Source organism: Nocardia nova NBRC 15556 (assembly GCF_001613005.1).
In the GTDB taxonomy this organism is placed as follows: Bacteria; Actinomycetota; Actinomycetes; order Mycobacteriales; family Mycobacteriaceae; genus Nocardia; species Nocardia nova.
This window is the reverse complement of record NZ_BDBN01000041.1, coordinates 1-57391: the sequence shown is the minus strand read 5'-3', so window position 1 is coordinate 57391 and position 57391 is coordinate 1. Positions and strand designations below refer to the sequence as shown.

Annotated in this window: 53 protein-coding genes (1 of these 53 cut by a window edge); 28 read left to right on the top strand and 25 right to left on the bottom strand. The window is 68.4% G+C overall.

Annotated elements, in window-relative coordinates:
• The 4 genes from NN2_RS17860 to NN2_RS17845 all read left to right on the top strand — a co-directional run.
• Nucleotides 1-1075: the 3' portion of an SPFH domain-containing protein gene (locus tag NN2_RS17860; RefSeq protein ID WP_082857061.1), read on the top strand. 32 nt of this gene lie to the left of the window's left edge; the window shows 1075 of its 1107 coding nt (coding positions 33-1107); its start codon lies beyond the left edge, outside the window; the stop codon is at nt 1073-1075.
• Between the two features lie 33 nt (nt 1076-1108).
• Nucleotides 1109-1492 carry a cold-shock protein gene (locus NN2_RS17855; RefSeq protein ID WP_063910793.1) on the top strand — a complete coding sequence of 128 codons (384 nt, stop codon included), beginning with the start codon at nt 1109-1111 and terminating at the stop codon, nt 1490-1492.
• 128 nt (nt 1493-1620) lie between these two features.
• A complete protein-coding gene (locus NN2_RS17850) occupies nt 1621-2715 on the top strand; it encodes an ATP-dependent DNA ligase (RefSeq protein WP_197521878.1) in 1095 nt (364 codons plus the stop codon).
• Nucleotides 2712-3752, top strand: a complete 1041-nt coding sequence (locus NN2_RS17845; protein ID WP_063015078.1) for a DNA polymerase domain-containing protein — start codon at nt 2712-2714, stop codon at nt 3750-3752. The genes NN2_RS17850 and NN2_RS17845 overlap by 4 nt, the downstream gene beginning before the upstream one ends.
• Before the next feature lie 25 nt (nt 3753-3777).
• Here NN2_RS17845 and NN2_RS17840 read toward each other — a convergent pair whose 3' ends face one another.
• The 3 genes from NN2_RS17840 to NN2_RS17830 form a co-directional block, all read right to left on the bottom strand.
• Nucleotides 3778-4434, bottom strand: coding sequence for a TetR/AcrR family transcriptional regulator (locus tag NN2_RS17840; protein ID WP_051755639.1), 657 nt, complete (start codon nt 4432-4434; stop codon nt 3778-3780).
• The gene (locus NN2_RS17835; protein ID WP_063015076.1) at nt 4418-5563 is read right to left on the bottom strand and encodes an acyl-CoA dehydrogenase family protein; all 1146 of its coding nucleotides are present in this window, start codon (nt 5561-5563) and stop codon (nt 4418-4420) included. The genes NN2_RS17840 and NN2_RS17835 overlap by 17 nt, the downstream gene beginning before the upstream one ends.
• A 92-nt stretch (nt 5564-5655) precedes the next feature.
• Nucleotides 5656-6378: a TetR/AcrR family transcriptional regulator gene (locus NN2_RS17830; RefSeq protein WP_063015074.1), complete on the bottom strand. Its 723-nt coding sequence runs from the start codon at nt 6376-6378 to the stop codon at nt 5656-5658.
• Nucleotides 6379-6591: 213 nt separating this feature from the next.
• Between NN2_RS17830 and NN2_RS17825 the strand changes: the two genes are divergently transcribed.
• The 3 genes from NN2_RS17825 (at nt 6592) to NN2_RS17815 (ending at nt 9873) form a co-directional block, all read left to right on the top strand.
• Nucleotides 6592-7449, top strand: coding sequence for an alpha/beta fold hydrolase (locus NN2_RS17825; protein ID WP_063015072.1), 858 nt, complete (start codon nt 6592-6594; stop codon nt 7447-7449).
• Nucleotides 7450-7531: 82 nt separating this feature from the next.
• A complete protein-coding gene (locus tag NN2_RS17820; RefSeq protein ID WP_063015070.1) occupies nt 7532-9013 on the top strand; it encodes an SDR family NAD(P)-dependent oxidoreductase in 1482 nt (493 codons plus the stop codon).
• A gap of 476 nt (nt 9014-9489) precedes the next feature.
• Entirely contained in the window at nt 9490-9873 is a 384-nt protein-coding gene (locus NN2_RS17815) for a DUF2784 domain-containing protein (RefSeq protein ID WP_228793512.1), read from the top strand.
• A gap of 14 nt (nt 9874-9887) precedes the next feature.
• Here NN2_RS17815 and NN2_RS17810 read toward each other — a convergent pair whose 3' ends face one another.
• Nucleotides 9888-10460 carry a TetR/AcrR family transcriptional regulator gene (locus NN2_RS17810; protein WP_030514491.1) on the bottom strand — a complete coding sequence of 191 codons (573 nt, stop codon included), beginning with the start codon at nt 10458-10460 and terminating at the stop codon, nt 9888-9890.
• A 102-nt stretch (nt 10461-10562) separates the two neighbouring features.
• Here NN2_RS17810 and NN2_RS17805 point away from each other — a divergent pair, with 102 nt between their 5' ends.
• The gene (locus NN2_RS17805) at nt 10563-11807 is read left to right on the top strand and encodes an FAD-dependent monooxygenase (protein ID WP_063015068.1); all 1245 of its coding nucleotides are present in this window, start codon (nt 10563-10565) and stop codon (nt 11805-11807) included.
• Nucleotides 11808-11813: 6 nt separating this feature from the next.
• Here NN2_RS17805 and NN2_RS17800 read toward each other — a convergent pair whose 3' ends face one another.
• Nucleotides 11814-12224, bottom strand: a complete 411-nt coding sequence (locus NN2_RS17800; RefSeq protein WP_063015066.1) for a type I phosphoribosyltransferase — start codon at nt 12222-12224, stop codon at nt 11814-11816.
• Nucleotides 12225-12384: 160 nt separating this feature from the next.
• On the opposite strand from NN2_RS17800, the gene NN2_RS17795 reads away from it, so the two are divergent.
• Both NN2_RS17795 and NN2_RS17790 read left to right on the top strand, forming a co-directional pair.
• Nucleotides 12385-13422, top strand: a complete 1038-nt coding sequence (locus tag NN2_RS17795; RefSeq protein ID WP_063015123.1) for a nucleoside hydrolase — start codon at nt 12385-12387, stop codon at nt 13420-13422.
• Nucleotides 13423-13469: 47 nt separating this feature from the next.
• Nucleotides 13470-14306: an amidohydrolase family protein gene (locus NN2_RS17790; RefSeq protein WP_063015120.1), complete on the top strand. Its 837-nt coding sequence runs from the start codon at nt 13470-13472 to the stop codon at nt 14304-14306.
• Between the two features lie 39 nt (nt 14307-14345).
• Here the strand turns inward: NN2_RS17790 and meaB are convergent, their stop codons facing one another.
• Genes meaB through NN2_RS17775 form a run of 3 tightly spaced genes read right to left on the bottom strand, consistent with a single transcriptional unit; the run spans nt 14346 to nt 19608 of the window.
• Nucleotides 14346-15491 carry a methylmalonyl Co-A mutase-associated GTPase MeaB gene (gene meaB / locus NN2_RS17785; RefSeq protein WP_081879361.1) on the bottom strand — a complete coding sequence of 382 codons (1146 nt, stop codon included), beginning with the start codon at nt 15489-15491 and terminating at the stop codon, nt 14346-14348.
• Nucleotides 15488-17749: a methylmalonyl-CoA mutase gene (scpA, locus tag NN2_RS17780; RefSeq protein ID WP_063015064.1), complete on the bottom strand. Its 2262-nt coding sequence runs from the start codon at nt 17747-17749 to the stop codon at nt 15488-15490. Before scpA ends, meaB begins: the two co-directional genes overlap by 4 nt.
• Entirely contained in the window at nt 17749-19608 is a 1860-nt protein-coding gene (locus tag NN2_RS17775) for a methylmalonyl-CoA mutase family protein (RefSeq protein WP_063015062.1), read from the bottom strand. Before NN2_RS17775 ends, scpA begins: the two co-directional genes overlap by 1 nt.
• A gap of 299 nt (nt 19609-19907) precedes the next feature.
• Here NN2_RS17775 and NN2_RS17770 point away from each other — a divergent pair, with 299 nt between their 5' ends.
• Nucleotides 19908-20564: a TVP38/TMEM64 family protein gene (locus NN2_RS17770; protein WP_063015118.1), complete on the top strand. Its 657-nt coding sequence runs from the start codon at nt 19908-19910 to the stop codon at nt 20562-20564.
• Nucleotides 20565-20576: 12 nt separating this feature from the next.
• Here NN2_RS17770 and NN2_RS17765 read toward each other — a convergent pair whose 3' ends face one another.
• Nucleotides 20577-21206: a TetR family transcriptional regulator gene (locus NN2_RS17765; RefSeq protein WP_063015060.1), complete on the bottom strand. Its 630-nt coding sequence runs from the start codon at nt 21204-21206 to the stop codon at nt 20577-20579.
• A gap of 121 nt (nt 21207-21327) precedes the next feature.
• Here NN2_RS17765 and NN2_RS17760 point away from each other — a divergent pair, with 121 nt between their 5' ends.
• From NN2_RS17760 to NN2_RS17740, 6 genes are all read left to right on the top strand, one after another.
• Entirely contained in the window at nt 21328-21762 is a 435-nt protein-coding gene (locus tag NN2_RS17760; RefSeq protein ID WP_063015058.1) for a winged helix DNA-binding protein, read from the top strand.
• Nucleotides 21763-21895: 133 nt separating this feature from the next.
• Nucleotides 21896-22051 carry a hypothetical protein gene (locus NN2_RS37230; protein WP_156511364.1) on the top strand — a complete coding sequence of 52 codons (156 nt, stop codon included), beginning with the start codon at nt 21896-21898 and terminating at the stop codon, nt 22049-22051.
• Nucleotides 22052-22168: 117 nt separating this feature from the next.
• Nucleotides 22169-23248: an ABC transporter substrate-binding protein gene (locus tag NN2_RS17755; protein ID WP_063015114.1), complete on the top strand. Its 1080-nt coding sequence runs from the start codon at nt 22169-22171 to the stop codon at nt 23246-23248.
• Entirely contained in the window at nt 23245-24078 is an 834-nt protein-coding gene (locus NN2_RS17750; protein WP_063015056.1) for an ABC transporter ATP-binding protein, read from the top strand. The genes NN2_RS17755 and NN2_RS17750 overlap by 4 nt, the downstream gene beginning before the upstream one ends.
• A 4-nt stretch (nt 24079-24082) precedes the next feature.
• Nucleotides 24083-24979, top strand: a complete 897-nt coding sequence (locus tag NN2_RS17745; RefSeq protein ID WP_063015054.1) for an ABC transporter permease — start codon at nt 24083-24085, stop codon at nt 24977-24979.
• A 30-nt stretch (nt 24980-25009) separates the two neighbouring features.
• On the top strand, nt 25010-26353 hold the full coding sequence (locus NN2_RS17740; protein ID WP_063015052.1) for an LLM class flavin-dependent oxidoreductase: 1344 nt from the start codon (nt 25010-25012) through the stop codon (nt 26351-26353).
• Nucleotides 26354-26447: 94 nt separating this feature from the next.
• Here NN2_RS17740 and NN2_RS17735 read toward each other — a convergent pair whose 3' ends face one another.
• From NN2_RS17735 to NN2_RS17710, 6 genes are all read right to left on the bottom strand, one after another.
• Nucleotides 26448-26783, bottom strand: coding sequence for a transglycosylase family protein (locus tag NN2_RS17735; RefSeq protein ID WP_030514506.1), 336 nt, complete (start codon nt 26781-26783; stop codon nt 26448-26450).
• Between the two features lie 397 nt (nt 26784-27180).
• A complete protein-coding gene (locus NN2_RS17730) occupies nt 27181-28893 on the bottom strand; it encodes a hypothetical protein (RefSeq protein ID WP_063015050.1) in 1713 nt (570 codons plus the stop codon).
• Complete coding sequence (locus NN2_RS17725) at nt 28890-30824, bottom strand: hypothetical protein (RefSeq protein ID WP_063015047.1); 1935 nt, start codon at nt 30822-30824, stop codon at nt 28890-28892. The genes NN2_RS17730 and NN2_RS17725 overlap by 4 nt, the downstream gene beginning before the upstream one ends.
• Nucleotides 30821-32116, bottom strand: coding sequence for an ABC transporter substrate-binding protein (locus NN2_RS17720; RefSeq protein ID WP_063015112.1), 1296 nt, complete (start codon nt 32114-32116; stop codon nt 30821-30823). The genes NN2_RS17725 and NN2_RS17720 overlap by 4 nt, the downstream gene beginning before the upstream one ends.
• Nucleotides 32117-32216: 100 nt before the next feature.
• The gene (locus NN2_RS17715) at nt 32217-33458 is read right to left on the bottom strand and encodes an SPFH domain-containing protein (RefSeq protein WP_063015045.1); all 1242 of its coding nucleotides are present in this window, start codon (nt 33456-33458) and stop codon (nt 32217-32219) included.
• On the bottom strand, nt 33458-33889 hold the full coding sequence (locus NN2_RS17710) for an NfeD family protein (protein WP_030514511.1): 432 nt from the start codon (nt 33887-33889) through the stop codon (nt 33458-33460). Before NN2_RS17710 ends, NN2_RS17715 begins: the two co-directional genes overlap by 1 nt.
• A gap of 177 nt (nt 33890-34066) precedes the next feature.
• Between NN2_RS17710 and NN2_RS17705 the strand changes: the two genes are divergently transcribed.
• The 4 genes from NN2_RS17705 (at nt 34067) to NN2_RS17690 (ending at nt 38188) form a co-directional block, all read left to right on the top strand.
• Nucleotides 34067-34888, top strand: coding sequence for a DUF3097 domain-containing protein (locus NN2_RS17705; RefSeq protein WP_063015043.1), 822 nt, complete (start codon nt 34067-34069; stop codon nt 34886-34888).
• Nucleotides 34889-34946: 58 nt separating this feature from the next.
• Entirely contained in the window at nt 34947-35852 is a 906-nt protein-coding gene (locus tag NN2_RS17700) for a dienelactone hydrolase family protein (protein ID WP_063015041.1), read from the top strand.
• The gene (locus NN2_RS17695) at nt 35849-37246 is read left to right on the top strand and encodes a glycoside hydrolase family 27 protein (protein ID WP_156511363.1); all 1398 of its coding nucleotides are present in this window, start codon (nt 35849-35851) and stop codon (nt 37244-37246) included. Before NN2_RS17700 ends, NN2_RS17695 begins: the two co-directional genes overlap by 4 nt.
• Nucleotides 37247-37372: 126 nt before the next feature.
• The gene (locus tag NN2_RS17690; RefSeq protein WP_063015039.1) at nt 37373-38188 is read left to right on the top strand and encodes an acyl-CoA thioesterase domain-containing protein; all 816 of its coding nucleotides are present in this window, start codon (nt 37373-37375) and stop codon (nt 38186-38188) included.
• Nucleotides 38189-38352: 164 nt separating this feature from the next.
• Here the strand turns inward: NN2_RS17690 and NN2_RS17685 are convergent, their stop codons facing one another.
• Together NN2_RS17685 and NN2_RS17680 are read right to left on the bottom strand one after the other, a co-directional pair.
• Entirely contained in the window at nt 38353-39426 is a 1074-nt protein-coding gene (locus NN2_RS17685) for an NAD-dependent epimerase/dehydratase family protein (protein WP_082857060.1), read from the bottom strand.
• The gene (locus tag NN2_RS17680; protein WP_063015037.1) at nt 39423-40493 is read right to left on the bottom strand and encodes an NAD(P)H-dependent amine dehydrogenase family protein; all 1071 of its coding nucleotides are present in this window, start codon (nt 40491-40493) and stop codon (nt 39423-39425) included. The genes NN2_RS17685 and NN2_RS17680 overlap by 4 nt, the downstream gene beginning before the upstream one ends.
• Before the next feature lie 215 nt (nt 40494-40708).
• Here NN2_RS17680 and NN2_RS17675 point away from each other — a divergent pair, with 215 nt between their 5' ends.
• Complete coding sequence (locus NN2_RS17675; RefSeq protein ID WP_063015035.1) at nt 40709-41449, top strand: glucose 1-dehydrogenase; 741 nt, start codon at nt 40709-40711, stop codon at nt 41447-41449.
• A gap of 30 nt (nt 41450-41479) precedes the next feature.
• Nucleotides 41480-43099 (top strand): fatty-acid--CoA ligase FadD8, encoded by a 1620-nt coding sequence (gene fadD8, locus NN2_RS17670; RefSeq protein ID WP_063015033.1) that lies wholly within the window; start codon nt 41480-41482, stop codon nt 43097-43099.
• Nucleotides 43100-43113: 14 nt separating this feature from the next.
• Here the strand turns inward: fadD8 and NN2_RS17665 are convergent, their stop codons facing one another.
• Complete coding sequence (locus NN2_RS17665; RefSeq protein ID WP_063015031.1) at nt 43114-43707, bottom strand: winged helix-turn-helix transcriptional regulator; 594 nt, start codon at nt 43705-43707, stop codon at nt 43114-43116.
• 92 nt (nt 43708-43799) lie between these two features.
• Here NN2_RS17665 and NN2_RS17660 point away from each other — a divergent pair, with 92 nt between their 5' ends.
• The 4 genes from NN2_RS17660 (at nt 43800) to NN2_RS17645 (ending at nt 49073) form a co-directional block, all read left to right on the top strand.
• Entirely contained in the window at nt 43800-45011 is a 1212-nt protein-coding gene (locus NN2_RS17660; protein WP_063015106.1) for a pyridoxal phosphate-dependent aminotransferase, read from the top strand.
• Nucleotides 45012-45118: 107 nt separating this feature from the next.
• Nucleotides 45119-45532, top strand: coding sequence for a hypothetical protein (locus NN2_RS17655; RefSeq protein ID WP_063015029.1), 414 nt, complete (start codon nt 45119-45121; stop codon nt 45530-45532).
• Between the two features lie 293 nt (nt 45533-45825).
• Nucleotides 45826-48180 carry an arylsulfatase gene (locus tag NN2_RS17650; RefSeq protein WP_063015027.1) on the top strand — a complete coding sequence of 785 codons (2355 nt, stop codon included), beginning with the start codon at nt 45826-45828 and terminating at the stop codon, nt 48178-48180.
• A gap of 83 nt (nt 48181-48263) precedes the next feature.
• On the top strand, nt 48264-49073 hold the full coding sequence (locus NN2_RS17645; protein ID WP_063015025.1) for an Rv1486c family protein: 810 nt from the start codon (nt 48264-48266) through the stop codon (nt 49071-49073).
• Here the strand turns inward: NN2_RS17645 and NN2_RS17640 are convergent.
• On the bottom strand, nt 49070-49939 hold the full coding sequence (locus tag NN2_RS17640) for a hypothetical protein (RefSeq protein ID WP_063015023.1): 870 nt from the start codon (nt 49937-49939) through the stop codon (nt 49070-49072). The two genes, NN2_RS17645 and NN2_RS17640, sit on opposite strands and share 4 nt — an antisense overlap.
• A gap of 180 nt (nt 49940-50119) precedes the next feature.
• On the opposite strand from NN2_RS17640, the gene NN2_RS17635 reads away from it, so the two are divergent.
• On the top strand, nt 50120-50869 hold the full coding sequence (locus NN2_RS17635) for a S1 family peptidase (RefSeq protein WP_063015021.1): 750 nt from the start codon (nt 50120-50122) through the stop codon (nt 50867-50869).
• Here NN2_RS17635 and NN2_RS17630 read toward each other — a convergent pair whose 3' ends face one another.
• From NN2_RS17630 to NN2_RS17605, 6 genes are all read right to left on the bottom strand, one after another.
• Nucleotides 50870-52483: an FMN-binding glutamate synthase family protein gene (locus NN2_RS17630; RefSeq protein WP_063015019.1), complete on the bottom strand. Its 1614-nt coding sequence runs from the start codon at nt 52481-52483 to the stop codon at nt 50870-50872. It lies immediately after the preceding gene.
• Nucleotides 52484-52539: 56 nt separating this feature from the next.
• Nucleotides 52540-53589: a ferrochelatase gene (locus NN2_RS17625; protein WP_063015017.1), complete on the bottom strand. Its 1050-nt coding sequence runs from the start codon at nt 53587-53589 to the stop codon at nt 52540-52542.
• Nucleotides 53590-53609: 20 nt separating this feature from the next.
• Nucleotides 53610-54446, bottom strand: coding sequence for an NADH-dependent enoyl-ACP reductase InhA (inhA, locus tag NN2_RS17620; protein WP_030514528.1), 837 nt, complete (start codon nt 54444-54446; stop codon nt 53610-53612).
• A gap of 61 nt (nt 54447-54507) precedes the next feature.
• Nucleotides 54508-55227, bottom strand: a complete 720-nt coding sequence (fabG1, locus tag NN2_RS17615; RefSeq protein WP_063015016.1) for a 3-oxoacyl-ACP reductase FabG1 — start codon at nt 55225-55227, stop codon at nt 54508-54510.
• A gap of 57 nt (nt 55228-55284) precedes the next feature.
• A complete protein-coding gene (locus NN2_RS17610; RefSeq protein WP_030514530.1) occupies nt 55285-56289 on the bottom strand; it encodes a VWA domain-containing protein in 1005 nt (334 codons plus the stop codon).
• On the bottom strand, nt 56286-57263 hold the full coding sequence (locus tag NN2_RS17605) for a DUF58 domain-containing protein (protein ID WP_063015014.1): 978 nt from the start codon (nt 57261-57263) through the stop codon (nt 56286-56288). The genes NN2_RS17610 and NN2_RS17605 overlap by 4 nt, the downstream gene beginning before the upstream one ends.
• Between the last annotated feature and the right edge of the window lie 128 nt (nt 57264-57391).

Below are 57391 nucleotides of genomic sequence, written 5' to 3'. Positions count from 1 at the left end.
GGCCATGCTGATCAGCGGCGGCCGCGCCAAGGACAACGCCCCCTTCCGCGTCATCACCGGCCACGGCGCCTGGGTGATGCCGTTCTTCCGCAAGGTCAGCTACCTATCGCTGGCGATGTTCGAATCCGAGATCCAGGAACGCTGCGTCACCCGTCAGGCCATCCAGCTCGACGTGCGCGCGGTCATCGCCTTCAAGGTCGCCAACGACACCCAGTCCGTGGTCAACGCCGCACAGCGATTCCTGTCCGAACAGGAACGCGAGATGTCGGTGCTGACCGGGCGCATCTTCTCCGGCCATCTGCGCTCCATCGTCGGTTCCATGACCGTCGAGGAGATCATCCGCGAACGCCAGAAACTCGCCGACGAGGTCCTGGTCGCGTCCAAGGTGGAGATGAGCAATATCGGACTGTGGGTCGACTCGTTCCAGATCCAGTCCATCGACGACGGCGGACTCGGCTACATCGCCGCCCTCGCCGCACCGCACAACGCCGCCGTTCAGCGCGACGCCCAGATCGCTCAGGCCGCCGCCGCCCAGCTCGCCGCCCAAGCCGAACAGGAATCGCTGCGCAAACAGGCGGAATATCAACGCCAGACCGCGATTCTGCAGGCCGAATACCAGCGCGATATCGACAAGGCCAAAGCCGAGGCCAGTCAGGCCGGCCCCCTCGCCGAAGCCATCGCCCTGCAGGAAGTGCTCACCGCCCAGGCCGAACGCGCCCGCAAGGAAGCACAGCTGCGCGAACAGCAACTGCAGGCCGAGGTCGTCAAACCCGCCCAAGCCGAAGCCGAACGCGTGCGCGTACTCGCCCAGGCCGAGGCCGACCGCACCCGCATCCAGGCCGACGCCGCGGCCTCCAACAACCGGATCGCGTTGGACCAGTTGCTGATCGAGCAGCTGCCCGAAATCGTCAAACAGGCCGCGCTCGGCCTGTCCAACGCCAATCTGACCGTCCTCAACGGACCCGACGGCGTCGGCGAATTGGTCAACGGAATGGTCGGGCAGGGACTGACGGTATTCAACTCGCTGCAAAAGGCTCTTTCCACCGACAACCACTCCGGGGCACCGATAGAGTGACCGCACACGGACGGCAATGAGGAGCAGGTGTAGGTGTCGATCGGGAAATTGGTGTCCTTCGACAGTTCTCGGGGGTTCGGATTCATCCGTCCCGAAGACGGCGGGCCGGACGTATTCGTTCACGTGAACGACATCGGATTGGACGAGGACGAACTGCGGCAGGGGCGAGTATTCGAATTCGAGGTCACCGAGGGTGATCGAGGACCCAAGGCGGTCAACCTGACTGCGGTCGGCGGCACACCGGCGCCGCCGCGGCATCGCGGCCGCGGCACCGGCCAGCTCACCGCCGCCGAACACAAACGGCTGATCACCGAATTGCTGCTCGACGCCAGTCCCGCCCTCACCGCCGGCGAGATCATCACCATCCGCGACCGGCTCGCCGAATTCGCCGACCAGCACGGCTGGCTGGAGAACTGACCGGACCGGGCGAATGTCCCGCGACCGCGGATGCGGCTCTCGGCCTACGATCATGACGACGGTGCCGGGCGATGAATTTCTCCCGCCCGCACCGTCGGCATGGGTGAGACCGACCCGAGGAGGATCGCGTGGACCTGCCCGTCATGCCGCCGGTGAAACCGATGCTGGCCAAATCCGCCGGTGCCCTGCCCCGCGAGGACACCCTCCTCTACGAGCCCAAATGGGACGGCTTCCGGTGCATCGTCTTTCGGGACGGCACCGATATCGAACTCGGTTCCCGCAACGACCGGCCACTCACCCGCTATTTCCCGGAAGTGGTGCGGCTGCTGGACACGGCGCTACCACCGCGATGCGTCCTCGACGGCGAAATCGTCGTCGTCACCGAACACGGCCTCGATTTCGATGTCCTGCAGAACCGCCTGCACCCCGCGGCCTCACGAGTGAACAAACTCAGCGTCGAAACACCCGCGAGCTTCGTCGCCTTCGACCTGCTCGCCCTCGGCGACGAGGACCTGACCACCAGGCCCTTCCACGAACGCCGGCAGCTGCTGGAATCCATCCTCGACACCCCGCACGAGGGCATCCACCTCACACCCGTCACCTCCGACCCCGACACCGCCCAGGACTGGTTCACCCGATTCGAGGGCGCCGGCTTCGACGGCGTGATGGTCAAATCCCGCGACCTGCCCTATATGCAGGACAAACGCGTCATGGTCAAGGTCAAACACGAACGCACCGCCGACTGCGTCGTCGCCGGATTCCGCTGGCACAAGGACGGCCAGGGCGTCGGCTCACTGCTGCTGGGCCTCTACGACGAGGACGGCCATCTGCACCACGTCGGCGTCGCCAGCAGCTTCACCGCCGCCCGCCGCAAACAACTCGTCGACGAACTCGCACCGCTGCGCGAGGGCGCACTCGACAACCATCCCTGGCGCAACTGGGCCGACGCCGCCGCACAAGCCAAGGCCGAAGGCAAGATGCCCGGCGGCATCAGCCGCTGGACCGGCGGCAAGGACCTGTCCTGGGAACCACTGCGACCCGAACTCGTCGCCGAGGTCCGCTACGAACACCTCATGGCCGGGCGATTACGCCACGGCGGGCGCCTGGTCCGCTTCCGCGACGACCGCACCCCGCAATCGTGCACCTACGCCCAACTCGAAGAGGTCGCGCCCGCCGAACTCGCCGACGTCTTCACCGCCGCGAAAGCGCAGGCCCAGCCGTGAGCGAAGCCATCGACATCGACACCGACGGCGTGACCGTCCGCATCAGCAACCCGGACAAGATCTATTTCAGCAAACGCGGCGAAACCAAACTCGACCTCGTGCGCTACTACCAGGCCGTCGCCGAACCACTGCTGCGCACCATCGGCAACCGGCCCGTGCTGCTCGAACGCTATCCCGACGGCGCCGGCGGCAAATCCTGGTTCCAGAAACGCGTCCCGAAATCGGTCCCCGACTGGCTGCAGACCGTGCAGGTCTCCACACCCAACGGCACCGCCAGCGACGCCCTGGTCGCCGCCGACCTCGCCCACATCCTCTGGGCGGTCAACCTCGGCTGCCTCGGCTTCCACGTCTGGCCCAATCACGTTCCCGCGGGCGGCGTTCCGGCCCGCACCGAAGGCGAGATCGGCGACCTCGACATCAGCGACGAACTGCGCATCGACCTCGATCCCTCCCCCGGCATCGGCTTCGACGAGTTGCGCCACGTCGCCGTGCTCACCCGCGAACTGCTCGCCGAACTCGGCATCGACGCCCGCGTCAAGACCTCCGGATCCCGCGGCCTGCACATCTACGCCGTCCTCGAACCCGTCTGGGACGGCTACCAGGTCCGCGCCGCCGCGGTCGCCATGGCCCGCGAACTCGAACGCCGCCACCCCGACCTGATCACCGCCAACTGGTGGAAAGAGGAACGCGGACAACGCGTCTTCATCGACTACAACCAGAACGCGCCACACAAGACCGTCTTCGGCGCCTGGTGCGTGCGCCCCAAGGTCGGCGCCCAGGTCTCCACCCCCATCGCCTGGGACGCACTCGATGCGATCGTCCCCGACGAACTGACCATCGCCACAGTCCCCGAGCGGCTCGCCGCATCCGGCGACCCCTGGGCCGACCGCACCCCGCAATCGATCCAGCCACTACTCGAAATGTCGCGCCGCGACTTCGATTCCGGCCTGCTCGACGCCCCCTGGCCACCGAACTACCCGAAGATGCCCAACGAACCACCGCGCGTCCAACCCAGCCGCGCCCGCACCCCCGGCTGAGAACCACGCCGCGCCGGGTGCGCCGTCAGCGGGCCTGTTCGATCCGCGGAAACGTGGTCTGCACCAACGCCATCAACACATCCGCGAGCAGATGATGCACCTGCTCACGATTCAAGCTGCGGCGCGTAATCCATTCGCGCCCAGCGGTTTTCACCATACCGCTGTAGGCGCGGACCAGGGCCCGCAACTCGTCGTCACGCGCCGATCCGGACAGGCCCACCATCTCCAGCAGCCGGTCCGCCGCGGCGTCGTCGGCCTCGTCCAGGATGCGCTGCACCTCCGGATCGTCCCCGATACCCTCGTGCCCGGTCACCTTCACCCAGGTACTGCCCAACCCGCTGATCGTGTCCAGCAGCCACGACACACTCGCATCCACCCGCTCCCGCGGCGTACCGGTCGGCATCACCATGTAATCGGCGCGCGGCAACGTCACCATCCGCCGCACCACCGCCAGATACAGATCGCGCTTGTTGCCGAAATAGTGATTGATCAGCCCGCGCGCCACCCCGGCGCGCTGCGCGAGTTCAGCGGTCGACACCGCCGCATACGGACGTTCGCCGAACATCTCGATGGCGCAGGCCAGAATCTGCGCGCGCCGTTCGTCCGGCTCCAGCCGGCGCCGCCGAGCCGAATCGGCATCGGCCGGCACCGGCTGGGTCGTGGTCTCAGAGTGAGCGGGCAATGAGATCCTTCATCACCTCGTTGGAACCGGCGAGGATGCGCAGCACGCGCGCACCGGTGTACAGCTGGGAAATCGGGTACTCCGTCATGTATCCATAGCCACCGAACAGTTGCAGACAGCGGTCCACCACAATACCCAACTGGTCGGTAAGCCAGTACTTCGACATCGCAGCGGTGGGAATATCCAGCTCACCCCGCAGATGCTTCCCGATCGCATCATCCAGGAACGTCCGGCTCACCCGCGCGATCGTCGCGCACTCGGCCAGCTCGAACTTCGTGTTCTGCATCGCGAACAGCGGCTTGCCGAAAGCCTCACGGCCCTTGGTGTATTCGACGGTCAACTCCACCGCCCGCTCCATCATCGACACCGCCATGATCGCGGTCACCAGCCGCTCCTGCGCCAGCAGCTGCATCATCTGATAGAAGCCCTGCCCCTCGGCCTCACCCAGCAGATTCGACGCCGGCACCCGCAGGCCGTCGAAGAACAGCTCCGCGGTGTCCTGCGCCTTGCCGCCGATCTTGTTCAGGATCCGGCCGCGCCGGAAGCCGGGCGTCTCATCGCTCACCTCGGCGAAGATCAGCGACACACCCGCCGCACCCTTCGTCGGATCGGTCTTGGCCGCGATGATGATGCCGTCGCACAGCCAGCCGTTGGAGATGAAGATCTTCGACCCGGTGATCACGTACTCGTCACCCTCGCGCACCGCGCGGGTCTTGATGTTCTGCAGGTCCGAACCCGTCCCCGGCTCGGTCATACCGATCGACAGCACCATCTCACCGCCGGCCGCCTTCGGCAGCACCCGCCGCTTGAGGTCCTCGGTCCCGAAATGATGGATGTAGGGCGCGATGATCGACGAATGCACCGGCATACCCAGTGAACCGTCCCCGGCATAGGACTGCGCCTCGATCAACGCCGCCTCGTGCGCGAAAGTGCCACCGCCACCGCCGTATTCGGACGGAATCGCGGCACACAGCAGGCCCAGCTCACCCGCCCGGTTGTACAGCTCGCGGTCCGGATGGCCCTGCGCGACGAACTTCTCCTCGTTCGGCAGGACTTCCTTCTCGAAAAAGGTCTTCGCCAGATCCCGGACGGCCTCGACCTCATCGTCGCTCCACGCGGCGCGCGCCATCGTTACTTCCTTCGTCTCGTACCCGGAACCGGACCGCACCGGCCCCGCGCACCAGCCTGTCGCACTATTGGCGGCATGTCAACAACGTGGGTTCAGTGCGCCTCCCGCGCGATATTCGCCTCCGCCAGCGTGCTGAAAATCGGAACCTCCGGATCCGCCACGATCCGCTGCCGCCGCAGAAACCCGTCGATCAGTGACCAGACCAACTCGGTCAGCTCCGCGACGAAATCCGCACTGCTCCGCCGCGGCGACTCCGCCCCCTCGAGCCACAGATCCGTCGTCGCCACCACCACGCCGACGACCGCCCGCGCCAGATAGTCCAAACCCGCCGTCTCGATCGGCACCGCCTCCGCGATCGATTGCGCGAGCTTCGCGAACCGCCGCGCCGCATCGCGCCCCAGATCGAACTGCAGCACCGCCCCCACCGCCTTTCCCCCCGACCTGCTCGCCTGCGCCGTCTGCACCACCGGCGCCTGCATCAGAAACCGAAAGACATTGGGATGCTGAAGAATTCCGGCCGCATACGCGGTGAACACCCGCCGCAGCGCGGGCCGCGGCGGCTGCAGCAGCAACGTCATATCCTGCCCGGCGGCCGCGAACGCGTCGCGCGACATCCGATCGGCGATCTCGGTGTACAGATCCGCCTTGTCCGCGAACTGCCGATACAACCGCGGCTTCGTCATCCCCGCCGCACGCGCGATGTCGTCCATACTCGGCTGCGGGCCGTCCCGGTCGATCACCCGGATCGCCGCATCGACGATCTCCTCCCGCGTGACCCGAGGCGCGGCAGCTCGCCGGCCGACCCGAGACACCATGGGTACCTCCCCAGCCGAGCGAACAGTCGCACCCACGTTACACGTACCGCCGGTACGAAATCGATGACCGCCCCGTGCACCAGCCGAAATGGGGGCTGAATAAGGAGATACCCCACCGAGGTCCGCCGACCGACAGCCGATCGCGTACTGTCGCTACCGTTGACCGTACCGGCAGTACGAGCGGCTCCGACCCCGCGCTCACGAGGTAGACCGATGAACCCAGCCCGCACCCCCTCCCGCCACCGCACCGTCACCGCCCCCGGCGGCGACCTCGCCGTCTACGAATACGGCCACCCCCAGGCCGACACCATCGTGCTCATCCCCGGCATCACCGACACCCATCGCATCTGGAACCGGGTCGCCACCGGACTCGCCGACAGCTTCCACGTGGTCACCTACGACGTCCGCGGCCACGGCCGCTCCAGCGCACCCACCCGCACCCACCGCTACCGCCTGCCCCACCTCGCCGACGACCTCTTCGCCGTCCTCGACGCCGTCAGCCCCCGCACACCGGTCCACCTCGCCGGCCACGGCTGGGGCGCGATCCAACTCTGGTACGCCCTCGGCGACCCGCGCGCCAACACCCGCATCGCCTCCGCCACCGCGCTGTCGGCGCCCCACCTCGACCACCTCGCCCTCGCACTGCGCGATCTCCGCTGCCCCCGCAGCCCCTGGTGGCGGCTCCCGCGCCTGAGCTGGCTGGTTCTCGGCCGCCGCCTCCTGCACTGGCCCCGCCTGCGCGCCCGGGTCCTCCCGCAGGCCACCACCTGGCCCGCCGACCTGCTGGCCGGCGCCCGCATCGTCGCCGCCAACCTCGCCCACCACCTGCGCCATCCGCGCCCGCAACACACCGCCGTGCCGGTCCAACTCATCCTCGACCGGGCCGACACCGCCGCCCTGCCCAGCCTGCGTGCCCATATCCGCCGCGACGTCGACCGCCTCTGGCTGCGCGAACTGCCCGCCGATCCCTGGCTGCCGCTGACCGAACCCCTGCTGGTCGTCGAAGCCATCGCCAACTTCATCGACGATCAGCACACCGACCACCGGCCCATCCACTACACCCCGCGCTGAGGAGCCCCGGCAGCCTCCAACAGCCGCGATGCGACAATAGGCGTCGCACATTCCCGCACACGAAGGATCATCCGGCAGCACGATGGCTGAGCACACCACGACGAACGCGCCCACCACTCCCCTGCCGGACACCATCGATCCCGAGGAACTCGCGATCTGCCTGCGCGTCCTCGACCAGGCCGCACTGCTCGACGACGACAACCCCGATTCCATCGCGGTGCAGCGTGCGGTCGGGCACATGTTCAAGAGACTGAAGCGGCGCCGCCGCACTCAGGCCCGCGACGCCGTCGCCGCCGCCGACCGGGCGGTGGTCGCCGCCACCGCCACCGGCTCCCCGAACCGCATCGACGACGAGACCGCCGGCATCCCGCTCTCCACGTCCGTCGACGGCGACGCCGCCGGCACCCTGCTGCGCCCGCGGCCCTGCTACATCTGCAAACAGCGCTACACCCGCGTCGACCGGTTCTACCACCAGCTCTGCCCGGACTGCGCCGCCCGCAACCATGCCAAACGCGATGCCCGCACCGACCTGTCCGGCCGCCGCGCGCTGCTCACCGGCGGCCGCGCCAAGATCGGCATGTACATCGCCCTGCGACTGCTGCGCGACGGCGCCCACACCACGGTCACCACCCGCTTCCCCAACGACGCGATCCGCCGCTTCACCGCCCAGCCCGACAGCGCCGAATGGCTGCACCGGCTGCGGATCGTCGGCATCGACCTGCGCGATCCGGCCCAGGTCGTCGCCTTGGCCGACGATGTCGCCGCGCAAGGGCCGCTGGACATCATCATCAACAACGCCGCCCAGACCGTCCGGCGCTCGGCCGGCGCCTACGCCGCACTGGTCGAGGCCGAATCCGCCCCGCTCCCCGCCGGCGAACTGCCCGACACCATCACCTTCGGCCACACCACCCAGGCCCATCCGAACGCACTCACCGCGTCCCTGCACTCCGTGCCGGCACCGACCTCCCTGTCCGCCGCCGAGGTCACCGATCTCGCACTGGTCGCGGGATCGGCCACGCCCGAACGCATTTCGCGCGGTGTGGCGATCGACGCCGGTGGCTTGGTACCCGATCTGGCCCACACCAACAGCTGGGTGCAGACCGTCGCCGAGGTCGACGCCACCGAACTGCTCGAAGTGCAGCTGTGCAACTCGACCGCACCGTTCCTGCTTATCTCCCGGCTGCGGCCCGCCCTCGCCGCATCACCGGCCCGCCGCAAGTACATCGTCAACGTCTCGGCCATGGAAGGTGTGTTCAGCCGCGGCTACAAGGGCCCCGGCCACCCGCACACCAATATGGCCAAGGCCGCGCTCAACATGCTCACCCGCACCAGCGCCCGCGAGATGTTCGAAACCGACCGCATCCTCATGACCGCCGTCGACACCGGCTGGATCACCGACGAGCGCCCGCACTACACCAAGCTCCGCCTCGCCGAGGAGGGCTTCCACGCTCCCCTCGACCTCGTGGACGGCGCCGCCCGCGTCTACGACCCGATCGTGCGCGGGGAAGACGGCGACGACCTCTTCGGCTGCTTCCTCAAGGACTACGAGCCGTCCAACTGGTGACCACCCGGCCCCGTCGTGGCTGTTCTGTAGGGGTGAGTTTGCGGTGTGTCCGGGTGGCACGCGTCAGGGGACCCATGTTTAGATGCGCATATCGACGTATCGATATTGAATATGGCTTCCGGGCGCCTTGAGGACATTCCTGCAGCTCCGACACGACTCGAATCACCTCGTGGTGAAAGCACTGCAGGCGCTTCCTCCCTCCCAGCCGGCCGGCCCGTACTCCCCCACGGAAGGCCACGGCGCTTTCTCCATGTCGTTGGCCTTGTCCGATATGGACCGCTCCCCCATGTGTCGGCCGAGACCCATGCCGGGCGATTAATCGTTTAATGCGCATATGTGCGTACCAGTATCCTTTAACGCTCCGAGTCGCCGACCGCGGCCGGAAGGCCGTGGGAGACACGGTCGTTCACCCGGCAGGCGCCGACGCCCGAATCCCCGCGCACGCCGGCGACAAGCGCCCTAATCTGGATTACGTGATGTACCGGCTGCTGGCAGATGCCACCGCGGGTGTGCATTTTCTGTTCATCGCCTACCTCGTCGTCGGCGGATTCGTCGCGTGGCGGTGGCGTTGGACGATCTGGACCCATATCGCCGCGGTGGCCTGGGGTTTCAGCACGGTACTCATCGGGGTCGACTGCCCCCTGACCTACCTTGAGACGTGGGCCCGGGAACGCGGCGGCGAAGCCGGCCTACCGTCGACCGGCTTCATCGACTACTACATCACCGGGGTGCTCTACCCCCGCAGCGCTCTGGATCTCGTACGCATACTGGTCGTCGTGCTGGTGGCGGTGTCGTGGATCGGCTTCGTCCGGCTCGGTAGGCGGCGGCGGTACCGCTCGCACCACGCAGTCGCCGAATAGCGCACCCGCGCGAGCTATTCCCGGCTCATCGCTCGCACCGCACGGACGACGTCGTCGCCGGTCAGCTGATCACCCGCGGGCGCGATCAGCCACTGCAGCGCCATACCTTGGAACAGCGCGAAATAGAGCTTGGCGACGGCGCGGGCATCGCCGGCCGACAACTCCGGATGAACTTCGCGCAGGGGCTCGACGAGTGCGGCATAGACCTCCTCGGTCGCACCCGAGAAGTACTCCTGGGATTCCGGCGACCGGGCCACTCGCACCCCGTTCTCGAAGCTGAGAATCAGCTCGTCCGGATGGTTCTGGATGACGTCCAGCATGCCGTTCCACGTGGCCTCCAGCGACTGCGCCAGGGTCCGCCCCTCCCCCGCGTCCCGGATGGCCGCCTCCATACCGCGGCCGATCTCGTCACCGGTCGCCTCGGCGATGGCCTCGGCGACCAACCGATCCTTGGTACCGAAGTGGTAGCCGATGGCCGCCAGGCTGACCCCGGCCGCGCCGGCGATGTCGCGCGCGGTCACCTTGGCGAGACCTCGCTCCAGAATCGCCTTCCTCGCCCCTGCCAACAGATCCTCTCGATTACCCATAAGCCCAGGTTACAACGTCTTAGACACTTGTACTAGACAAGCGTGCCAACCATATGGCACATTTGTCTAAGACGTTCGGACCAACCGATAGGAATCACCCCCATGAGCACCATCTCCCGCCCTCTGCACATCCTGGTCTCCGGCGGCGGCATCGCCGGCAATGCCGTTGCGCTGCAATTGCTTCGAGCCGGTATCGCGGTCACCGTCATCGAGCGCGCCACCGCTCCCCGGCCGGGCGGACAGGCTGTCGATCTGCGCGGACCCAGTCGCGAGGTGGCCGAGCGCATGGGCCTGATGCCGGGCATCGCCGAATACCAGCTCGAAGAACTCGGCATTTCCTACATCGACCACAAGGGACGCACCTACGCGAACATGGCGATGGAACATTTCGAGGGCAAGGGCCCGGTGGCCGACATCGAGATCACCCGCGGTGACCTCAATCAGGTACTGCTCGACGCCGTCGCCGCGGCCGGCGGTGAGCTGGATTACCGCTACGGCGAGTGGATCGAATCGCTGACCCAGGACGACACCGGCGTGACGGTCGAGTTCGCCTCGGGACGCAGCGGCCACTTCGACCTCGTCGTCGGCGCCGACGGCGTGCATTCGGCGACCCGCCGGCTGGCCTTCGGTCCGGAGGAGCAGTTCAGCACCTTCCTCGGCGGCTACGCCTCGTTCTTCACGATGCCGACCCCGGCGGGGATCACGCCCGGCTGGTTCGCCATGCAGCTGGTTCCTTCCGCCGCGGTCGGCTTGCGGCCCGACCGCGATCCCGCGACCGCCAAGGCGATTCTCACTCTGCTCGGCGACCCCGATCCGGCGCTGCGCCGCGATACCGCCGCACAGCAACGGCTGATCTGCGAGAAGGTCGGTTCGCAGCCGCACTGGCACGCGCCGACCATTCTGGCGGCCATGACCGAGGCCGACGACTTCTACTTCGACGAACTCGCGCGCATCGATATGCCCACGCTGGCGGCCGGGCGCGTGACGTTGGTCGGCGACGCCGGCTACTGCGGCTCACCGATGACCGGGATGGGCACGGCGATGGCGCTCGTCGGCGCATACATCCTCGCGGGTGAGCTGGCGGCCGATCCGGCCGATGTCCCGGCGGCGCTGCGCCGCTACGAGGAGAAGGTCACCCCGTTCCTCGACAAGGCCAAGGAACTCCCCGGCGGCGGAATCGATATGATGCTGTCCCCCAGCGCATTCGGCACATCCATGCGGCGAACCGCCAACCGGATCATGATGTCGAAGCCGATGCGGCCGGTCATGATGAAGCTGTTCTTCGGCAAGACCGACGACTACGAACTGCCCACGTACGAAACTTCCGCCGCCACGACCGGACGGTAGGCACGGTCACAGCTGGGCCGTCGTGCCCGGCGCCAACCCCTCCGCGAGCCGCAGCTTGGCGGCCAGATCCGACAGCAATTCGATCGAGGAGGCGGACAGTCCGGCCGCCGTGCTCAGCAGGCGCCGCAGCGCCGGATCGTCCACCGCCGCCGACACCAGGTCGTCACCGGGCACCGGATCACCGGGCCCACCGTCGTTGAAACGGGTCAATTCCACCGCCAGCACCCTGGCCACGGCTTCGACCAAAGCTCGGGACGGATTGTCGCGATTGCCCGACCGCAGCTGGGACAGATAGGTCGCCGAGACGGGATGCCCGGCCTGGGTCACGCGAAAAGCCAAGGCGCGATTGGTCATCCGGATACCGTGCGCCTGCTCCCACTGCGAGACGACCTCGTTGAAACGGTCCGCGAATCTCACCGGCGAAACACCCCCAGGCCGCTGCGAGGAACGCGCACGGTCCACAACACGAGAATTGACATGTCGAAACTACCCTCGTCCGCATCGTTTCGCCCGCCGACAGGCCGGACGGGGCGGCCCGGCGGCGGGCCGCTAGTCTCGCACCGTGCGGCAGACGATCATGGTGGACGTAGACACCGGAATCGACGATGCGCTGGCACTGTTGTATCTGCTGGCGGATCCGCAGCTGGAGATCGCCGGAATAGCCTCGACCGGAGGCAATGTCCCCACCGCGCAGGTCGCGGCGAACAATCTGGCCCTGCTGGATCTGTGCCGGGCGCCGGCCATCGAGGTGGCACTCGGCGCGGCGCAGCCGCTGGCGATCCCGCTGCGGACCACCGAGGACACCCACGGTCCGCACGGGATCGGCTATGCCGAACTGCCGCCCTCGCCGCGCCCGCTCTCGGATCGTTCGGCGGCGCAGTTGTGGGTCGACACGGTGCGGGCACGTCCGGGTGCGGTACTGGGCCTGTGCACCGGGCCCTTGACCAACCTGGCCCTGGCGCTGGAACTGGAACCCCGGCTGCCGCAACTGCTTCGGCGACTGGTGATCATGGGCGGCGCGTTCCGGCATCCGGGTAACACCACCCCGACCAACGAGTGGAACGTGCATGTCGACCCCGAGGCCGCCAAAGTGGTCTTCGACGCGTTCTCCGCCGCCCCGCAGGATCATCGGCCGATCGTCTGCGCGCTCGACATCACCGAATCGATCGAGATGTTCCCGGACCATCTGCGGCGGATCGCCGAGCGAGCGCACTGCGGCGGCGCCGCGATGCCGGCTCCCGGGGATCCGTCCGGCCTCCGGTCCGAGGCGGCCAATCCGATTGTGCGGTTCCTGATCGACGCGGTGCGGTTCTACTTCGAGTTCCACCAGCATTACAACCAGGGGTATTTGGCACATATGCACGATCCGTTCGCCGCGGCGGTCGCGCTCGAACCGACCCTGGCGGTGCTGCGCCCGGCAACGGTGGACGTCGAGCTGGCCGGGACGATCACCCGCGGCACCACGGTCGCCGATTGGGCGGGCATGTGGGGTCGCGCACCCAATGCCGATATCGCGGTCGGCACCGACCCGGCGGCCTTCTTCGACCGCATGATCGAGCGGATCGGTGATTTCGCGGCGGCGCTGTACCCGCCTGTGGCACAGGAGGTTCGGTGACGGTCGACGAGAATGACCAGGCGGCGGTCACGCAATTCCGGAGCCGGATGGAGCTGCCCGGAATCATCGATGTGCACACCCACTTCATGCCCGATCGGGTGCTGCACAAGGTGTGGGCGTATTTCGATTCCGCGGGCCCGCTGATCGGACGGCCGTGGCCGATCACCTATCGCGACGACGAGCAGCAGCGCCTGGATACGCTACGCGGCTTCGGAGTGCGGGCGTTCACCTCCCTGGTGTATCCGCACAAACCCGATATGGCGGCGTGGCTGAACGAATGGGCGGCCGACTTCGCCGCGCGCACCCCGGGCTGCTTGCACACCGCGACCTTCTACCCCGAGCACGGCGCCGGAAGTTATGTGAGCGCGGCGGTCGAATCCGGAGCGCGCATCTTCAAATCGCATATCCAGGTCGGCGATTATCATCCGGGCGACCCGCTGCTGACCGAAGTGTGGGGGCTGCTGTCCGAGGCCGGGATTCCGGTGCTGATCCACTGTGGCTCGGGGCCGGCGCCGGGTGAATTCACCGGTCCGGAACCGATAGCGGCACTGCTGCAGCGGTTTCCGCGGCTGACGCTGATCATCGCTCATATGGGCGTGCCGGAATACTCGCAGTTCCTCGACCTCGCCGAGCGCTACGACAACGTGCACCTCGACACCACGATGTCGTTCACCGATTTCATCGAAGAGCGAAACCCGTTCCCGCGCAACGAATATTCGCGCCTGTCCGAGCTGGGCGAGCGCATCCTGTTCGGCAGTGACTTTCCGAACATCCCGTACTCCTACGCCCACGCGCTGGAAGCGCTCGAACGACTCGACTTGGGCGCGGACTGGGTGCGCGCGGTCTGCTACGACAATGCGGCGCGGCTGTTCCGGATGCGATGAGGTGTCCGGGCGCGAATTCTCGTCGCCCGGACAGCCCTGCTACTTCTCGTCGAAGGCGCGCAGCAGTTCCTCGGCTGCGAGGGCCGGGGTCAGCGATCCGTCGCGGATCTGCTTTTCCACCTGTGCGCGAATCGCTTTCACGCCGGGACTGTCGGCCAGCCGGCGCAGCAACTGGTCGTGCACCATCGTCCAGGTCCAGTCGACCTGCTGACGGCGGCGCTTCTCGGCGAACTCGCCCGCCTCGGTGAGAACGCGCCGGTGTTCGAGGACCGTATCCCAGAAGGTGTCCAGACCGGTGCCGTTGAGCCCGCTCATGGTGAGAACCGGTGGGCGCCAGAGGGATTCGCGCGGATGGATGAGTCGCATCGCACCCTGCAATTCGCGTGCGGCGGCCCGCGCCTCCACCTCGTGGCGGCCGTCGGCTTTGTTGACCGCGACCAGATCGGCCAGCTCCAGCACACCCTTCTTGATGCCCTGCAACTGATCTCCGGTGCGGGCCAGCGTGAGGAAGCAGAACACGTCGACCATATTCGCGACGGTCACCTCGGACTGGCCGACGCCCACCGTCTCCACCAGGATCACGTCGTAACCGGCGGCCTCGAGCAGCACAATGGTCTCGCGGGTCGCCTTGGCGACACCGCCCAGCGTGCCCGCGGTCGGCGACGGGCGGATGAACGCGTCACGTTCCACCGACAAACGCGCCATGCGGGTTTTGTCGCCGAGAATCGATCCGCCGGTGCGAGTCGAGGACGGATCCACCGCCAGCACCGCGACCCGATGCCCCTGGCCGATCAGATACATCCCGAGCGCGTCGATGAACGTCGACTTGCCCACGCCCGGAACGCCGGTGATACCGACGCGATTGGACGCGGCGGCGCCGGCTTCGGCCGTCAGCTCGAGCAGCAGCCGCTGGGCCGCCTCGCGGTGATCGGCGCGGGTGGATTCGACCAGCGTGATCGCGCGGGCGAGCGCGGCGCGCTGATTGTCGCGGATCGCACCCGCCAGCTCCGCCACATCGATGGTCCGGCGTTGGCCGCCGCCCGGCGACTGCGGTCCGTCCACGCGCAGCGCGGGAGGCAGGCCGCGGGCGGTGGACAGAGCCTGGCTTCCGGGCAACTCCGCCTTGGTGGGCACCTCAGCCCCGGCGGGCGCATCGCCCGCCGGGGTCCGGTCGGCGTCGCTCATTCCGCCTCGGCTTGTCCGCCGATCTCGTGGCCGAGTTCGGCCGCCAGCTTCTGCAGCAGACCGATCGCGGCATCGGCGATCACGGTGCCCGGCGGGAAGATCGCCGCGGCGCCGGCGGCATACAGCTCGTCGAAGTCACCGGGCGGAATGACGCCGCCGACGATGACCATGATGTCGGGGCGCCCGACATCGGCCAGTGCCTGCCGCAGGGCGGGCACCAGCGTGAGGTGACCGGCCGCCAGCGAGGAGACACCGACGATGTGCACGTCGTTGTCGGCCGCCTGCTGGGCCACCTCTTCCGGAGTCTGGAACAGCGGGCCCACATCGACGTCCATGCCGAGGTCGGCGAAAGCGGTCGCGATCACCTTCTGGCCGCGGTCGTGGCCGTCCTGGCCCATCTTGGCGACGAGGATGCGGGGGCGGCGGCCCTCGGCCTCGGCGAATTCCTCGACCAGCTCGATGGCCCTGCTGATGTTGGTCACCTTGCCGGCCTCCTCTCGGTAGACGCCCGACAGTGTGCGGATCTCGGCCTGATGGCGACCGTACACCTTCTCCAGCGCGTCGGAGATCTCGCCGACCGTGGCCTTGGCGCGGGCCGCGTCGATGGCCAGCGCGAGCAGGTTGTTGGCCATCCCGCCCTCGGAAGACGCTGCGGCCCTTGTCAATTCGGCCAGCGCCCGCTCGACCTCGGCGCTGTCGCGTTCGGCGCGCAGGCGGCGCAGCTTCTCGTTCTGCTCCGCGCGCACGCGCGAGTTCTCGACCTTGAGGACCTCGATCTCCTGGTCCTCGGTCACCTGGTACTTGTTGACGCCGATCACCGGCTGCGCGCCGGTGTCGATGCGCGCCTGGGTGCGGGCCGCGGCCTCCTCGATGCGCAGCTTCGGGATGCCCTCCGAAATCGCCTGCGCCATACCGCCGTGCGCCTCGACCTCGGCGATGTGGGCCCGGGCCCGCTCGGCGAGCTGGTGGGTCAGCCACTCCACGTAGTAGGAGCCGCCCCACGGGTCGATCGGCCGGGTGGTCCCCGACTCCTGCTGCAGCAGCAGCTGGGTGTTGCGGGCGATGCGCGCGGAGAAGTCGGTGGGCAGCGCCAGCGCCTCGTCGAGGGCGTTGGTGTGCAGCGACTGCGTGTGGCCCTGGGTCGCGGCCATCGCCTCGACACAGGTGCGCGCGACGTTGTTGAACACGTCCTGCGCGGTCAGCGACCAGCCCGAGGTCTGCGAGTGGGTGCGCAGCGAGAGCGACTTCTGGCTCTTGGGCTCGAACTTCGACACCAGCTCGCTCCACAGCAGGCGGCCCGCGCGCAGCTTGGCGACCTCCATGAAGAAGTTCATGCCGATGGCCCAGAAGAACGACAGCCGCGGCGCGAACTGATCGATCTCCATGCCCGCGTCCAGGCCTGCGCGAATGTATTCGACACCGTCGGCCAGGGTGTAGGCCAGCTCCAGGTCGGCGGTGGCTCCGGCTTCCTGGATGTGGTAGCCGGAGATGGAGATCGAGTTGAACTTCGGCATCTTCGCCGAGGTGTAGGCGAAGATGTCGGAGATGATCCGCATCGAGGGCTTGGGCGGATAGATGTAGGTGTTGCGGACCATGAACTCCTTCAGAATGTCGTTCTGAATGGTTCCGGCCAGCTGTTCGGGCTTGACGCCCTGTTCCTCGGCGGCGACGACGTAGAGCGCCAGGATCGGCAGCACCGCGCCGTTCATGGTCATCGACACCGACACCTGATCCAGCGGGATCTGGTCGAACAGTTCCCGCATATCCAGGATCGAGTCGATGGCGACGCCGGCCATACCGACGTCACCGGTGACGCGGGGGTGATCGGAGTCGTAGCCGCGGTGGGTCGCCAGGTCGAAGGCGACCGACAGGCCCTTCTGGCCCGCGGCCAGGTTGCGCCGGTAGAAGGCGTTGGAATCGGCGGCGGTGGAGAATCCCGCGTACTGGCGGATGGTCCACGGCTGATTCACGTACATGGTCGGGTACGGGCCGCGCACGAACGGCGCCACACCGGGCACGCTGTCGAGCGGATAGCCTTCGGCCACAACGGCATCGCGGTCGGCCTTGGTGTACACCGGCGCGACGTCGATACCTTCGGGGGTGGCCCAGACCAGTTGTTCGGGCGCGTAGCCGTTGGCGGCCGCCGATTCGGCGACGAACGCCTCGACGTCGCCGCCACCGGTCCGCCCGACCGCCGGTTCACCCAGCGGTACCTCGGCGAAGCTGCCGATCACGTGGTTCACATCTCGAGTAGTCATTACGCTCCCAGCTTCTCCAGCAGGCCGGACAGGGTCGCCACCGCGTCCATGCGGGCCGTGAGGAATCCGTCCGGCCGCTGTGTGCCGCTCACCTCGGCCACCGCCTTCTCGGGCCCGGCCAGCAGGACCGTCGTCACGCCGGCGTCGCGCAGCTGCTGCACGGCGGGCGCGGCCTCGGTGCCGTAGCGGGCGTCGCTGCCGCACAGCACCGCCATGGTCGCTCCGGATTCGGTTGCGGTAGAGCCGATCCCGGACGTCTCCAGCGCTCCCGGGTTCACCGTTTCGATGCCCCCGGAGGCCAGTACGTTCGCGGTGAAGGTCACGCGCACGTTGTGCTCGGCGACCGGGCCCAGCGGTACCAGCAGCGCCCGGGGCCGGCGGCCGTGGGCGGCCAGGTAGGCGTCCGAACGGTTGCGCAGCGCCTCGAAGGCCGCGCCGTAGCGGGCCACCCCGTTCGTGTCGCGCGCGGCCTCCGACAGCGGCTCCTCGGCGAGGTTCGGGAATTCGTTGACGCCGGTGACCGCGGTGCGGCGGTGGGCGATATCGGATTCGCGGCGGGTCCGGGTGTCGGCGATGCGCTCGGCCAGCAGGCCGGACTCCAGCGCGGCGCGGTATCCGCCGGCGCGCTCGAGCTCCTGCATGAACGCCCACGCCGCACCGGCGACCTCCGCGGTGAGGCTTTCCACGTGCCAGGAACCCGCGCCCGGGTCCTGCACATGTCCGAGATGCGACTCCTCGAGCAGCAGCAGCTGCGTGTTGCGTGCCATGCGTTCCGAGAATGCTTGCGACACACCGAGTTCCCCGGCCGGCAGGGCCGCGTCGAAGGGCAGCACGGTGACCAGATCCGCGCCGCCCACGCCGGCGCCGAAAGCGGCCAGGGTGGTGCGCAGCATGTTGACCCACGGATCACGCTGGCTCAGCATCGCTTCCGAGGTGACGGCGTGCTGCGGCGCGTTGCCGAAGTCCGGCGCGCCGGCCTCGTGCGCCACCCGGGCCCACAGCCGGCGGGCGGCGCGGAATTTCGCGATCGTCTCGAACTGATCGTCGGTCGCCGCCAGCTGGAAACTCACCTGGTCCAGCGCGTCGGCGACATCGAGGCCGGCGTCGGTGAGTGCGCGCAGGTAGTCGAGGCCCGCGGCCACGGCCGCGCCGATCTCCTGGGCATCGGACGCACCCGCGTTGTGGAAGACGGTGCCGGACACCGTGATCGCCCGGACGGTCTCGGTGCGGCCGGCGGCGGTGCGCGCCAGCTCGACCGCGGCGTCGAGGTCGGTGTCGGCCACTCCGGCGAAGCGGCTGGTCAGCGGCGCCGCGCCGAGGAAGACGTGGATATCGGAGCGGTCGGCCACCTCGTAGCCGTCCAGCAGGGTCAGCACCTGCGCGGCGGCGGCGGGGGTGTCCGCGCCCGCCCGCAGGCTCAGGGGAGCCAGTTCGAACAGCAGTCCGCGCAGCGTGTCCGCCAGCCCGGCCACCGGGACGCCGTTCTCGCCGACCCCGAGCCACACGGAGCTGACGCCGTTCTCCAGAGCGGCGAGGATCTCCTGGTTGACGGCGGCCGGATCCGTTCCGGCGAAGCGGGCGCTGACATGCCAGCCCCGATGCACGTCGCGGGTGGCCTCGTTGCCGCGCACGAACGGGAACCGTCCGGGCAGAGGCTGTTCGGGCAGTTCGTCGCGACGGGTGTACAGCGGCGCGACGGTCACTCCGTCGTAATTGGTGACATCGAGCAGGCGCTCCGGCTCGTCACCGAGTTCGGATGCCTCGACCTTGCGGGACTTGACCAGCACTCCGGCCACACCCTTGCGCCATGCGGCGTATCCGGGCACGGTGTCCGCACCCGGATCTGAACCAATCGGCATCGCTGCTGTACCTCTTCCACTCGACTCCGATACTTCACTCGTACCGGATACCTACGCTGGGACCCAACTCTTCGCAGCGCCTTCGCAACCGCCTGTGTGACCCATTCACAGTGCGACGGGCATGCGATATCGGCAGGTCGACGACCAGTTCGGTTAACGATCATTCATCAACCTTCATTCGATGCTAGCCCGGTGTTCGCATACTCTTCGCACAGCCTGGCCATACCGACCGGTAACCTGTCGCGGTGCCGAGGACGACGAATGTGGCCTTGCGACTACTGCGCAATCGACGGGTCGTGATGCTGGCCATCCTCGCGGCCGCGCTGGTCGCGGTCGCCGTACTGGCACCGCATCCGGCCCCACAGCAGATCCGGGAGTGGGCCGATTCGGTCGGCCCGATGTTTCCGCTGCTGTTCTTCCTCGTCCATGCGCTCGTGACGGTGGCGCCGTTTCCGCGCACCGTCTTCACGCTCAGCGCCGGACTGTTGTTCGGGCCGATTCTCGGCATCACCCTCGCGGTCGCCGCGACGACGGTCAGCGCGGTGCTGGCGCTGCTGCTCGTGCGAGCCCTGGATCGGGAGCAGGTCGCCGCGCGGTTGACTCATCCCGCGGTACAGGCGGTGGATCGGCGACTGGCCCGGCGCGGCTGGCTCGCCGTCGGCTCGCTGCGGCTGATCGCACCGGTGCCGTTCTCGGTGATCAACTACTGCGCCGGACTGTCCTCGGTGCGGATGATGCCGTACCTGCTGGCCACCTTCGTGGGCATCATCCCCGGCACCATCGGCGTCGTCGTCCTCGGAGACGCGTTGACCGGGCGGACGAACCCGGGTCTGCTGGTGCTGTCGGGCGTCTGCATCACCATCGGCGTGATCGGCCTGGTAGTCGACGCGCGGTGGGGCGCAGACCAATTCGCGGCGCTGGCCACCGAGGCGGCCGAGGAACCGGCACCGCGCTGAGGCCGCGCCGCCTCAGCGGGTCCGCAGCTCCAAACTCGCCGGCACCGCCGCGAAGGCCTCCCGCACTCTCTCCGTCAGCGCGGCGCGGCCGCCCCGGCCGTCGGCCCGGACCCATTCCCGTCCGGCCACACTCCACGCCGAGGTCACCAGTTCGGCCAGGACCTGCAGTCGCAGATCGTCCGCGGGCAGTCCCAGGCGATCGGCGAGGATCGTGACCGCGTCCGCCTCCACCCCGTGGCGGTGGTACTCGACGTAGGCGAGCAGTGCCGGGGTGGTGCGGATGAGCCGGCGAGTGGCGACATACCGGTGATCCCATTCCGGCTCCAGATCGGCGACGGCCGCGGTCAGCGTCTCCCGTATCGCGTCCAGCACGACTCCGGTCAGCGGTCGATCCGTCAGCGCCGCGAGATATGCGGACCACAATTGCGCCTCCGCCTCGATCGCGACCGCTTCCTTGGCCGGATAGGTGCGAAAGAAGGTGCTGCGAGATACCTCGGCCTCGTCGACGAGTTCGTCGAGTGTCGTCGCGTCGAATCCGCGCTCGGTGAACAGCCGCAGGGCGGTGTCGGCCAGTACCCGCCGAGTACGCAGTCGTTTGCGCTCTCGCAGCGGGAGTGTGCGGTCGGATGCGGGATCGGGCATGCCGAGATGCTATCCGAACCGATCCCGAGGCACGTAAGAAACTGGAGCACGAACGACACTTGCGCTCGTATGAAACTGAGTGTCAGAATTGTGGCCACAGTCCGGCAGTCAGGAGTTCGTCATGCCCCCCGCCATCACGCTCGATCCGTCGATCATCGGCCAGGCCGAAAAGCACCACAACGCGCTTTTGCACCGCGTCCTCGCCGGTACCGGCATCGACGAGGCGCAGTGGATCACGCTCAGCCAGGCCGCCGCCGCCGGCGGCACCGTCGATCGGGAGCGGCATATCGCCACTCTCGCCGCGAAGACGACCTGGGCACCCACCGTCGTCGCGACCGCCGCGACGCGGCTCACCGACCGTGGTCTGCTGCTCGCGGCGCCGGGCGGTGAACTCGTGGTCACCGAGGCGGGCGGCCGCCTCGTCGCGGACCTCCGCTCCCGCACGAGCGCCGTCCTCGGCCGCGTCTACGGTGTGGTTCCGGCGGCCGACCTCGCGATCGCGGGGCGGGTCCTCGCCGCGATCACCGCGGGTTTGTCCCGCGAACTGAAAGACTGATCGTCGTCACGCCCGCCGGAATTCCCGGCGGGCGGCGAAGCGGGATGATCGGCTCGCGCTGCGCACAATCATTGCCCCACGTCCCTTGTCGGACCACAGTGCCTATATCACTTTGGGTCCGGCAGGAGGATGGATGGCCGCCACCGATGAATCGCGTTCGGGCGCACGCGTTGTCGAGCAGGCGAATGCGGCGCCGACAGCCGGACCCGGCGGACGGGCACGCGGCGTGCTGACGCGACGGCGCACGGTCGATCTCATGCGCGTCCCGCACGGGATCTGTCGCGCCTGAACCCGGGCGCCATCGTCGTCGCCGAAAGCCGTTGCCAGGCAATTCGTTTCGCCGATCTACCGGTCACCGCACCCGGATGTGCGCGGGACCGCAGACGCATTCATGAAAGAACCGATCATGTTGTCGTTCAGACGACCCCGGGTCGTGCGCGTGTTCGCCGCCGCCCTCGCCCTGCCCGTGCTGGCCGCGCTCGCCGCCGGCTGCTCGAGTTCCGGCACCGGAACCACCGCCGACGGTAGGACCGTCCTCCGCTACCAGGGTCAGGCCGGCACGGTCACGCCCTACGAACTGGCCGCCGACCTCGGCTACTTCTCCACCATCGAGCTGAAGTGGGAGGGCGACACCACCAGCGGTCCGGCCAATATCCAGGCCGCCACCACCAAGCAGATCGAATTCGGCAGCGCGTTCAACGGCGCGGTCGTCAAGCTCATCGCCGGCGGCGCACCGGTGACCTCGGTGCTCAGCTCCTACGGCGCCGACCGGCAGAGTTTCACCGGCTACTACGTCCGTGACGATTCGAGCATCAAGACGGCCAAGGACCTGATCGGAAAGAAGGTCGGCGTCAACACCCTCGGCGCCCACCACGAATTCATCACCCGGCAATGGCTGCACGATCAAGGGCTCACCGACGACGAGATCAGACAGGTGCAGCTCGTGGTGCTGCCGCCGGTCAATACCGAGGACGCGCTGCGCAAGGGCCAGATCGACGCGGCGGCACTGGGCGGCCCGCTGCAGGACATCGCGCTGGCTCACGGCGGCATCCACGCGCTCTACACCGACAAGGGCCTGTTCGGCGAATTCGACTACGGCACATACGTCTTCCGCAACGACTACATCGCCGGCCATCGGGACGCGGTGGCCGACTTCGTCCAGGGCACGGCCCGCGCGACGCGCTGGCTGCAGATCACGCCACATGATCAGGCGGTGGCGCGACTGGCCGACATCATCCACAAGCGCGGCCGCAACGAGAACACCACACTGCTCGACTCCTACAAATCGTCCGGCATCCCGGTGCCCGGCGCGGTGATTCAGGAGCGAGAGCTGCAGATCTGGATCGACTGGCTGGTCCGCAACGGTGAACTGCCCGCCGGGAAATTCGCGGCCAAAGATCTGTACACGAACAAGTTCAACCCCTACGCCAACGGCAAGTACCCGGCCGACAGCGGGCCGGCCGGAGAGGTGGTGGCCGCCAGATGAGCGACACGGCAATCAAACTCGCGCTCGACGGGGTGCGCAAGGAATTTCCCGCGCGAGGCGCCGGAACACCCTTCACCGCACTGGAGAACATCACCGTGGACGTGCGCGACGGTGAATTCCTCGTCCTGGTCGGACCCAGCGGTTCGGGTAAGTCGACCCTGCTGGATCTGCTGGGCGGGCTGACCCGGCCGACCCACGGGCAGATCCTGCTCGACGGGCGGCCGGTCACCGGCCCCGGTCTCGATCGGGGCATCGTCTTCCAGCAGTACGCGCTGCTGCCGTGGCGCACCGCGCGCGGCAATATCGAATTCGGCTTGGAGGCCAAGCGCATCCGCCGGCGTGAGCGACGCCGGATCGCCGACGAATATCTGGAGCTGGTCGGCCTCACCGGCTTCGGCGACCGGTACCCGCACGAGTTGTCCGGCGGCATGAAACAGCGCGTGGCCATCGCGCGCAGCCTCGCCTTCGATCCCGAGGTGCTGCTGATGGACGAGCCGTTCGCCGCGCTCGACGCCCAGACCCGCGAATCGCTGCAGGACGAACTGCTGCGCATCTGGCGCACCACCGGCAAGACCATCCTGTTCATCACCCACGACATCAACGAAGCCGTGTATCTGGGTCAGCGCGTGGCCGTGCTCACCTCACGGCCGGGACGGGTCAAGGCGGTGGTCGATATCGATCTCGACCGCGAAACCGCCCCGGAGGCCGACATCCGCTCCAGCGAGCACTTCAGCGAAGTCCGGCACCGGATCTGGTCGCTGCTGCACGACGAGGTGGCCCGCGCGCAGGGGCTCGAGCAGGCCGACCTCGCGGCCACCGACAGGAGGTAACACCATGTCCACCACACTGCCCGCCACCGCCGAACCCGTGCTGGTGTCGAAGAAGTCCTCTATCTCGGCCGGGAGTGCAGCCGAGACTCCCGCTCGCTCCACCGCCGGCACGGGACGGCAGCTGGCCACCCTGGCCGGTCGCTGGGGCTGGCGGCTGTTCAAGCCCGTCCTGGTCATCGGCCTGTTCCTGGCCTTCTGGGAACTCGCACCCCGATTCGGCCTGGTCGATCAGATCTTCCTGCCGCCGTTTTCCACCGTCGTGCAGCGCGGCGACGAGCTGGTCCGCAACGGCCAGCTCTGGGACAACACCTCCGCCAGTCTGGGCCGTTCGCTGGTCGGCTTCGCGATAGCGGTGGCGTGCGCCGTTCCGGTCGGCGTCGCCATCGCGTGGTACAAGCCGGTGGCCGACTTCGTGAACCCGCTGCTCGAACTGTTCCGCAACACCGCGGCGCTGGCGCTGCTGCCGGTGTTCATCCTGATCCTCGGCATCGGAGAGACCTCCAAGGTCGCGATCGTGGTCTACGCGGGCTTCTTCCCGATCTTGCTGAACACCATCAGCGGCGTGCGATCGGTGGATCCGTTGCTGATCAAATCGGCTGTGTCCCTCGGCTTCTCACCGCTGCGGCTGTTCCAGAAGGTGATCCTGCCCGCCGCCGTGCCGACCGTTTTCACCGGCATCCGGATGGCGGCCTCGGCCTCCATCCTGGTCCTCATCGCCACCGAGATGTCCGGTGCGCGAGCGGGACTCGGCTACCTCATCACCGCCGCCCAGCAGAATTTCCAGATTCCCGACATGTATGTCGGGATCGTCGCCATCGCGATCGTCGGCCTGGTCTACAACGCCGTACTCGTCGCGATCGAACGCCGCCTCACGCGCTGGCGCCCGCAATCCGATCGTTGAAGCACTACACCGAAGGGACGACGACGCTCGATGTCGCCATCACCGAAAACCTTTCATCTCAACGCCTTTCTGATGGGCGTCGGTCATCACGAAGCCGCCTGGCGCCATCCGCGCACCGAGGAACGGCGCGTGCTGGACGTGAAGCATTTCCAGGAATTGGGCCGCATCGCCGAGCGCGGTAAACTGGATTCCGTCTTCTTCGCCGACGGCTTGGCGGTGGGCCCGCGCATTCAGCGCAATACGCTCGCGGTGTTCGAACCGGTGACACTGCTGTCGGCCATCGCCGCCGCCACCGAACATATCGGTCTGATCGCGACGGCCTCGACGACCTATAACGAACCGTTCAATCTGGCCCGTAAATTCGCCTCGCTCGACCACATCAGCGGCGGGCGGGCCGGATGGAACATCGTCACTTCCGGCACGGTCGACGAGGCCTACAATTTCGGCTACGACGCCATTCCCGACCATGCCCGCCGATATGAGCGCGCCACCGAATTCGTCGATGTTGCATTGCAGCTGTGGGACAGCTGGGAATCCTCGGCCATCGTGCTCGACCCCGAGGCCGGAGTGTTCGCCGACCCGGACAAGGTCCACACCATCGACTACGACAGCGACCGGTTCCGGGTGCGCGGTCCGTTGAACTCCCCGCGCGGTCCGCAGGGCCGGCCACTGCTCGTGCAGGCCGGATCTTCCGAGAGCGGAAAGGAATTCGCCGCCCGCTACGCCGAGGCGGTGTTCACCGCGCAGCGCAGTCTCGAGGACGGGCAACGTTTCTACCGCGATCTGAAATCACGGCTGCCGAAGTACGGCCGTGGCGCCGACGAGCTGAAGGTGCTCCCCGGTCTCGTGCCCTACATCGCCGATACGCCCGCCGAGGCGCTCGCGCTGGAGCAGGAGTTCACCGATCTGATCTCCCCCGACTACGCGTTGCGGCAGCTGTCCACGCAGCTGGGCATCGATCTGACCGGCCATCCCCTCGACGCGCCGCTGCCGCCGCTGCCGGTGGAGAGCGAGATCGAAGGGAACAAGTCCCGGTTCACGCTGGTGAAGGAGTTGGCCACACAGGAGCGGCTGACGGTGCGGCAGCTGATCGGCAAACTCGGCGGCGGGCGCGGACATCGCAGCTTCGCCGGCACCCCGGAGCAGATCGCCGACGAACTGCAGACCTGGTTCGAGGCCGGCGCGGCGGACGGATTCAACATCATGCCGCCGTATCTGCCGGGCGGACTCACCGATTTCGTCGACCGGGTAGTGCCCATCCTGCAGGAACGCGGCCTGTTCCGCACCGAGTACACCGCCGATACCTTGCGCGGGCACTACGGCCTCGCGCCGGTGGAGAGCCGTTTCGCGACGGGAGCCGCGATCAGCGCCTGACCGGCGGATACAACGCGACAGGCCCCTTCCGGGTAGATCCGGGAGGGGCCTGTCTGCACGCTTGTGTATGCGGACGAACCGCGGGCGGCGAACCTTAGAGGTTGGCGCCGCAAACCGGCCAGGCGCCGGGGCCCTGGCTGGCGAGCACGTTCTCCGCGACGCGGATCTGCTCGGCGCGGCTGGCGTTGGCCGGGTTGCCACTGCCGCCGTTGGCGTTCCAGGTGCTCTGGGTGAACTGCAGGCCGCCGTAGAAACCGTTTCCGGTGTCGGCGCCCCAGTTGCCGCTGGCCTCGCACTGCGCCACCGCATCCCAGTCGTGGCCGCCGTCGGCAGACGCGGTAGCGGTCAGGCCGAAGGGGACGGCGACGATGGCGCCGGCGACGGCGGCGAAGCCGAGTGCGCGAGTGCTGAACTTACGGTTACGAGACATGTGGTTTTCCCTGCCTGCGCCCAGCCGGCCCGATGGTGACGATTACGGGTCCCTGCCCCCAGGTATGTCGGGGTCGAACTCGAACCGCGGGACAGGGTTGCCGGTGTTCAGCGATTCGAGCGTCAGCCCGGAATTCCGAGCTGCAAACGACGGTAACGGAGAAATCTCGAAACATCACGTTGCGATAACAACCGAACTGTCTCAACCCGACATGGAGGATATTCACGTTTACGCAGCGCATAGTGCGATAAACGCGCATTACATTACTGTAGTTATATAACCGTTATGTGGTCGAGATCACTGAGATATAGTGACCCCAGTCGCATGACGATGCCCGAAATCGGTGGTTTCGCGGTCTCGGATCGCGGGCGGACGCCTATCCGGGCCGATCGCAGCGCTAATGCTCGGACACGGTGACGGGCCACCGGTCCACCGTCTCCAGCGGCGCGACCTGCGCGTTCTCCAGCGCGTGCGCGACACGCCGACGGTAGCGGGCGGCGAGGGCGGGCGCGCGGCCGGTACCGCCCGGACGGCATCGCGCGGCGTAGGCCAGCCAGCCGGAGGCCTGGCGCAGGACCTCTCCGGTGCTCAGCGGCCCCGCGAGCAGCAGACCACCGTATTCGGGTGTCACCGCGACGGCGCTGCCCAGATGCTGCAGACACCGGCAGATTCCCAGTTCGTGACCGAGATCGCGATAGCGGGTCAGCGCCAGCAGCCACCAGCGCATCGCGCGCCGGGGCTCGCCGCGCATCCACCACAGCAGGCCCAACGTTTCGAAGGTGTGTGCCCGCCCGGACGGATGGCGACCGCCGCGGGTCAGGGTTTCGGCCAGCTCGAGCCGGTCACGCGCGGCATCCAGGCGTCCTTCGTACAGATGTGCGATGGCGAGGTCGTTCAGGGCACAGACCTCCGCGGCGATATCGCGCCGTGGCAGCAGCCACCAGGCGCGCTCGAATCCGGCCACGATCTCGGGCAGCGGGTACTCCCCGCCCGGTAAGCGATCGAAATCCCGCAGCGCCTCGGCGTGCGCGCGGCGAGCGTGCAGGCCCGTGCTCCGGCGCGGGCGGCTGCGCCGCCGGAGCGGACGCGGCCATCGTCGGCGTGTCGCGGTGTCGGGCAGCAGCCCGCAGCGGATCGAGGCCAGTTCGTGAATCTGCGGATGCGCCGCTTCGCTCAGCGCCACCATCGCCCGCGCCGCGGGACCGTCGGAAGGCTTCCCGATCCGGGCGTACCAGAGGTCGAGTGCGTCGGCGATGCGGGCCAGGGCGGGGATGTCGAGCTCGATGCCGTGGTCGCATTTGTCGCATTCGCGCACCAGCTCGGCCAGTCGGTCCGCCGATCCCGTGAACCACCGATGCGCGCCGGCACCGAGCCGGTCCGAATCCAGGGCGACCGCCCAGCGCGTCGCCCGATCGGAGTAGTGCCGGATCAGCGCCGGCCACGCGGCGCGCCACTGCGGTGTGCGGCGGATCACAGCGAGGTCCGGCGAGTTCGGGGACGTGTCCACGGCGAATCGGTCGTGTCCGTGGTGGACGATCACGCCGTGGGCGGCGAGCCGGATCAGAACCTCGCCGGTGGAACGCCGCAGGACCGCCTGCTCCCCCGGCAGGACCGTCGCGCTGTCGAGCATCGCGGTAACCGTGTCGTAGAGCGCAGCGGCCTCGTAGTCGGTGAAGGGCAATGCCCGCAGGACGTCGGCGACGGCCGTATCGGCCTCATCCAGCGGCCGCGCCCCAACCGGTGCGGAGGCCGGCAGCGCCGCGACGGTCCGCTCGACCACCGGTGGCGGCTGGACCAGGTCCGCGGTGAGATCCAGTTCCCGGCGGATGCGCGCACCCTCGCGCATATCCATCGTCTTGCGCCACAGCACGTACAGCGCGGCGGCCGCCACCACCGCGACCGCCACCCACCGCAACACCCCGGCCAGCGAGTTCAGCACCCGGCTCTGCCCGACCGAACCTTCCAGCAGTTTCGCCACCACCTCGAGCAGCAGCGACGACGACATCACCCAGGCCGCACCCAGGAAGCCCTGCCAGATCGAGGATTTCGGGGTGGCGATGAGCTGCGACGCGATGTCGTGCTCGGGCCGGTGCGAGTGGCCGCCACTCATCGCACGATCCCGCCCGTCAATCCCGGAACCAGGAAGCGACGCCAGGTCACCAGCAACAGCAGCACCGGCGGGATCGTCGACAGCAGGGCACCGGCCGCTAGATGGGCGGCGTTCTCCTGGAACTGCCGGGCGTCGCCCCACAGCAGCAGCGACCACGGACTGACGTCGGCGCCGCTGACCATGAGTCCGATGAAGAAGTCGTTCCACACCTGAATCAGTTCGAGCACCGCGACCGCGCCGACGGCGGGCCAGGCGGTGGACACCACACGGCCCAGGACGGCCCACGGTTTCGCGAGACCGTGCAGGGCGTCGGCGGCCGGGCCGTCCGAGGGCGCGAGCAGCGCGCCGCGCAGAATCAGGATCGCGATGGGCAGGCCGATCGCGGCATGCACCACGATCAGCGAGGAGAACGACGTCCCGGTCAACCCCATCCGCTCGATGACACGCCGGATCGGCCCGACGTAGAGCTGCGCGGGAAGGACAGTGAACACCACCAGTACCACCACCGCGATTCGCGAACGCAGCGCATCGGCGGGCAGCGCGGCGAGTTGATGGGCGACCGGGAAGGCCGCACCGATGACCAGGACCGTCGCCCACACCGCGACCCAGCCGGTATTGGCCATGGCGTGCAACAACTCTCGGTGCTGCCAGACCGAACCGTTCCCGGCGAAGGCGGGCCCGTCGGCGCCCACCCAGCCGAACACCGCCAACGCCAGCAGCGGACCCAGCGAGAGCAGCGAGACCGCCACGACTCGCAGGACGCCGCGCGCAGTGCGCCTGGTACGGACCGGATCGACGGCCGGGCGGCGCATCCAGCCGACGCGGTGGCGTCGCACGTCGGTCTGCAGGATCCACGCCGCCGAACCGATCAGCACCGCCAGCGGCAGTGAATAGGCCGCGGCCACACCGGGATCGGCATCGGGATCCGAGACCAGTCGCCACCAGTGCACGGTCGCCGAGTCCAGCGAGTACTGCAGCGATCCCGGCACCGCGACCAGGATGATGTCGAAAATCCGGGCGGCCGCGACGGCGACGACGAGGCCCAGGATCAGCAACACCGGCCGCATCAGTTCGAACAGCCGGGCCCGGGTTCGCGCCACGCCGCGCGCATCCTCGAGATAGCCACGCCGCACGGGATCGGCTTCGATGGCGGCGATCGCGGCGCGGAACAGCGCGAACAGCGCCCCCAGCCAGCACCAGACGAAGGCCACGATCAGCGTGGTCATCAACCAGATGCGCTGCCCGGTCACGCCCGGGACCGGCATCCGGTAGTCCGGGTTCTCGGCCAGCAGGCGCAGGGCCAGTCCGGCGACGAACGCGGACACGCCGAAGGGCAGGATCAGCGGCTGCCAGGGCCACCAGCCGCGGCGGCCATGCCAGGCCAGTTCGAGGGCGAGGACCAGAACTGCCACCGCGCACAGGACCCAGACCAGGGTCCGGGCGTATGCGCCGCGCCCACCGGGCCCGAGCTCGACGCCGATTCCGCGGATCGTGACCGCGAGCGCGATCACCAGGACGGGCCACCACAGAGACCGCCGGCGTACCCGCGCGACGATACTCGCGCCTTCGGGTGCCTGGCGGCGGAAAACCGTCGGCCACAATCGGTTTCGCAGCAAACTCCAGCGGCCCCGCACGGCCGCGGCCACCACCGCGCGCACCGCGTCGTCCCCGCGCCACAGCATCGTGCTGGCCGCGACCAGGACCACCAGCAGCGCACACCAGCCGACCATCTCCCACTGGGCGCGGGCCGCGGTCCAGACCGTGGTGGCGGCTGGTCCCACCAGCAGCAGCAGGATCAGCAGCAGTGCGGGCAGCTGCGCCGGCCACATCGACCACCGCCGGGGGTGGCGGCCCGGGATCACCGGACCGGCGATCCGCGTGAGCGCCGGCTCCAGATCCAGCCCGTGAGCGTGGATGTGCCCGGCCGTCATCGCGCTCTCCGTTCGAACTCGTCGAGTGCGCGCACGGCGTGGTCGACCGCTTCGTCCAGTCGCTCGGCGTGGCCGTCGCCGACGGTGATGAGCAAATCGGTCAGTACCCGCCACAGGCCGTCGCGGCGTCCGGCGGCGCCGATGAGGTCGGCGAAATCGAAGGCGGTCCACGAATGCAGCTCGCCCGCAACAGGTTCCAGCATCAGCGGGTGATCCGGGACCGTGCGCGGGCTGGGCGCCAGGAAGCCGCCGTAGTCGCCGATCCAGGCCGAGACGGCGGCCGGTGCGGTCAGGGCGCCGAGCACCGGTATCGCATCGTGGGCGCCGGCCGCGGTCGCGACGATCACGTCGCCGCCGCCGATGGCCGGGCGCGGACCGCCGGGCGCCACCGCCGGAAAGGGCATCACGCCCACGGCATCGGCGGGCCGGTTCGCCCGGCGCAGGCAGCTGCGCACGATGGGTTCCGCGAAATCGGGCGCCACCACCATCGCCGCGGTGCGCCGTTCGAACACCTCGCGCACCGATTCCGGAAATTGCCGGGTCAGGGTCGCGGCGATACCGCCCGGAAAGGTGTCGCGCGGTGCCCACAGCGTGCCCAGTCGGTACAGGGTCGCCCGCACCGCGTCGCGATCCCATTCCCGCGGGCGGTCCGGTTCGCCGGCGGAGGCCAAATCCTGGTAGTCCCAGGCGGATTCGCCGTAGAGGATGTTGCCGAACAGGTCGGCCAGCACCCAGCCGTCGGCACCGCCCAGTGCCAGAGGACGGCGGGTGGTCGCCGCGGCGATGCGTTGCGGCCACTGGGAGACGGTCCAATCACGCGGGTCGTCGCGCGGGCGGTCGCCGCCGAAGGCGTAGCGGTCGTACCACACCAGCGATTTGTCGGCAGCCTTGAACGGAATGCCGTAGAGCGCATCGTCTTTCCACAGCAGCGAGCGCCACTGTTCCGGATAGCGCGGGCCCGCCGCGTCGTGCCACAACGTGGGCGGCAGCGCCCGCAGCACCCCGCCCGCCAGCTCGCCGATCCGGCCGACCTCGGGCAACATCACCAGATCGGGTGCGGAGCGGCCGCGCGCCTGCAGGGCCGTATCGATGTCGTCGCCGAGCGGCAGCACCGCGACCGTGGCACCCAGCCCCGCGTCCTCCAGTACCCGGCGGAACGCGGCCAGCTCGGATCCGCTCCAGGGCACCGCGATACGCACCGAAGCGGGGTGGCCGAACAGCACTCCGGGTGCGCACGCGGTCAGCATCGGCGCCAACGCCGCGGCATGCAGCACCGCCCGCCGTGTCGCCATCGCCACCCCCGAGTCCGCGTGCCGTGCACCGAAATTCGAATGCCGGTCCGCATGATATGCGGACCGGCATTCGGATCATCGCTGAAATACGGTTACCCCGTTAACGTCCCGGATATTCCGGCGGCTGCCACGGGCGCCCGCCGGCATCGCCGGGGCGCGGCGCCGGTTGCTGTTGCGCCGGCGGCGACGGCGGAATGGGCGCGCTCTGCGGCGGCAGATGCCGGGGCTGATTGGGCGCGACCAGCGGCGAATCGACCGGTGTGGCCGCCGCGGCCTCGGCGGCGCGCACCGCTCGCTCGGCGGCCGGGTCGGTTTTGATGTCGAACCAGTCGGCGACTTCGTCGGCGTCGTCGTCGGGCGCGTTCGCGGCGCCGTCCTCACTGGGCTCGTAACGGAAGACGCCGTCCTCGCCCTGGGTGCCGAAGTTGCGAGCGAACCCTTCCAGTGCCTTGCCGAAGTCGCTGGGCACCATCCAGACCTTGTTGGCATCGCCCTTCGCCACCAGCGGCAGTGTCTGCATGTACTGGTAGGCGAGCAGTTCCGGGGTCGGTTTGCCGGATTTGATGGCGGCGAAGACCTTTTCGATCGCCTTGGCCTGGCCCTGCGCCTGCAGGTAGGCGGCCGCACGTTCACCCTGGGCGCGCAGGATCCGGCTCTGCCGCTCACCTTCGGCGGACAGGATGGCCGACTGCTTGGAACCTTCGGCCGCGAGGATCTGCGACTGCTTGGCACCCTCGGCCGTTTTGATCTGCGCCTCGCGATTACCTTCCGCGGTGAGGATCATCGCGCGCTTCTCACGGTCGGCCTTCATCTGCTTCTCCATCGATTCCTGGATCGACGGCGGCGGATCGATGGCCTTCAATTCCACTCGCGCCACCCGCAGGCCCCAGCGGCCGGTCGCCTCGTCGAGGACGCCGCGCAACTGCGAGTTGATCTGGTCGCGCGAGGTCAGCGTCTCCTCCAGGGTCATACCGCCGACCACGTTGCGCAGGGTGGTGATGGTCAGCTGCTCCACCGCGGCGATGTAGTTGCTGATCTCGTAGACCGCGGCCTGCGGGCTGGTGACCTGGAAATACACCACCGAGTCGATCTGCACGGTGAGGTTGTCCTGGGTGATCACCGGCTGCGGCGGAAACGAGACGACCCGTTCGCGCAGGTCGACCTTGGCGCGGATCCGGTCGGCGAACGGGACCAGGAATGTCAGCTGGCCCGATACGGTGCGCGAATATCTGCCCAGCCGCTCGATCACCGCGGCCTCGGCCTGCGGTACCAGCGCGATCGACTTGAAGACCACCACCGCGACCAGCACCACGATGACGATCGCGACGATCAGTACAGCCATTACGGCCCCTTCCAGACGACGGCGTGCGCGCCGTCGATCTTCATGACGTAGACGGTCTCACCCTCGGCATATTCATCGGCCGGGTCGAACGGGCGTGCACTCCACACCTCGCCACCGATCTTCACCTGACCGCTGTTCTCGTTCACCGGCTCCAGCACCTTCGCCGTCTTTCCCGGCAACGCATCGACATTCGTCGGTGTGGGCGGTGGAGTCGCGAAGCGACGCAACAACATCGGGCGGACGACGAACAGCAGCCCGATGGCGGAGATGGCGAACACCACGGCGTCGATCACCACCGACGTCTGCGCGATCCCGGCAACCCCCGCGGTGATCAACGCCGCCCCGCCCAACATGAGCAGCGTGAAGTCACCGGTGAGCATCTCGGCTGCGGCGAGCAGAATTCCCGCGACCAGCCATACGATTGCGGCCACGAGTCAACCGTACCGTGCCTGTCCGTTTTTCCGCGCCTTTAAGCGGACGAGTCGAGCGGAAACACGCCGGTCACCGGTCCGGATCCGGTGGGCGCGAGCCGTCGTCGGCCGGACCGCACCGCCGCTCGTGGTCTCGCCTCCCGCCGAACGGCAAGGGAAACAGGTAGTTTCGGCCGGGTGAGTGCGCGCGACTACGGTGACATCTATTCCGGACATGCTCGAACCCGCAAGCGCGCGGTACCGCAGGTCGTCGCCGAACGCGATCTCGTCGCCGAGGACGCGGCCAGCGGATTCTGCGGCGCCGTGGTCGGTTTCGAGCGCACCTACGACGGCGACTTCGTCAAACTCGAGGACCGTGGTGGAAGGGTCCGGTTGTTCGCCTTGCGGGAGGCGGCGTTCCTCATCGACGGCCGGCCGGTGACGCTGGTTCGTCCGACAGCGGCCGCGCCGGCCGCGCCCACCCGCTCCGCCTCGGGTTCGACGCGGGTGGAGGGGCTGCGCGCCCGCGTCGCGCGCGCCAGCCGGATCTGGGTCGAGGGCGTCCACGACGCGGCGCTGGTGGAACGCGTGTGGGGGCACGATCTGCGCGTGGAGGGCGTGGTCGTGGAGCATCTGGAAGGACTCGACCATCTCGCCGAGCGTCTGACCGACTTCGGCCCGGAGCCCGGCCGCCGGGTCGGGGTACTGGTCGATCACCTGGTCACGGGGTCCAAGGAGACGAATCTGACCACCGGCCTCGGTCCCCACGTCCTGGTGACGGGTCATCCCTACATCGATATCTGGCAGGCGGTGCGTCCACAGGCCCTCGGTATCGAGGCCTGGCCGCAGGTGCCGCGCGGTGAGGACTGGAAGACCGGTGTCTGCCGCCGCCTCGGCTGGGGTACCCCGTCGGAGGGCTGGCGGCGGGTCTACAACGCCGTCGACAGCTTCCGCGATCTGGAGGCGCCGCTGCTGGGCGCGGTGGAACAGCTCATCGACTTCGTCACCGAACCGGAGTGAGGACGCCGGTTCGCCGTACGCATGCCGATCCACAGGTTGCGTGGTTACGCTGGCCGGTATGACGCCGCTGCAGCGCTACATCGCAGAGGAGATCGGTACCGACCACGCCGAGGGCCTGCTCAGCCGCCGGGAGGCGCTGCGACGGCTGAGCCTGCTCGGGCTAGGCACCCCGGCCGCGGTGGCGCTGCTGGCCGCGTGCGCGCAGCGCTCCGGCACCCCGGCGGGGACGACGAAGCCCACCGCACCGGCAAGCTCGGCCCCACCACCGGGAACCGCGACCGCGGTTCAGCCCACCACCGCGATCACCTTTCCCGGCCCCGACGGCCGCACCCTGCAGGCCGCCTGGGCCGCCGCGGCGCAACCTCGCGGCGGCGTCCTGGTGATCCACGAGAACAAGGGCCTCACCGACCACATCCGTTCCGTCGCAGGGCGTTTCGCCGGAATCGGCTATTCCGCGCTCGCGGTGGATCTGCTCTCCGAAGAGGGCGGCACCACCACCTTCACCGACCCGGCCGCCGCCACCGCGGCACTCGGCAAGGCACCGCAGGACCGTTTCATCGCGGATCTGCAAGCCGGTGTGGCGGAGCTGGGACGCCGGGTGCCGGGAAAGAAGCTGGGCGCCACGGGTTTCTGCTTCGGCGGCGGCCTCACCTGGCTGTTGCTCACCCACGGCACCCGGGAACTGGCCGCGGCCACGCCCTTCTACGGTCCGTACCCCGGTGACGACGACATCACCACGGCGACGGCGGTTCTCGCGGTGTACGGCGCACTCGACAAGCGTGTCGACGCCACCCGGCCCGCGGCCGAGGCGGCGTTGAACCGTGCCGGCGTGCCGCACGAGATCTTCGTCGCCGACAACGCCAATCACGCGTTCTTCAACGACACCGGCGCGAACTACCAGCCCACCGCGGCCGCCGCCGCCTGGCAGCGCGTGACCGACTGGTACGCGCAGTATCTCGGTTGAGGCGCGCCGATGCGATCAGGCTCGCGGTCCTCGCGGCGGGTCTCGTCGCGGCGGGTGCGGCGATGTCCGGGAGCGCGGTGCGTCCGCCGTTGTTCGAGCCGGCCGCCGTGCGGGCGACTCCCCCGATGGGGTGGAATTCCTGGGATTCCGGAATCGCGCTGACCGAGCAGTCGGTGCGGGAGACGATCGACGCGATGGTGTCGAACGGTATGCGTGACGCCGGCTATCGCTACGTCGATCTGGACGCGGGCTGGGCTGCGCCGCAACGGGATTCGTCGGGTGATCTCGCGGCGGACCCGATCCGGTTCCCGCACGGCATCGCGGCGGTGGCCGGCTACGCCCACGAACACGGTATGTATCTGGGTCTGTACGCCAGTCCGTTCGACGAGATCTGCGGGCAGTCCCCCGCTACCGCGAGTCGCGGCCACGAACTGCAGGATGCGCGGCGATTCGCACAGTGGGGTGTCGACCTGCTCAAATACGATTGGTGCCGGACCGATGCGAACCACGACGAGCAGGTTCGCGATTTCGCCCGGATGCGCGACGCGCTGCGATCGACCGGACGCGGCATCGTCTACATGATCAACCCGAACAGCTCGGCGGACGCCCGCGCGGGCGTCGACTACGACTGGTCGGGCGTGGCGAATGCGGCCCGCAGCACCGACGATCTCATCCCGATGTGGCGCAACACCTTTCCCGAGCCCGATATCGGCGGATTCGACACCACGTCGGTCCGCGGTGTCGCCGATGAGGCGCAGGCCGCCCTGCAGGCCCGGCCCAGCCGTCCGGGATACTGGCCCGACCCCGACATGCTCGTCTCCGGACTGTCGATGTCGCAATTCCTCGGAGCCCATCTGGACGGTCTGCCCGGAACCGCCGTGCGCCGCTCGGCACTCACCGCCGCCGAGACCGCCTATCTGGCTCGGCGGTTGGGGATATCTCCGGACACGCTGGCGATGCTGCGCGATACACACACCCTGTCACCCGCCGAGGAGCAGGCGCATCTGTCGTTGTGGGCGATGCTGTCCGCCCCGTTCATCGCGGGAAACGATGTCCGCACGATGAGCGAGCCCACGCGCGAGCTGCTCACCGATGCCGGTGTGATCGCCATCGACCAGGACCCTCGGGTGGCGCCCGCGGCACCGCTGCGCCGCGATCACCGAATCCTCACCAAACCGCTGGCCGACGGTTCGGTCGCCGTGGCGCTGGTCAACCCCGGCGACCAGCCGCTCACGCTCGCGACCACCGCCGCCGAAACCGGTCTCGCCCAGGCATATTCGTACACGGTGCACGACATCTGGACCACGACGACCACGGTGACCGACGGCCGTATCGTCGCTCCGGACATCCCCGCACACGGCGTGGCCCTGCTGCGGATCACGCCCACCGGCTGAGATGTCCGGGCTGCCGTGGACCCATCGCCGACAACCGCGCGGATCGCGCCGTTCCGGACGTGCCAGCTGTAACGTGTTCCAGGACTGGACTTTCCAGCGAACGGACCGGAGGGGAATCGGAGATCGATGGTGAGCTTCTTTCGTGAAGACGGCGGCCGACTCGTGGCTCAGCCGCTGGCGGTCAGCCCCTGGACGCCGACGGGGCTGGCGGGAACCGGCGTATGCGGGCTGCTGGCCCGGGAATTGGAAGTACACTGCCCCGACGGGTTCGTCCCGGTCCGGTTCACTGCCGACCTGTACCAGCCCGTGGCGAACGCCGCCGTCGAGCTGAGCAGTACCGTGGTTCGCCGGGGCACCCGGATTTCCCTCGCCGACGTCTCGCTACGGCAGGACGGGCGAGAGCGCGCCCGGGCGACGGCCGTCTTCCTGGCCACCGGTGACGAGCCGCCGGGCGAGGTGTGGCATTCCGAGGAGGAGTTACCGATGCCGCCGTACGGATGCACTTCACCGGAGGGATCGCCGCCGCTGTTCAAGAGCGGCGACCGCGAGTGGACCGGAGATTTCGCCGCGAACCAGAATTCCGACCGCAAGATCGCGTGGCACAGCCTGCCACCTCTGGTCGCGGGCGAAGCGATCACCCCTTTTCAGCGCGCCGCGATCCTCGGCGACGGCACCAATCACGTCTGCCACTGGGGTTCGGACGGCGCCGGCTACATCAATGCCGATGTGACGGTGAATCTTTCCCGGTTGCCCCGCGGACACGAACTCGGGGTACGCGCCGACAATTCGATCGCCACGGCCGGTATCGCCATCGGCGTCGCCACGCTCTACGACCGCACGGGCCCGGTAGGCACCAGCGTCATCAGCACCCTTTCCAATGCCCGCCGTCGCATCGATTTCGCGCGCACCTCCGCCGCCGAAATCGGCGGCGTTGCCAGCTGATTCGCCCACTCTCCTATCGCGCCCGCGCGGCCTGGTGTCCGGTGGCCGGGCCGAGCATGGGCTACTCACTGCACAGCGGTGTGTGCTCGGTCGAACATGTCGCGACTCGGATCGTCTATCGATGACATGCGGCCGGATCCGCATCGCGTGCGGGCATCGGTGAGTCAGGGGCGATCCGGCTGCGGGTCGCCCAGCCTGGCGCGGATCGCGCCCCATGGGTCGGCGAATGTGTGCGCGCCGTCGCGGTACGGCGACAGGCGGCCGAGATACCATCGCATCACCGGTGCGAACGGACGGGTGAGAAGCCGCATTCGGCCTGTTCTGCTGCGGATTTCGGCGAGCATGTCCGGAAACGAGTGATGCTGGAAGCGCAACACTTCCTGCGAGCGGCCGGTATCCATCCAGTCCGTCGCGAACCAGTCCGCATCGCTGTCCGGGTTCCCGTCCAGCCCGCGTGGAATGGCCCCCGGTAATCCGGAGGCGGCGGCGATCGATGCGCCGATATCGCTCTGGCGCAACCGATGTGACGCGTCGCCGCCGATGAGGAAGACCTCGCGCACGGACGGCGTGACGGTCGCGGCCGTGAACGCGGCGGCCACATCGCGCACATCGACCGTGTTGATCCGTCCGTCGGCGGGCAGCGCCGCCTCGAAGGCGAGCATGTCGGCGTGCAGGCCGAGCATCGGCTCGATGGTGAGCACGCCGCCGAGCCGCAGGATCACCCACTCCAGCCCCGACGACCGCACCAGCTGCTCGGCTTCCGCCTTGTGCGCGCCGTACAGATCGGCCGGCCGCACCGGGGTGTCGGGCGTGAGCAATTCGCCGGACCGATGCGGGTTGCGCGAACCGTAGACCGCGATACTCGACGCGAGGACGAACCGCGGCGGCGCGGTGAGCTCGGCCGCGGCATCGAGCAGCGTCGCCGTGGCATCGACGTTGACCGCACGGGCGAGGCCCCGGCGCCGGTAACAGACCGGCGGGATGATCGCGGCGAGGTGGACGATCGCGCGGGGGCGCACCGATCGCAGCAGGTCGCGAACCTGGTGTGGCACAGTCAGATCGGCCCACCGCACCTCGACCCCGGCACCGGCACCGGCGGACTTGCGCGCGGCGCGGCGGTTGGCCGGGATGTCGAGGTCGGTCGCGACCACCCGCACCCCCTCCGCCGCGAGGGCGCGCACCAGCGCGGTGCCGACGAGTCCGAAAGCGCCGGTGACGAGAATCGGTCCCGAAGTCACTCCGACACCACGCTTCCGGCGATCAGCGGCAGGTCCAACGCGGTGCGGATTCCGGCGGGGGCAGCGACCACAGCGGGGATGGCATTGACGATCCGGCACGCGGCGGCGACGATCGCCGCGTGATTGTGGTCGCCGTGGCGGCTGGTGGGACAGATGTCGACGGTATAGGAGGGCTCGCCCACGATCTCGACCCGATAGGACCCGCCCGGCTGCGCCGGCTGCGGCCAATCGGGACGCAGATCGCTCCGCAGCCGGGTGGTGTGCTCGATGACGATGACCGGGCGGCCCTTCACCAGTCCGCGGATCTCGAAATGTATTGCCGCGACCGACCCTTCGGGCACATGCCCGGCCGCGATGTCGAAGCTCTCCGGCGCCGGTTCCCGTTCGTAGGATTCGGTGATCTCGTCGACGGTGATGCCCAGCCCCGCCTCCAGTTGCCGGATCGTCGTGCCCCAGGCCATGCCCAGCACGCCGGACTGCAGCAGCATCGGCACCTCGTCGAGGGGTTTACCGAATCCCATGACGTCGAACATGACCGTCGCGCCGTCATAGGTGGCGTAATCGGCGATCTCCGAACACCGCACCTGTTCGATGTCGCGGCAGGCGCCGGCGAAGGCGAGCGGGATCAGATCGTTGGCGAAACCGGGATCGATACCGGTGATGAAGATGCTCGCTTCCCCCTCGCGCGCGGCCTCCTCTAGCGGGGCGAAGAACTTGTCCGGCAGCACCTTCCACGGATATTGCAGCAGTCCTGGGGCCGACCCGACGATATCGACGCCGGCGGCGAGGATGCGGCGGCAGTCCTCGAGGGCTTCCAGCAGCCGGGTATCGCCCATCGCGCAGTAGACCGCGCAGTCCGGGCGCAAGGCGAGTAACTCCGCCAGGTCGCCGGTGGCGCGGACACCGGTGGTGACGTGCAGCCCGGCCAGTTCGCCGGCATCCTTGCCGACCTTCTCCTTCGTCGAGACGCACACGCCGACCAGTTCGAAGCGCGGGTCGTCGATCAGGCCGGCCAGTGCGAGCCGGCCGACGTTGCCGGTGCCGATGTGCACGACACGGATAGGCATTCATTTCTCCTCGGGTCGCTGCGGCCCAGCGCCGCGCGGTCGGGGTCGGCGTCGCCGCAACACCGTCGGACGATCACGCGAGCCACCGCCGGACATCTGTCTGGGCAGTACTACGATTATTCGGCGGCGGACACCGGATTCCCGGCGCACGCCACGGTCAGAGCCCTGGAACAGTGTCTAGAACATGTTCCAGTTTGCATGGTAGCGTCACCGGCATGGGACGTGTAGACGGCAAAATTGCACTCATCAGCGGGGGCTCGCGCGGTATGGGTGCGGCCCATGCGCGACTGCTCGTCGCCGAAGGCGCGAAGGTCGTGATCGGGGACATTCTCGACGACGAAGGCGCCGCTCTGGCCGGCGAACTCGGCGATGCCGCGCGTTTCGTGCACCTCGACGTGACCGAACCCGAGAACTGGGCGACGGCGGTGTCCACGGCGGTCGGCGAATTCGGCAAGCTCGACCTGCTGGTCAACAACGCGGGCATCGTCAACGGCAACTCGCTGCGCAAATTCGAACTGGAACAGTGGCGCCGCATCCTCGATGTGAACCTGACCGGAACGTTTCTCGGCATGCAGGCCGTGGTCGATCCGATGATCGCCGCCGGCGGCGGATCCATCGTCAACGTCTCCTCGATCGAAGGACTGCGCGGCGCGCCGTGGGCACACGGCTATGTCGCCTCCAAGTGGGGTGTGCGCGGCCTGGCCAAGTCGGCCGCACTGGAGTTGGCGCCGCACAACATTCGCGTGAATTCGCTGCACCCCGGGCTGATCCGCACACCCATGACCGCCGCCATCCCCGACGATCTGGTGACGATTCCGCTGGGCCGCCCGGCACAGCCCGAGGAGGTGGCGACCTTCGTGCTGTTCCTCGCGAGTGACGAATCCTCGTACGCGACGGGCTCGGAGTTCGTCGTGGACGGCGGTCTGGTGACCGCGGTGCCGCACAAGACCTCCTGACCCCGGACGACATCACCACCAGGAGCACAGATGCCCGAAACACACACCAGTACAATCGATCCCGCGACCCTGCTGCGGCTGCCGACCCATAACGGGCACGCCCTGCTCGCCGGACTGCGGCGTCATCGGCGCGACCCGGTCATGACACTCGGCGACACCGTCCTCACCGGCGCCGACGTCATCGACGCCATCAGCCGCTACATCGCCGCGTTCGCCGCCCACGAGGTCGGGCTCGGCACCCCGAGCGCGCTGCTCGCCCTCAACCGTCCCGAGGTGCTGTTCATTCTGGGCGCCGGCCAGATCGCCGGACATCGGCGCACCGCACTGCATCCGATGGGCGGGCTCGACGACCATGTGCACGTGCTGACCGACGCCGGGATCACGAATCTCGTCATCGATCCGCAGCCGGCGTTCGTCCGGCGCGCCCGCGAACTGGCCGACCGAGTGCCCGAACTGAAGCGCATCCTCGTCCTCGGCCCGGTACCGGAGGAACTGGCCGACGTCGGCGTCGACTTGATCTCCGCCGCAGCGCAATACACTCCGGAACCGATCGAAGCGGTCGACATCCCACCGGATTTCGTCGTCTCGATCAGCTACACCGGCGGCACCACCGGCAAGCCCAAGGGCGTCATCGGCACCGCCGGGACCATGGCGACCATGACCCAGATCCAGCTCTCGGAATGGGAATGGCCGCAGCGCCCGCGATTCCTGATCTGCACGCCGCTGTCGCACGCGGGCGCCGCGTTCTTCCTGCCGGTGGTGCTGCAGGGCGGGCAATGCGTGGTTCTTCCGCGATTCGACGCGGGTGAGGTGCTGCGCGCCATCGAGGAACACCGCATCTCGGCGACCATGCTGGTGCCGTCGATGCTGTACGCACTGCTCGATCATCCCGATATCGACTCGCGCGATCTGTCCTCGCTGGAGACGATCTACTACGGCGCCTCCTCGATCGATCCGAAACGCTTGACGCAGGCCATCGCGCGATTCGGCCCCATCTTCGCCCAGTACTACGGCCAGTCCGAAGCGCCGATGGTGATCAGCTATCTGGCCAAGGACGAGCACGACGAGGCTCGGCTCAGCTCCTGCGGCCGCCCGTCGGCGGCGCTGCGCACCGGGCTGATCGGCACGGACGGACAGCGCGTGGCCCCGGGCGAGGTCGGCGAGATCTGTGTCTCCGGGCCACTGTTGGCCGGCGGGTACCTGAATCTCCCGGACGTCACCGCGGAAACCTTCCGCGACGGCTGGCTGCACACCGGGGATCTGGCTCGCGAGGATCCCGACGGCTTCTGGCATATCGTCGGCCGCAGCAAGGACATGATCGTCACCGGCGGCTTCAACGTCTTTCCCCGAGAGGTGGAGGACGTCATCGCCGCCGATGCCCGCGTTCAGGGCGTTGCCGTCGTCGGCGTCGCCGATCCCCGCTGGGGCGAGGCCGTGACGGCGGCGGTCGTCTTCGACCCGGCCACCGCCGCCGATTCCGAGGCGGTGGCCGCGGCGATCGACGACATCCAGCAGGATGTCAAGCGCCGCAAGGGTTCCGTACAAGTTCCGAAACACGTCATCGTGGTCGAAGCGCTGCCGTTGACGGGGCTGGGCAAGGTCGACAAGAAGGCCGTGCAAGCCCTCGTCACCGCCGAACTCGAGCGGTAGGCAGAGACCCGGCCTTACGAGCGCTCCCCGCGCCCCGGCTCACTCACGACGTCGGCGAAACGTCGTGCGCCGGTGGCGATCTCGGTCGCCTCCGCCATATCCAGCCGGAATTCGTGGTCGGCGGCGGGTGCGGGGCCCTCGTGATGGCTGATGCCGGCGGCGCCGATGACGTAGTGCAGTGCCGTGTCGCCGATATGAACCGTGACCGTGCCGGCGGGCACGACCTCGGCGACCGCGCGTCCCAGCGGCAGCGCGAACCAGTGTGCGCGCACCGCGTCGGTGGCACGCCGCTCCCCCAGCAGCGGCGCCCCCCATTCCGACAGCGCTTGCAGCACAGGCCGCAGCGCCGCGCCGGCGGGTGTGAGCTCGTAGACGGCAGCCGCCGATCGCGACCCCACCTTGCGATGGGTGAGTATGCCGTCGCGTTCCAGATCCTTCAGCCGGGCCGCCAGAATATCGGTGCTGATGCCCGGAAGGTCGGCGAACAGATCGCTGTATCGCCGTGGCCCCGAGCACAATTCGCGAACCACCAGCAGATTCCAGCGGTCCCCGACGACTTCGAGCGCGCGGCTGACCGGGCAGTAGTGGTCATAGGTTCGGCGTGGCACATCCTCAGCCTATCTCAACACTTGGAAATTCCAAGCGAAAACTTGGAATAACCAAGTACAGTAGGCGGCCTACACGCCGGAAGGGGATGTTCATGCAGGTCAACCAGTCCAGCAAACTGATGGGAGTCTCGTACGAGATTCGCGGCCCGGTCGCCGAGCAGGCCGCGCGACTGGAAGCCGAGGGCCATCACGTCGTCAAACTCAACACCGGCAACCCGTTGCCGTTCGGCTTCGAGGCGCCCGCGGAGATCCTGCAGGACATCGTCCGCACCCTGCCCGCCTCGACCGGCTACTCGTCCTCGAAAGGTCTCTTGCCCGCGCGGCGCGCGGTGGTGCAGTACTACCAGACCCTCGGCGTCCCCGACCTCGACGTCGAGGACGTCTTTCTCGGTAACGGTGTCTCCGAGCTGATCATGATGGCGCTCACGGCGCTTCTGGAAAACGGTGACGAAGTGCTCGTTCCCGCACCGGATTTCCCGCTGTGGACGGCGGCGACGACACTCAACGGCGGCCGGCCGGTGCACTACATCTGCGACGAGGGCGCCGACTGGTATCCGGATGCGTCCGACATCTCGGCCAAGATCACCGACCGCACCCGCGCCCTCGTGCTCATCAACCCGAACAATCCCACCGGCGCCGTCTACCCGCCCGAGGTGCTGCGGGAGATCCTCGACATCGCCCGCCGCCACAATCTGGTGGTCTTCGCCGACGAGATCTACGACAAGATCTACTACGACGGCCTCACCCACACCTCGATCGCCGCGCTGGCGCCCGACCTGCTGTGCCTGACCTTCTCGGGCCTGTCCAAGGCCTATCGCTGCGCGGGCCTGCGCGGCGGCTGGCTCGTCGTCTCCGGTCCCACCGGCCACGCGGAGAACTACCTCGAGGGCCTCACCATGCTCGCGGGGCTGCGGCTGTGCGCGAATGTCCCTGCCCAGCAAGCGATTCAGGCCGCGCTCGGCGGGCACCAGAGCATTCACGACCTGACGCTGCCGGGCGGGCGCCTGCGCGAACAGCGCGACCGCGCCTGGGAGGCGCTCACCGCCATCCCGGGCATCACCTGCGTGAAACCCAAGGGCGCCCTGTACGCGTTCCCGCGCATCGATTCGCGCGTCTACGCCATTCACGACGACGAACAATTCGTGCTCGATCTCCTGCTGCAGGAAAAGCTGCACATCGTGCAGGGCACCGGCTTCAACTGGCCCACTCCCGACCATTTCCGGATCACCACCCTGCCGCACGCCGACGAACTGGAGGCCATCATCGAGCGGATCGGCCGGTTCCTCTCCACCTACCGGCAATAGCCGCGTCCGCCGCACCGCCGACGATCCGGCCACCGGTGATATCCGGAATCTCGCCGAGGTTTGGGGCGAATCCCGCGCGGCATTCCGATCGCAGGAAAGGAATCGCCATGATCGTCATTCTCGGGCTCGTCATTCTCATCGCCGCAGTGGTAGCCGGCGTCGTCGGTGTCGTCGTCAACACCGGCGCAAGCCATGCGGTGAACGGCAATTTCACGGCCTTCGGCTATCACTTCACCGGCTCCACCGGGACGCTGTTCCTCTACGGCATCATCGTCGGCGCGGTCGGCATGGTGGGGCTGAGCCTGCTGCTGGCCGGCACCCGCCGCAACGCCCGCCGTGCGAGCGCCGCCCGCCGGGAACTCGACGGCACCCGCCGCGACGCTCCCATCTACTACGGCCCCGCCCCTACCGCGGACGCACCGCACACCGCCTCCGAGCCGGTCGGTGGCACGCAGCCCGCCGCACCCAAGCGGGGTCTGGGCAGGATGTTCGGGCGCGGCCGGACCGTCCATCAAGCCTGATCGGGGCGGCCGGTGTCCGTGCCGCCTCTTTCTCCTTTTACCCACCTCCGGCACCCCTCCGCCCGGTACCATTTATGGGCGCACAGGGTGTGACCAGCCATATCCGGACGCCTTTCGCGAACCGGACGAGTGGCCGTCGCACGGCAGTCCCTATCGACTCTCGGCCGTTCGTACGAGTTCGAGAGTATCCAGCAGGCATCGAGGCCGCGCCCCGACGACCCACGGATGGACACGTGCGGGGGCGGCCCCGGACCGGATCGACAGTGATCCGATGACTCTCCGTCCGGAGGTGGATGGTGGCCGAGAAATTCGAAGGACATATCGCGCTCGACATTCGTGATTCCGTCGCCGACTGGAAGCCGTTCGCGGAACCGACCGCACCCCGCGGCGCGCCCAATGTGCTGTATCTGGTCTGGGACGACATCGGAATCGCCACCTGGGATTGCTACGGCGGGCTGGTCGAGATGCCGAATATGCAGCGAATCGCCGACCACGGAATCCAATTCACCCAGTTCCACACGACCGCGCTGTGCTCCCCGACGCGCGCTTCGCTGCTCACCGGTAGGAATCCGACATCCGTCGGAATGGCGACCATCGAGGAGTTCACCGACGGTTTTCCGAGTATGAGCGGCCGGATTCCCGACGACACCGCCCTGTGTTCGGAGGTCCTCACCGAGCGCGGATGGAATACCTACGCGGTCGGCAAATGGCATATGACTCCGCTCGAGGAAAACAACCTGGCGGCGTCGAAACGTCATTGGCCGCTGGGGCGCGGATTCGAGCGGTTCTACGGATTCCTCGGCGGCGAGGCCGACCAGTGGTATCCCAACCTGGTCTACGACAATCACCCGGTCACGCCGCCGTACTCGCCGGAGGACGGATATCACCTGTCGAAAGATCTGGCCGACAAGTCGATCGAGTTCATTCGCGACACCAAGGTCATCGCACCGGACAAACCGTGGTTCATGTACCTGTGTCCCGGGTGCGGTCACGCGCCCCATCATGTGCCGCGGGAATGGGCCGACAAGTACCGCGGCCGATTCGACATGGGATACGAGAAGTACCGCGAGATCGTGCTGGACAACCAGAAGCGCATGGGATTGATCCCGGAGGACACCGAACTGTCTCCGATGAACCCGTACGCGGACGCCACCGGGAGCAACGGCGAGCCCTGGCCGCTGCAGGACACGGTGCGCGCATGGGATTCGCTGTCGGAGGACGAGAAACGACTGTTCCGTCGCCAGGCGGAGGTATTCGCCGGCTTCCTGTCCTACACCGATGCCCAGATCGGGCGGGTTCTCGATTATCTCGAGGAGAGCGGGCAGCTGGACAATACGATCATCGTCGCCTTTTCCGACAACGGCGCCAGCGGTGAGGGCGGTCCGAACGGGTCGGCCAACGAGATGAAATTCTTCAACGGCTATGTCGACACGATCGAGGACAGCCTGGCCAAACTCGACGAGTTGGGGTCGCCGACCACCTACAACCACTACAGCATCGGGTGGGCGATGGCCTTCAACACCCCGTACAAGCTGTACAAACGGTACGCCTCTCACGAGGGCGGCATCGCCGACGCCTGTCTGCTCTCCTGGCCGGCCGGAATCGCCGCCCGCGGCGAACTGCGCCACCACTACCTCAACGTCTGCGATATCACCCCGACGGTCTACGACCTGCTCGGCATCACGCCCCCGGACACTGTGAAGAACGTGGCGCAGCGCCCGCTGGAAGGGGTCAGCTTCCGGGCCCTGCTCGACGATCCGAACGCCGACTCCGGCAAGCACACCCAGTTCTATTCGATGCTCGGCACCCGCGGCATCTGGCACCGGGGATGGTTCGCCGACGCGGTGCACGCGGCGTGCCCCTCGGGCTGGGGGCATTTCGACAGCGACCGGTGGGAGCTGTTCCATATCGAAGAGGACCGCAGCCAGATGCACGACCTGGCCGGCACGCATCCCGAGAAGCTGGAGGAATTGAAGGCGCTGTGGTTCGCCGAGGCCGAGAAGTACAACGGTCTGCCGCTCTACGATCTCGACATCGTGTCGGTGATGCTGCGCGACCGGCCGACGTACGCCAAGACCCGGGACACCGCCGTCTACTATCCCGGCATCGCCGAGGTGGGGCCGGGGGCCGCGCTGGAGATTCGCGGCCGGTCCTTCGCCTTGCTCGCCGAGACGACCATCACCAGTCCCGGCGCCGAGGGCGTGCTGTTCGCCCACGGCGGGCGCCTCGGCGGTCACACGCTGTTCCTGCAGGACGGACATCTGTACTACGTCTACAACTTCCTCGGCGAGGAGGAACAGGTGATGGTCTCCGACCGCCCGGTGCCGCTCGGTGACCACATCCTGGGCATGCGCTACGAACGGAAGGGCACGCGGCCGGACAATTTCACCCCGACCGGGGAGGCGGTCCTCTACATCGACGAGAACCCGGTGGGTTCGCTCGACGATATGCGGACCCAGCCGACCGTGTTCTCCGGCGTCGGCGAGGGCGTCCGGGTCGGTCGCGACGGCGGCCAGTCGGTATCGCCGCGCTACCACGCGCCCTTCCCGTTCACCGGCGGAGTCATGCACCAGGTCGTCGAGGATGTGAGTGGTAAGCCGTATCTCGACCTCGAAATGGCTGCCGCCGCTGCCTTTTCGCGGGATTGAGGCTGCCCGCCGCGGCAACCCCGACGCGCACGATAGCTGCACCAGTGCCCACGGGATTGCCGCGGCACCACTATCCTCGAACCATGTGTTCTCCCAGTGCCACGCTGACGGTGTGGGCGGGCTCGTGGCTGGCGGGCCGCAGCGCGCCCGACGACGTGCTGGACGCGTTGCGCGCCTGGTCTCCGCAGCACAGTGTCGCCGCCGGTGACCCGCTGACCGGCGGACGGACGGGACTGCCGTGGCCCTCGGCCGAGCCGTTGGAGGCCGGCACCGGAATCATGGTCCTGCTCAAGGTCATTCGCGAGGCGATGGCCGAGCCGGGGGCCCGGATGCGGCTGGTGCTGCCCGTGCCGGGCGATGCGCGCGGATTGCCGGCGGGCACCGAATTCGCCACGGCGGCAATGGATGCCGAGGAGGGCGTGATCGCCGGCGTACCCGGCGGCGAGGGTGTGGCGCTGGTGCCGCAGTGGACCGACGAGGAATCGCTGCAGTGGACGGTCTTCCACACCCCGGTTCCGGTCCCGGCACCGGATATGGCGCTCGGCGAGGCCGAATACGCGATGCGCGAGGCGGTGCGCGAGGCCGCGGAAGCCCTGATGCGGTTGCACACCACCGCGATCGGCGGCGACGACGATCCGCGCGAATTGATCGAGGCCGAATTGGCCGCCTGCTCGCGCCACATCTACCCCGACTCGGCGCCGCTGCGGGCTCGCCGCATCCTCGATTCGGCCGACCATGTGGCCGCGATCCTCACCGTGGCCCAGCAGACGGCCCCGTCCTCTCCCAGTTCGGCGAGCGCTGTACAGGCCCAGGAGACACTGCTGCGACCGCTGTGGAACGCCCTGCGCGCGGCCCGTCTGGCCGCGGTGAACGCGGCGGCCGGCCCGCGTTAGGTCGCGGCCTCGCCGGTGCGCGGCCCGGGCAGGTTCAGTTCGTAGTCGTTGTAGCGCCCGCAGACTCGCATGCCGATCCGGGCCAGGGCCGCGCGCAGCGCCTCGTCGTCGAATTCGAACACCCGCAGCACGGTGATATCGGGCATGACGGCCCGCAATTCGGCCACGACCGCACCGAACGCCGCGGTCAGCAGATCGGCGTCGGCCTCGCGGTGGGCGAACCCCTCCTCGGCGCTGATGTAGGCCTCGGCGCCACCGGCGAAGGTCGTGATCGTGGTGATCGGTTCCGTCGCCGAGCGGGCCGAGAGCACGGTCGTGAGCAGCACCCGGCCCGGCGGGTCGGCCGATTCGGCGAGGGTGTGCACCAGCCGCCGCAGGGGCGCGGTGGTGTCCGGTGCGGGCGGCCGGGTGAGATCCAGCTCCCACAGCCGCGCGTATTCGTCGACCCGCCGCGCTCCCAGTTCGACGGCCGCCCGGCCCGAGGGCCCGATATCGGTGCCCTGCCAGCGCAACACCCGGTATCCGCCGGCGGTGGCCCGGCGCACGGCCTCGGCGGTCAGGCGGCAGACCATCTCGGTTTCCGCCGCCTGCGGTTCGGACTCGTCGGCGCGGCCCAGATGCAGCGAATGCACGAGGCGCTGCGCGGACACCGCCTGCACCCACGCCTCGCCCAGCCCGGCATCGCGCAATTCCGCCCAGCCCAGCAGCTCACCGCCACCGCGGGCCGCGATCACGCCCAGCAGATCGGCGGTGCCGTCGGCGACGGACATATCTTCGAGCAGGGGCAACCCGGTGCGGCCCGCCAGTTCGGCGGCCAGCCGCAAACCCGTTCCCGGATGCTGGTCCCACTCCAGCGCGATGTCCACCTCCGCACAATAGCGGTGAATTAGCTGATCGCAGGCCAGTTACCGCGCGAAACGTCGGCGACCGGCCAGACGAGCTCAGAGCTTGCGCACCACCGTCTCCCCCTCGGCGAATTCGCTCCACCTCGTCATGGTCGTACGGTAGAACTTTCGGCGGGCAGGTCATACAGCATCGAGGTGGTCATGAAGATTTCCCCGCGCCGGGCGGCGGGCGCCGTCGCCGCCGCGCTCGCCTGCGCTCTGGTGCCGACGACGGCGGCGCAGGCCGTGGTCGGCGGTGTCCCGGTCAGCGCCGCCGACTATCCGTGGCTCGCGGCCATCGGCACGCCCGCCTATGCGACGAGGCCGGGCGGTCAGTTCTGCGCCGGTGCCCTGATCGCCCCGGACCGGGTACTCACCGCCGCGCACTGCGGCGCCCTGGCCCACATGCTGCCGGGGACGACGGTGACCTTCGGCCGCACCGATGTCGCCGGGCACGGCGGGGTCACCGTCGGAATCGCCGATGTCCGGATCGACCCGGCTTTCCGGGTCTCGCTGTTCGGCACGGATCTGAGCTATCACCACGGTGTCGCCGTCCTGGTGCTCAGCGCACCGGTCGCCCTGCCGACCGTGGCCGTCGCGGCGCCACAGGGAGCTACGGCGACGGTGGTCGGCTGGGGCGCCACCTCCGAGGACGACCAGTCCAACAGCGTGCTGCGAGCGGCGACGGTGCCGCTGGTGTCCGATGCGGCCTGCGCGGTCGCCTACGGCGCCGAATTCGATCCGGGCGAGGCGCTGTGCGCGGGCTCCCCCGCCGCCGACACCGCTGAATTCGACAGCGGCGGACCACTGTTGATCGACGGCAAGGTCGCCGGCGTCACCTCGTGGGGTAAGGGTTCGGCCGAACCCGGATTTCCCGGTGTGTACGCGCGGGTGCCCGCCCTCGACTTCTGATCACCGCGCCCGGACCGGCTGGGCCGGCGCGACCGGACGGAACGAATCCGGGTCGGCGGCCTCCCAATCGGCGCGCCAGCTCGCCGGCGGATGGACGAGCAGCTCCCCGGGCGCCAGCCATTCGTACAGTTCGGCGTACGACCGGATCTCGTTGGGCGCCACCTTCTTCCGCAGCATATGGGTATCCAGTTCGGCGGGGTCGTGCACACCCATCGAGGCCATCATCTGCATCGCCTGGCGCACCGTGGCCTCCTGATATCGCTGCACCCGCTCGGCCTTGTCGGCGACGTCGAGGGCACGCGCTCGCCGCGGATCCTGGGTCGCGACGCCGACCGGGCACTGATTGGTGTGGCAACGCTGGGACTGGATGCATCCGACCGCCATCATCATCGCCCGCGCGGCATTGGTGAAGTCCGCGCCCTGCACCAATCGCTTGACGATATCGGTGCCGGTGGCCACCTTTCCGCTGGCGCCCAGCCGGATCCGGTCCCGCAGACCGGTTCCGACGAGTGCGTTGTGCACGGTCATCAGACCGTCGGTCAGCGGCAGGCCGACATGGTCCTCGTATTCCAGCGGCGCGGCCGCCGTACCGCCTTCGGCGCCGTCGACGACGATGAAATCGGGTGCGGTGCCCTCGGCGATCATCGCCTTGCAGATCGCGAGGACATCCGTGCGCGAACCGACGCACAGCTTGAACCCGACGGGCTTGCCGCCGGACAGTTCACGCAGGCGGACGAGGAAGCGAATCAATTCGCGCGGGGTGTGGAATTCCGAATGCGAAGGCGGGCTGACACATTTCTCGTGTGCCGGCACCCCGCGATAGCGGGCGATCTCCTCGCTCACCTTCGCGGCCGGCAGCACCCCGCCGAGTCCAGGTTTCGCGCCCTGGCTCAATTTCACCGAGATCGCCTTCACCTGTTCGTAGCCGGCCTTCTCGGCGAACTGGTCCGGATCGAAGCGACCGTCGCGGGTGCGGGTGCCGAAGTACGCCGATCCGATCTCCCACACCAGATCCGCACCGCCCTCCAGATGGAACGGAGTCAGCCCGCCCTCACCGGTGTCGTGGGCGAAACCGCCGCGGGCGGCGCCGATGTTCAACGCGCGCAGCGCATTCCCCGACAGTGCGCCGAAACTCATCGCCGAGACGTTCAGCAGCGACATGGCATAGGGTTGCCGGCAGTCCGGGCCGCCGATCAGCACGCGCGGGGCCTGCTCCGGCTCGGGAAGCGCGGCCACCGAATGGACGAGGAATTCGTATCCGACCGCTTCGATATCGCGCTCGGTGCCGTAGGACAGTTCGCCGTGAATTCCCTTGGCGCGCTCGTAGATCATTGTCCGCACGTCGCGGTCGAAGGGGCGGCCGTCGAAATTCCGCTCGATGAAGTACTGCTGCAGTTCGGGCCGGATACTTTCGAGCAGGTAGCGCATATGCCCCAGCAAGGGATAGTTGCGCAGGATCGAATGCCGGCGCTGCGCCAGATCGTAGGCGCCGACCAGAACGAGCGATCCCGCTGCGACGGCGAGTATCCACCAGGCCCACGAACCGATCGCCGCGATCACGCCCAGGACGACCACCGCCACCGTGAGCAGACCGAAGAGGAAGAACCGCGTCATCGCCCCACCGCCACCTTTCGCACGTTCATACCGAGGGCATACCCGATCGGCGGCGGTTACTTTCGGCGACGCACGGGTTCACAGCATCCGGGTGCGCAGATCGCCCCGTTACGGGTGCAACCGTACCCGGGCACCGCGCCCAAGCGCCGTGGCTCGTTCCCGTCGAGATGTTCGCCGACCAGTTCGGCGACCATCCGGGCGAAGCGTGGGTCCGGGCCGGGGGTGGCGGCGCGGGCGAAAGCCATACCGAGTTCGGCGGCCTTCTCGGCGGCCTCGTTGTCCAGGTCCCAGACGACCTCGAGGTGATCGGAGACGAATCCGACCGGGCACACCACGACGGCCTCGACACCCTTGCCGGACAGCGCTTCCAGATGATCGACGATATCGGGCTCCAGCCACGGCACCTGCGGCGGTCCGGACCGCGACTGCCACACGACGTCGAAGTCGTCGAAACCCGTTGCCGCGGCGCACAATCGGGCCGCCTCGGCGACCTGGCGGCTGTAGAGGTGACCACCGTCGGCGGGCGGTCCGGCCGCGACGTCGGCGGCGACCGGGATCGAATGGGCGGTGAACACCAGCCGGGCCCGATCGCGCACTTCGGCCGGCAGGTCCGCCACCGCCGCGCGCACGGCGTCGGCGAAGGAGTCGATCAGCAGCGGATGATCGAAGTACTGCCGCAGCTTGGTCAGTTCCGGCGCCCCGTCGACGGCCGCGCGGGCACGCTCGATGTCCTCGTCGTACTGGCGGCAACCGGAGTAGCCGCCCCACGCCGAGGTCGGGAACACCAGTGCGTGGCCGATGCCGTCGGCGCGCATGGTGGCGACGGTCTCCTCGACCATCGGATACCAGTTGCGGTTTCCGAAGTACACCGGCAGATCCACTGCCCGTGCGGCGAATTCGGCCTCGATCGCGGCGATCAGCTCGCGGTTGAGCGCGTTGATCGGCGAGACGCCACCGAAGTGCAGATAGTGCTGGGCCACCTCGTCGAGGCGTTCCCGCGGTACGCCCCTGCCCCGAGTGACGTTCTCCAGGAACGGCATCACGTCCTCGGGGCGTTCGGGACCGCCGAAGGACAGCAGGAGCAGTGCGTCGACGGTCCCGGTCACGGCTGATTACCTCCAGGCTCTCAGTTGGCGGACCAGTTCTCCGGGAACCAGGTGTTGTGGCTGGCGCCGCCGTCGACGTAGATGATCGAACCGGTGGTGCCGGGCAGCCAGTCCGAGAGCAGGGTGACGATCGACTTGGCGACCACGGTCGGATCGTCGACGTCCCAGCCGATCGGCGAGGCACCGTCCCAGTAGGTGTTGAGCATGTTCAGCTGCTTGGCATCGTCGGTGGCGGTGCCGGCGATCGCCTTGGCGGCGAGGGTTTTGATCGGGCCCGCGGCGACCAGGTTGGAGCGAACCCGCTTGGCCTCGCCCACCTCTCGCGCCACGTAGCGGTTCACCGACTCCAGCGCGGCCTTCGCCACACCCATCCAGTTGTAGAACGGCATCGCGGTGCGCGGGTCGAAGTCCATGCCCACGATCGAGCCGCCCTCGTTCATCGCGGGCAGCACCGCGCGCGCCAGCGATGCGTAGCTCCACGCGGAGATCTCGAACGCCTTGGCGGCGTCGGCGCCCGGCCCGTCGAGGAACGGCAGCGCGTCGGGGCCCATCAGGGTGCGCGGGGCGAAGGCGATGGAGTGCAGCACGCCGTCGATGCCTTCGGGCGCGAGTTCGCGCACCTTGTCGGCGAGACCGGCCAGGTCCTCCTCGTTGGTGACGTCGAGGCCGATCGCGGGCGCGATTTCCTGGGGCAGGCGCTTGGCGATGCGGTCGATCAGGCGCAGCCGCTCGGGGATACCGGTGATGATCACCTTCGCGCCCTGCTCCTGAGCCACCTTGGCGGCGTGGAAGGCGATCGACGAATCGGTGATGATGCCGGTGATCAGGACGGTTTTACCGTCCAGGATTCCGCTCATGGGTGGTGAATTCTCCTCGGGGAAACTCGGATGGGAAGTCGACAGGCTCGGGGCCGCTGGCTCAGTGGCCCATGCCCATGCCGCCGTCGACCGGCAGGATCGCACCGCTGATGTAGGACGCGTCGTCGGAGGCCAGGAAGCTGATCGCCGCCGCGACTTCCTCGGGCTGGCCGATGCGGCCCGCGGGAATGACCTTCAGCGCCATCTCGCGCATGTCCTCGGTCATCTCTTCCCGAGTCATATCGGTGTCGATGAAACCGGGCGCCACCACATTGGCGGTGATGTTGCGTGAGCCGATCTCGCGGGTGATCGCGCGCGCCATGCCGACCAGTCCGGCCTTGGCCGCCGCGTAGTTCACCTGGCCGGGGCCGCCCATCTGGCCCACGACCGAGCCCAGGAAGATGATGCGGCCGAAGCGGGCCCGCAGCATCGCCCGGTTGGCGCGCTTGGCGCAGCGCCACGCGCCGGTGAGGTTGGCGTCGATGACCCGGGTGAACTGCTCCTCGCTCATCCGCATGAGCAGGGTGTTGTCGACGATGCCGGCGTTGGCCACCAGCACCTCGACCGCGCCCTGCTTGGCCTCGATCTCGCTGAAGGCCGAATCGATCGAATCCGAGTCCGTCACATCGCATTTCACGCCCAGAAGACCTTCCGGCGCGCCCGATCCACGATGGGTGACGGCAACCTTGTGCCCGTCGGCGGCCAGCCGCTGGGCCACCGCGAGACCGATACCGCGGTTGCCACCGGTCACCAGGACCGATCGGGAAGTGAAGTTCGACATGAATGTCAACCTATCTGTTCGAGTTCGACTGTCGTGGCCGGGTTGCGCGGTACCCGTTTATGGCAGGCGTTGACGATAGACCAAACCGCTCACCACACCCGCAGCGGTCAGCAGCAGACCCAGCAGCAACCACGGCCGGCTGGCATCACCCATCTGCATCTCGTAGCCGATCTGCTTGTCCAGGGTGTCGTAGACGGCGCTGAGTTCTTCCAGCGTGGAGGCGGTGTAGAAGTCTCCGCCGGAGATCTTGGCGATCTCGCGCAAGGAGTCGTCGTCGACCGGTACCCGGACGCGCTGGGAGCCCTTGCCGTCCTGATCCGGGATCTCGACCGAACCCCACGTGGTGCCGAAGGAGATGGTCGAGACCGGGACGCCCTTCTGTTTGGCGACCCGCGCCGCGACGAAGCCGTGGCGGGGATTGTCGACGTCCTTGTCGTCGGGCACGGTCTGCTTGCCGTCCGACATCAGCACGATCCGCGCCGGGGGCGGCGTCTGCGCCCCGCCCAGGACCGAGGCGAGCGTATCGATGGCCTGCAGGGCGCTGAAGATGCCCTCACCGGTGGCGGTCCGTTCGGCGAGCTTCATATTGTTGATCGCCGCCTTCATCGCCTCCCGGTTGGTCGTCGGGGAGACCTGAACCGACGCGGTACCGGCGAAGGTCACCAAGCCCAGGTTGATGCCCGGCGTGAGACCGTCCACGAAATCGGTCGCGGCCTTCTTCGCGACCTGGATCCGCGACGGCGGCACATCGGTGGCCTCCATCGACAGCGACACGTCGATCACCAGCATGACCGTGGCCCGGTTGCGCGGCACCTTCTTGGCCGCCTGCGGACCCGCCGCGGCGACCGTCAGCAGGGCCAGGCCCACCAGCATCAGCGCCACCGGCGCATGCCGCCAGTTACTGGGACGTTTGGGCGCCACGCGTTCGAGGGTCTCCATATTGGAGAACCGCAGCATGTGCCGTTTGCGACGCCGCTGGACGAGCACGTAGAGCAGCGCGATCGCGACGACGACGATGAGGAACGCCAGCCAGATCGCGGACGTGAAATGCGAAATACTCACTGTCGGGGAACCCGCCCGGTCGGGGCGCCGAAGGTGTGGCGCCGAGTGGACACGAAACGGACCACGTCGGCGATCCAGTCACGATCGGTGCGCAGCGTCATCACCGGCGCGCCGCAGCTGCGCAGCGCCGCCTCGACCTGTTCGCGATGCTGCTGGGCAGCACGTCCGAAATCGGCGCGCAGGGTGGGAGTGACGGTGAATTCGCGGGTGCGGCCGGTTTCGGGATCGTGGAGCACCACGTCACCGACGTCGGGCAGATCCAGATCCAGCGGATCCAGGATCTCCACACCGAGCAGATCGTGACGGCCGGAGATCGCGCGCAGCGAACGCTGCCAGTCGATCTCGCCGAGGAAGTCCGAAATGACAACGGCCAGACCGCGTTTGCGCTGCGGCCGGCGCAGCGACTCGATGGCGCCGCGCAGATCGCCGCGCACGCCGTCGCTCGCATGGGGGGTGGTGGCGATGCTGCGCAGCAGCGACTGGGCGTGCACCCGGCCGGTGCGGGCCGGAATCCGGTACAGCCGTTCGCCGTTGGCGACGACCGCGCCGATCCGGTTACCGCCGCCACTGGTCAGATGCGTCACCGCGGCGGCCGCCGCGACTACCAGATCGCGCTTCTGGCACAGCGCGGTGCCGAAGTCCAGACTGGCCGACAGGTCGACCACCAGCCAGGTCTCGAGCTCCCGGTCGGCGATCATCTGCCGCACGTGCGGATGGGTGGTGCGCGCGGTGACCGACCAATCCATCTGGCGCACATCGTCACCCGGCTGATACATCCGCGCGTCCCCGGGCTCCGACCCGGGGCCGGGGATCAGGCCGAGATGATCGCCGTGCAGGACGCCGTCGAGGCGGCGGCGCACCGTCAGCTCGAGGGTTTTCAACGCCGCCGACAATCGCGGATCACGTAGATCTCCGGACCGGAACGACGGCGGCGCGCTGTCGTGGTGAGCGGGGACGTGAGCTGAGTTCGTCACTGGCGCAACCGAATCCGATGCCCCGCTCACTGGCGCTGCGGCTGCCCGGCGCCCTGACCGTTCTGCGGCTGACCGGCCGGATGCGGGGCCATGGGCTGCGGCGCGGCAGCCTGCGGGCCCGGGGCCGG

What these genes read in the sequence shown, in the direction of transcription:
- NN2_RS17795 (WP_063015123.1), top strand. Translation starts at nt 12,385, where the DNA reads ATGGTGGACGTAGACACCGGAATCGACGATGCGCTGGCACTGTTGTAT.
- fadD8 (WP_063015033.1), top strand. Translation starts at nt 41,480, where the DNA reads ATGCCCGAAACACACACCAGTACAATCGATCCCGCGACCCTGCTGCGG.
- NN2_RS17725 (WP_063015047.1), bottom strand. Translation starts at nt 30,824, where the DNA reads ATGACGGCCGGGCACATCCACGCTCACGGGCTGGATCTGGAGCCGGCG.
- NN2_RS37230 (WP_156511364.1), top strand. Translation starts at nt 21,896, where the DNA reads ATGGCCGCCACCGATGAATCGCGTTCGGGCGCACGCGTTGTCGAGCAG.
- meaB (WP_081879361.1), bottom strand. Translation starts at nt 15,491, where the DNA reads ATGAGCGACGCCGACCGGACCCCGGCGGGCGATGCGCCCGCCGGGGCT.
- NN2_RS17820 (WP_063015070.1), top strand. Translation starts at nt 7,532, where the DNA reads ATGGCTGAGCACACCACGACGAACGCGCCCACCACTCCCCTGCCGGAC.
- NN2_RS17775 (WP_063015062.1), bottom strand. Translation starts at nt 19,608, where the DNA reads ATGCCGATTGGTTCAGATCCGGGTGCGGACACCGTGCCCGGATACGCC.
- inhA (WP_030514528.1), bottom strand. Translation starts at nt 54,446, where the DNA reads ATGAGCGGAATCCTGGACGGTAAAACCGTCCTGATCACCGGCATCATC.
- NN2_RS17750 (WP_063015056.1), top strand. Translation starts at nt 23,245, where the DNA reads ATGAGCGACACGGCAATCAAACTCGCGCTCGACGGGGTGCGCAAGGAA.
- NN2_RS17630 (WP_063015019.1), bottom strand. Translation starts at nt 52,483, where the DNA reads ATGACGCGGTTCTTCCTCTTCGGTCTGCTCACGGTGGCGGTGGTCGTC.
- NN2_RS17815 (WP_228793512.1), top strand. Translation starts at nt 9,490, where the DNA reads ATGTACCGGCTGCTGGCAGATGCCACCGCGGGTGTGCATTTTCTGTTC.
- NN2_RS17690 (WP_063015039.1), top strand. Translation starts at nt 37,373, where the DNA reads ATGGTGAGCTTCTTTCGTGAAGACGGCGGCCGACTCGTGGCTCAGCCG.
- NN2_RS17825 (WP_063015072.1), top strand. Translation starts at nt 6,592, where the DNA reads ATGAACCCAGCCCGCACCCCCTCCCGCCACCGCACCGTCACCGCCCCC.
- NN2_RS17830 (WP_063015074.1), bottom strand. Translation starts at nt 6,378, where the DNA reads ATGGTGTCTCGGGTCGGCCGGCGAGCTGCCGCGCCTCGGGTCACGCGG.
- NN2_RS17770 (WP_063015118.1), top strand. Translation starts at nt 19,908, where the DNA reads ATGCTGGCCATCCTCGCGGCCGCGCTGGTCGCGGTCGCCGTACTGGCA.
- NN2_RS17810 (WP_030514491.1), bottom strand. Translation starts at nt 10,460, where the DNA reads ATGGGTAATCGAGAGGATCTGTTGGCAGGGGCGAGGAAGGCGATTCTG.
- NN2_RS17835 (WP_063015076.1), bottom strand. Translation starts at nt 5,563, where the DNA reads ATGGCGCGCGCCGCGTGGAGCGACGATGAGGTCGAGGCCGTCCGGGAT.
- NN2_RS17655 (WP_063015029.1), top strand. Translation starts at nt 45,119, where the DNA reads ATGATCGTCATTCTCGGGCTCGTCATTCTCATCGCCGCAGTGGTAGCC.
- NN2_RS17700 (WP_063015041.1), top strand. Translation starts at nt 34,947, where the DNA reads ATGACGCCGCTGCAGCGCTACATCGCAGAGGAGATCGGTACCGACCAC.
- NN2_RS17635 (WP_063015021.1), top strand. Translation starts at nt 50,120, where the DNA reads ATGAAGATTTCCCCGCGCCGGGCGGCGGGCGCCGTCGCCGCCGCGCTC.
- NN2_RS17645 (WP_063015025.1), top strand. Translation starts at nt 48,264, where the DNA reads ATGTGTTCTCCCAGTGCCACGCTGACGGTGTGGGCGGGCTCGTGGCTG.
- NN2_RS17735 (WP_030514506.1), bottom strand. Translation starts at nt 26,783, where the DNA reads ATGTCTCGTAACCGTAAGTTCAGCACTCGCGCACTCGGCTTCGCCGCC.
- scpA (WP_063015064.1), bottom strand. Translation starts at nt 17,749, where the DNA reads ATGACTACTCGAGATGTGAACCACGTGATCGGCAGCTTCGCCGAGGTA.
- NN2_RS17680 (WP_063015037.1), bottom strand. Translation starts at nt 40,493, where the DNA reads ATGCCTATCCGTGTCGTGCACATCGGCACCGGCAACGTCGGCCGGCTC.
- NN2_RS17745 (WP_063015054.1), top strand. Translation starts at nt 24,083, where the DNA reads ATGTCCACCACACTGCCCGCCACCGCCGAACCCGTGCTGGTGTCGAAG.
- NN2_RS17765 (WP_063015060.1), bottom strand. Translation starts at nt 21,206, where the DNA reads ATGCCCGATCCCGCATCCGACCGCACACTCCCGCTGCGAGAGCGCAAA.
- NN2_RS17650 (WP_063015027.1), top strand. Translation starts at nt 45,826, where the DNA reads ATGGTGGCCGAGAAATTCGAAGGACATATCGCGCTCGACATTCGTGAT.
- NN2_RS17715 (WP_063015045.1), bottom strand. Translation starts at nt 33,458, where the DNA reads ATGGCTGTACTGATCGTCGCGATCGTCATCGTGGTGCTGGTCGCGGTG.
- fabG1 (WP_063015016.1), bottom strand. Translation starts at nt 55,227, where the DNA reads ATGTCGAACTTCACTTCCCGATCGGTCCTGGTGACCGGTGGCAACCGC.
- NN2_RS17660 (WP_063015106.1), top strand. Translation starts at nt 43,800, where the DNA reads ATGCAGGTCAACCAGTCCAGCAAACTGATGGGAGTCTCGTACGAGATT.
- NN2_RS17790 (WP_063015120.1), top strand. Translation starts at nt 13,470, where the DNA reads ATGGAGCTGCCCGGAATCATCGATGTGCACACCCACTTCATGCCCGAT.
- NN2_RS17755 (WP_063015114.1), top strand. Translation starts at nt 22,169, where the DNA reads ATGTTGTCGTTCAGACGACCCCGGGTCGTGCGCGTGTTCGCCGCCGCC.
- NN2_RS17760 (WP_063015058.1), top strand. Translation starts at nt 21,328, where the DNA reads ATGCCCCCCGCCATCACGCTCGATCCGTCGATCATCGGCCAGGCCGAA.
- NN2_RS17730 (WP_063015050.1), bottom strand. Translation starts at nt 28,893, where the DNA reads ATGAGTGGCGGCCACTCGCACCGGCCCGAGCACGACATCGCGTCGCAG.
- NN2_RS17805 (WP_063015068.1), top strand. Translation starts at nt 10,563, where the DNA reads ATGAGCACCATCTCCCGCCCTCTGCACATCCTGGTCTCCGGCGGCGGC.
- NN2_RS17740 (WP_063015052.1), top strand. Translation starts at nt 25,010, where the DNA reads ATGTCGCCATCACCGAAAACCTTTCATCTCAACGCCTTTCTGATGGGC.
- NN2_RS17675 (WP_063015035.1), top strand. Translation starts at nt 40,709, where the DNA reads ATGGGACGTGTAGACGGCAAAATTGCACTCATCAGCGGGGGCTCGCGC.
- NN2_RS17720 (WP_063015112.1), bottom strand. Translation starts at nt 32,116, where the DNA reads ATGGCGACACGGCGGGCGGTGCTGCATGCCGCGGCGTTGGCGCCGATG.